Origin of the sequence: Arhodomonas sp. AD133 (assembly GCF_051195215.1) — a bacterium.
Taxonomy (GTDB): domain Bacteria; phylum Pseudomonadota; class Gammaproteobacteria; order Nitrococcales; family Nitrococcaceae; genus Arhodomonas.
In genome coordinates this window covers 57672-113366 of the sequence record NZ_JBNAZM010000008.1, presented here as the reverse complement: position 1 = coordinate 113366, position 55695 = coordinate 57672, and the positions used below count along the sequence as shown (strand labels likewise).

The 55695-nt window shown below is 66.0% G+C and carries 54 protein-coding genes and 1 tRNA gene (1 of these 55 cut by a window edge); 25 read left to right on the top strand and 30 right to left on the bottom strand.

The window, feature by feature from the left end; all coding sequences use genetic code 11:
- Positions 1–164 precede the first annotated feature (164 nt).
- Entirely contained in the window at positions 165–1454 is a 1290-nt protein-coding gene (locus tag ACPEES_RS07300) for a TRAP transporter large permease (RefSeq protein ID WP_435102578.1), read from the bottom strand.
- Positions 1455–1470: 16 nt separating this feature from the next.
- Positions 1471–2049 (bottom strand): TRAP transporter small permease, encoded by a 579-nt coding sequence (locus ACPEES_RS07295; RefSeq protein ID WP_435102576.1) that lies wholly within the window; start codon positions 2047–2049, stop codon positions 1471–1473.
- 177 nt (positions 2050–2226) lie between these two features.
- Between ACPEES_RS07295 and ACPEES_RS07290 the strand changes: the two genes are divergently transcribed.
- Together ACPEES_RS07290 and ACPEES_RS07285 are read left to right on the top strand one after the other, a co-directional pair.
- Complete coding sequence (locus ACPEES_RS07290) at positions 2227–3246, top strand: TRAP transporter substrate-binding protein (RefSeq protein ID WP_435102574.1); 1020 nt, start codon at positions 2227–2229, stop codon at positions 3244–3246.
- Between the two features lie 50 nt (positions 3247–3296).
- A complete protein-coding gene (locus ACPEES_RS07285) occupies positions 3297–3866 on the top strand; it encodes a thioredoxin family protein (protein WP_435102572.1) in 570 nt (189 codons plus the stop codon).
- A 426-nt stretch (positions 3867–4292) separates the two neighbouring features.
- Here ACPEES_RS07285 and ACPEES_RS07280 read toward each other — a convergent pair whose 3' ends face one another.
- The 8 genes from ACPEES_RS07280 to ACPEES_RS07245 all read right to left on the bottom strand — a co-directional run bounded on the left by ACPEES_RS07280 (position 4293) and on the right by ACPEES_RS07245 (position 12179).
- Positions 4293–5549: an MFS transporter gene (locus ACPEES_RS07280; protein WP_435102570.1), complete on the bottom strand. Its 1257-nt coding sequence runs from the start codon at positions 5547–5549 to the stop codon at positions 4293–4295.
- Between the two features lie 28 nt (positions 5550–5577).
- Positions 5578–6594, bottom strand: a complete 1017-nt coding sequence (locus tag ACPEES_RS07275) for an L-histidine N(alpha)-methyltransferase (protein ID WP_435102568.1) — start codon at positions 6592–6594, stop codon at positions 5578–5580.
- A 137-nt stretch (positions 6595–6731) separates the two neighbouring features.
- Positions 6732–7301, bottom strand: a complete 570-nt coding sequence (locus ACPEES_RS07270; RefSeq protein WP_435102566.1) for a TetR/AcrR family transcriptional regulator — start codon at positions 7299–7301, stop codon at positions 6732–6734.
- A 182-nt stretch (positions 7302–7483) separates the two neighbouring features.
- Positions 7484–7945, bottom strand: a complete 462-nt coding sequence (locus ACPEES_RS07265) for a cupin domain-containing protein (protein ID WP_435102564.1) — start codon at positions 7943–7945, stop codon at positions 7484–7486.
- Positions 7942–9054 (bottom strand): RuBisCO large subunit C-terminal-like domain-containing protein, encoded by a 1113-nt coding sequence (locus tag ACPEES_RS07260; RefSeq protein WP_435102562.1) that lies wholly within the window; start codon positions 9052–9054, stop codon positions 7942–7944. The genes ACPEES_RS07265 and ACPEES_RS07260 overlap by 4 nt, the downstream gene beginning before the upstream one ends.
- A complete protein-coding gene (locus ACPEES_RS07255; RefSeq protein WP_435102559.1) occupies positions 9051–9944 on the bottom strand; it encodes a DMT family transporter in 894 nt (297 codons plus the stop codon). The genes ACPEES_RS07260 and ACPEES_RS07255 overlap by 4 nt, the downstream gene beginning before the upstream one ends.
- A gap of 32 nt (positions 9945–9976) precedes the next feature.
- Entirely contained in the window at positions 9977–11089 is a 1113-nt protein-coding gene (locus ACPEES_RS07250) for a diguanylate cyclase domain-containing protein (RefSeq protein WP_435102557.1), read from the bottom strand.
- 25 nt (positions 11090–11114) lie between these two features.
- Positions 11115–12179, bottom strand: a complete 1065-nt coding sequence (locus tag ACPEES_RS07245) for a phosphoribulokinase (protein ID WP_435102555.1) — start codon at positions 12177–12179, stop codon at positions 11115–11117.
- Positions 12180–12422: 243 nt separating this feature from the next.
- Between ACPEES_RS07245 and gltX the strand changes: the two genes are divergently transcribed.
- Together gltX and cysS are read left to right on the top strand one after the other, a co-directional pair.
- Positions 12423–13835 (top strand): glutamate--tRNA ligase, encoded by a 1413-nt coding sequence (gltX, locus tag ACPEES_RS07240; protein ID WP_435102553.1) that lies wholly within the window; start codon positions 12423–12425, stop codon positions 13833–13835.
- A 73-nt stretch (positions 13836–13908) separates the two neighbouring features.
- Positions 13909–15294 carry a cysteine--tRNA ligase gene (cysS, locus tag ACPEES_RS07235; protein ID WP_435102551.1) on the top strand — a complete coding sequence of 462 codons (1386 nt, stop codon included), beginning with the start codon at positions 13909–13911 and terminating at the stop codon, positions 15292–15294.
- Between the two features lie 74 nt (positions 15295–15368).
- Here the strand turns inward: cysS and ACPEES_RS07230 are convergent, their stop codons facing one another.
- Both ACPEES_RS07230 and ACPEES_RS07225 read right to left on the bottom strand, forming a co-directional pair.
- A complete protein-coding gene (locus tag ACPEES_RS07230; protein ID WP_435102549.1) occupies positions 15369–16646 on the bottom strand; it encodes an HlyC/CorC family transporter in 1278 nt (425 codons plus the stop codon).
- 36 nt (positions 16647–16682) lie between these two features.
- Positions 16683–17489 carry a cytochrome C assembly family protein gene (locus ACPEES_RS07225; protein ID WP_435102547.1) on the bottom strand — a complete coding sequence of 269 codons (807 nt, stop codon included), beginning with the start codon at positions 17487–17489 and terminating at the stop codon, positions 16683–16685.
- A 252-nt stretch (positions 17490–17741) separates the two neighbouring features.
- On the opposite strand from ACPEES_RS07225, the gene ffh reads away from it, so the two are divergent.
- From ffh to ACPEES_RS07195, 6 genes are all read left to right on the top strand, one after another.
- On the top strand, positions 17742–19154 hold the full coding sequence (gene ffh, locus ACPEES_RS07220) for a signal recognition particle protein (RefSeq protein WP_435102545.1): 1413 nt from the start codon (positions 17742–17744) through the stop codon (positions 19152–19154).
- A gap of 105 nt (positions 19155–19259) precedes the next feature.
- Positions 19260–19529 (top strand): 30S ribosomal protein S16, encoded by a 270-nt coding sequence (gene rpsP, locus ACPEES_RS07215; RefSeq protein WP_435102543.1) that lies wholly within the window; start codon positions 19260–19262, stop codon positions 19527–19529.
- Between the two features lie 14 nt (positions 19530–19543).
- On the top strand, positions 19544–20068 hold the full coding sequence (gene rimM / locus ACPEES_RS07210; protein WP_435102541.1) for a ribosome maturation factor RimM: 525 nt from the start codon (positions 19544–19546) through the stop codon (positions 20066–20068).
- 2 nt (positions 20069–20070) lie between these two features.
- Positions 20071–20823, top strand: a complete 753-nt coding sequence (trmD, locus tag ACPEES_RS07205) for a tRNA (guanosine(37)-N1)-methyltransferase TrmD (protein ID WP_435102539.1) — start codon at positions 20071–20073, stop codon at positions 20821–20823.
- Positions 20824–20835: 12 nt separating this feature from the next.
- Entirely contained in the window at positions 20836–21204 is a 369-nt protein-coding gene (rplS, locus tag ACPEES_RS07200; protein WP_435102537.1) for a 50S ribosomal protein L19, read from the top strand.
- Between the two features lie 252 nt (positions 21205–21456).
- Complete coding sequence (locus tag ACPEES_RS07195) at positions 21457–22485, top strand: proline racemase family protein (RefSeq protein ID WP_435102535.1); 1029 nt, start codon at positions 21457–21459, stop codon at positions 22483–22485.
- Between the two features lie 4 nt (positions 22486–22489).
- On the opposite strand, the gene ald is transcribed toward ACPEES_RS07195, so the two are convergent.
- The gene (gene ald, locus ACPEES_RS07190) at positions 22490–23608 is read right to left on the bottom strand and encodes an alanine dehydrogenase (RefSeq protein WP_435102533.1); all 1119 of its coding nucleotides are present in this window, start codon (positions 23606–23608) and stop codon (positions 22490–22492) included.
- Positions 23609–23664: 56 nt separating this feature from the next.
- Positions 23665–24879, bottom strand: a complete 1215-nt coding sequence (gene serB / locus ACPEES_RS07185; RefSeq protein ID WP_435102531.1) for a phosphoserine phosphatase SerB — start codon at positions 24877–24879, stop codon at positions 23665–23667.
- A gap of 385 nt (positions 24880–25264) precedes the next feature.
- On the opposite strand from serB, the gene msrB reads away from it, so the two are divergent.
- Together msrB and ilvB are read left to right on the top strand one after the other, a co-directional pair.
- Positions 25265–25663, top strand: coding sequence for a peptide-methionine (R)-S-oxide reductase MsrB (gene msrB / locus ACPEES_RS07180; RefSeq protein WP_435102529.1), 399 nt, complete (start codon positions 25265–25267; stop codon positions 25661–25663).
- Positions 25664–25771: 108 nt separating this feature from the next.
- Positions 25772–27640, top strand: coding sequence for a biosynthetic-type acetolactate synthase large subunit (gene ilvB / locus ACPEES_RS07175; protein ID WP_435102527.1), 1869 nt, complete (start codon positions 25772–25774; stop codon positions 27638–27640).
- 94 nt (positions 27641–27734) lie between these two features.
- Here the strand turns inward: ilvB and ACPEES_RS07170 are convergent, their stop codons facing one another.
- The gene (locus ACPEES_RS07170) at positions 27735–28622 is read right to left on the bottom strand and encodes a class I SAM-dependent methyltransferase (protein WP_435102525.1); all 888 of its coding nucleotides are present in this window, start codon (positions 28620–28622) and stop codon (positions 27735–27737) included.
- A 298-nt stretch (positions 28623–28920) separates the two neighbouring features.
- Positions 28921–29646, bottom strand: a complete 726-nt coding sequence (locus ACPEES_RS07165) for a hypothetical protein (protein ID WP_435102523.1) — start codon at positions 29644–29646, stop codon at positions 28921–28923.
- A 153-nt stretch (positions 29647–29799) separates the two neighbouring features.
- Between ACPEES_RS07165 and htpG the strand changes: the two genes are divergently transcribed.
- Entirely contained in the window at positions 29800–31671 is a 1872-nt protein-coding gene (gene htpG / locus ACPEES_RS07160; protein WP_435102521.1) for a molecular chaperone HtpG, read from the top strand.
- Positions 31668–32240, top strand: a complete 573-nt coding sequence (locus tag ACPEES_RS07155) for an elongation factor P hydroxylase (RefSeq protein WP_435102519.1) — start codon at positions 31668–31670, stop codon at positions 32238–32240. The genes htpG and ACPEES_RS07155 overlap by 4 nt, the downstream gene beginning before the upstream one ends.
- Here ACPEES_RS07155 and ACPEES_RS07150 read toward each other — a convergent pair.
- Positions 32234–34624: a putative bifunctional diguanylate cyclase/phosphodiesterase gene (locus tag ACPEES_RS07150; protein ID WP_435102517.1), complete on the bottom strand. Its 2391-nt coding sequence runs from the start codon at positions 34622–34624 to the stop codon at positions 32234–32236. The genes ACPEES_RS07155 and ACPEES_RS07150 overlap by 7 nt on opposite strands.
- A gap of 114 nt (positions 34625–34738) precedes the next feature.
- The gene (queF, locus tag ACPEES_RS07145) at positions 34739–35128 is read right to left on the bottom strand and encodes a preQ(1) synthase (RefSeq protein ID WP_435102515.1); all 390 of its coding nucleotides are present in this window, start codon (positions 35126–35128) and stop codon (positions 34739–34741) included.
- A 204-nt stretch (positions 35129–35332) separates the two neighbouring features.
- On the opposite strand from queF, the gene ACPEES_RS07140 reads away from it, so the two are divergent.
- Entirely contained in the window at positions 35333–36943 is a 1611-nt protein-coding gene (locus ACPEES_RS07140; RefSeq protein WP_435102513.1) for a GMC family oxidoreductase, read from the top strand.
- A gap of 58 nt (positions 36944–37001) precedes the next feature.
- Here ACPEES_RS07140 and ACPEES_RS07135 read toward each other — a convergent pair whose 3' ends face one another.
- Positions 37002–37682: an OmpA family protein gene (locus ACPEES_RS07135; protein ID WP_435102511.1), complete on the bottom strand. Its 681-nt coding sequence runs from the start codon at positions 37680–37682 to the stop codon at positions 37002–37004.
- Positions 37683–37998: 316 nt separating this feature from the next.
- On the opposite strand from ACPEES_RS07135, the gene def reads away from it, so the two are divergent.
- Entirely contained in the window at positions 37999–38496 is a 498-nt protein-coding gene (def, locus tag ACPEES_RS07130; protein ID WP_435102649.1) for a peptide deformylase, read from the top strand.
- Positions 38497–38518: 22 nt separating this feature from the next.
- Here def and ACPEES_RS07125 read toward each other — a convergent pair whose 3' ends face one another.
- Entirely contained in the window at positions 38519–38707 is a 189-nt protein-coding gene (locus tag ACPEES_RS07125; protein WP_435102509.1) for an RSP_7527 family protein, read from the bottom strand.
- Positions 38708–38846: 139 nt separating this feature from the next.
- On the opposite strand from ACPEES_RS07125, the gene ACPEES_RS07120 reads away from it, so the two are divergent.
- Positions 38847–39413, top strand: a complete 567-nt coding sequence (locus ACPEES_RS07120; RefSeq protein WP_435102507.1) for an exopolysaccharide biosynthesis protein — start codon at positions 38847–38849, stop codon at positions 39411–39413.
- Between the two features lie 28 nt (positions 39414–39441).
- On the opposite strand, the gene ACPEES_RS07115 is transcribed toward ACPEES_RS07120, so the two are convergent.
- A complete protein-coding gene (locus tag ACPEES_RS07115; protein ID WP_435102505.1) occupies positions 39442–41208 on the bottom strand; it encodes an ABC transporter transmembrane domain-containing protein in 1767 nt (588 codons plus the stop codon).
- A gap of 110 nt (positions 41209–41318) precedes the next feature.
- On the opposite strand from ACPEES_RS07115, the gene ACPEES_RS07110 reads away from it, so the two are divergent.
- Positions 41319–42020, top strand: a complete 702-nt coding sequence (locus tag ACPEES_RS07110) for a hypothetical protein (protein ID WP_435102503.1) — start codon at positions 41319–41321, stop codon at positions 42018–42020.
- 17 nt (positions 42021–42037) lie between these two features.
- Here ACPEES_RS07110 and rbsK read toward each other — a convergent pair whose 3' ends face one another.
- Genes rbsK through rbsD form a run of 6 tightly spaced genes read right to left on the bottom strand, consistent with a single transcriptional unit; the run spans position 42038 to position 47818 of the window.
- Positions 42038–42955: a ribokinase gene (gene rbsK, locus ACPEES_RS07105; RefSeq protein ID WP_435102501.1), complete on the bottom strand. Its 918-nt coding sequence runs from the start codon at positions 42953–42955 to the stop codon at positions 42038–42040.
- Positions 42952–43998, bottom strand: a complete 1047-nt coding sequence (locus ACPEES_RS07100) for a LacI family DNA-binding transcriptional regulator (protein ID WP_435102499.1) — start codon at positions 43996–43998, stop codon at positions 42952–42954. The genes rbsK and ACPEES_RS07100 overlap by 4 nt, the downstream gene beginning before the upstream one ends.
- 42 nt (positions 43999–44040) lie before the next feature.
- Positions 44041–44922: a ribose ABC transporter substrate-binding protein RbsB gene (rbsB, locus tag ACPEES_RS07095; RefSeq protein WP_435102497.1), complete on the bottom strand. Its 882-nt coding sequence runs from the start codon at positions 44920–44922 to the stop codon at positions 44041–44043.
- Positions 44923–44938: 16 nt separating this feature from the next.
- The gene (gene rbsC / locus ACPEES_RS07090) at positions 44939–45886 is read right to left on the bottom strand and encodes a ribose ABC transporter permease (RefSeq protein ID WP_435102495.1); all 948 of its coding nucleotides are present in this window, start codon (positions 45884–45886) and stop codon (positions 44939–44941) included.
- Positions 45883–47391, bottom strand: a complete 1509-nt coding sequence (locus tag ACPEES_RS07085; protein ID WP_435102493.1) for a sugar ABC transporter ATP-binding protein — start codon at positions 47389–47391, stop codon at positions 45883–45885. Before ACPEES_RS07085 ends, rbsC begins: the two co-directional genes overlap by 4 nt.
- A 7-nt stretch (positions 47392–47398) precedes the next feature.
- A complete protein-coding gene (rbsD, locus tag ACPEES_RS07080; protein WP_435102491.1) occupies positions 47399–47818 on the bottom strand; it encodes a D-ribose pyranase in 420 nt (139 codons plus the stop codon).
- 163 nt (positions 47819–47981) lie between these two features.
- Between rbsD and ACPEES_RS07075 the strand changes: the two genes are divergently transcribed.
- Positions 47982–48057: transfer RNA gene (locus ACPEES_RS07075), tRNA-Ala, on the top strand.
- A 311-nt stretch (positions 48058–48368) separates the two neighbouring features.
- On the opposite strand, the gene ACPEES_RS07070 is transcribed toward ACPEES_RS07075, so the two are convergent.
- Both ACPEES_RS07070 and ACPEES_RS07065 read right to left on the bottom strand, forming a co-directional pair.
- Complete coding sequence (locus ACPEES_RS07070) at positions 48369–49628, bottom strand: uracil-xanthine permease family protein (RefSeq protein WP_435102489.1); 1260 nt, start codon at positions 49626–49628, stop codon at positions 48369–48371.
- Between the two features lie 133 nt (positions 49629–49761).
- Positions 49762–50175, bottom strand: coding sequence for a group III truncated hemoglobin (locus tag ACPEES_RS07065; RefSeq protein WP_435102487.1), 414 nt, complete (start codon positions 50173–50175; stop codon positions 49762–49764).
- A gap of 141 nt (positions 50176–50316) precedes the next feature.
- Between ACPEES_RS07065 and mgrA the strand changes: the two genes are divergently transcribed.
- The 3 genes from mgrA to ACPEES_RS07050 all read left to right on the top strand — a co-directional run bounded on the left by mgrA (position 50317) and on the right by ACPEES_RS07050 (position 52877).
- Positions 50317–51348, top strand: coding sequence for an L-glyceraldehyde 3-phosphate reductase (gene mgrA / locus ACPEES_RS07060; RefSeq protein ID WP_435102485.1), 1032 nt, complete (start codon positions 50317–50319; stop codon positions 51346–51348).
- A 128-nt stretch (positions 51349–51476) separates the two neighbouring features.
- Positions 51477–52079 (top strand): DUF1326 domain-containing protein, encoded by a 603-nt coding sequence (locus ACPEES_RS07055; protein ID WP_435102482.1) that lies wholly within the window; start codon positions 51477–51479, stop codon positions 52077–52079.
- A 3-nt stretch (positions 52080–52082) separates the two neighbouring features.
- Positions 52083–52877: a DUF2182 domain-containing protein gene (locus tag ACPEES_RS07050; RefSeq protein WP_435102480.1), complete on the top strand. Its 795-nt coding sequence runs from the start codon at positions 52083–52085 to the stop codon at positions 52875–52877.
- Positions 52878–52888: 11 nt separating this feature from the next.
- On the opposite strand, the gene ACPEES_RS07045 is transcribed toward ACPEES_RS07050, so the two are convergent.
- Positions 52889–53326 (bottom strand): nucleoside deaminase, encoded by a 438-nt coding sequence (locus tag ACPEES_RS07045; protein ID WP_435102477.1) that lies wholly within the window; start codon positions 53324–53326, stop codon positions 52889–52891.
- Between the two features lie 224 nt (positions 53327–53550).
- Here ACPEES_RS07045 and ACPEES_RS07040 point away from each other — a divergent pair, with 224 nt between their 5' ends.
- From ACPEES_RS07040 to ACPEES_RS07030, 3 genes are all read left to right on the top strand, one after another.
- Positions 53551–54327, top strand: a complete 777-nt coding sequence (locus ACPEES_RS07040; RefSeq protein ID WP_435102475.1) for an ADP-ribosylglycohydrolase family protein — start codon at positions 53551–53553, stop codon at positions 54325–54327.
- A 199-nt stretch (positions 54328–54526) separates the two neighbouring features.
- Positions 54527–54721 (top strand): hypothetical protein, encoded by a 195-nt coding sequence (locus ACPEES_RS07035; RefSeq protein WP_435102473.1) that lies wholly within the window; start codon positions 54527–54529, stop codon positions 54719–54721.
- Between the two features lie 118 nt (positions 54722–54839).
- Positions 54840–55695: the 5' portion of a TRAP transporter substrate-binding protein gene (locus ACPEES_RS07030; RefSeq protein WP_435102471.1), read on the top strand. It continues 119 nt past the right edge of the window; only the first 856 of its 975 coding nucleotides appear in the window; it begins with the start codon at positions 54840–54842; its stop codon lies beyond the right edge, outside the window.

The following is a 55695-nucleotide window of genomic DNA, read 5'->3' as shown; positions in this document are numbered from 1 at the left end:
CCCCTCTCCTCAAACAGGGTGGTTCATTCTCGGTCGTCCGGAGGACGGCCCGGTATATACACGCCCTGCCGGATGCATGCAATCGCCGGGCCGATGATGGTACGAGGCGGCCGTGGCACTGGTGGTGCCACGGCCGCACGGGGGGCGCTTCCCCTGCCAGGACGCTAGTACCCGTAGGCCAGGTCGCGCAGGAACAGCGCGATGGGCGGGAAGAAGATCAGCAGCACCGTGGCCAGGATCAGCAACAGTATGAACGGTGGTGTGCCGCGGACGACCTCCGTGTACGGCCTTCGGAACACGGCGATGGCCGTGAAGATATCGCAGCCGAATGGCGGTGTCGCCGATCCCATGGCTACCTGCAGGGTCACCAGCGTGCCCACCAGCACCGGGTCCACGCCCGAGGCTTCCACCGCTGGGGCGAAGATCGGTGTGAGGATGAGAATGACCACGATGGGGTCCACGAACATGCAGCCGATGAAATAGGCCACGCAGATCAGTCCGAGCAGCAGCTCCGGATTCTCCGATGCCATGGCGAGCACGTCGCCGAGCACTTTCGACGGAATCTGGGCGAAGGAGATCATCCAGGAAAAGGCCGTGCCTGCGCCGACGAGCAGGAAGACCACGGAGGTGATCAGCCCGGTTGACAGGGCGATCGCCGGCAGCTCCCGCAAACTGATCACACGGAAGATGATCACTTCGAGGATGAACGCATAGGCGACCGACATGGCCGCCGCCTCGGTGGGGCTGAACATGCCGCTGTAGATGCCGCCGATGACGATCACCGGAAAGCCCAGCGGCAGTATCGCCGAGCGTATAGCGAGGCCGCGTTCGCGCCAGCTCGCCCGCTCGCGCGTGGGAATGCCCTTGATGCGCGAGTAGATATAGCAATAGATGGAAAACATCACCAGGAGCAGCAGGCCCGGACCGATGCCGGCAATGAACAGCTCGCCCACAGAGGTGCCGGATACCACGCCGTAGATGATCATGCCGATGGAGGGCGGAATCAGCAGTGCGATGTCACTCGCGTTGATGATCAGAGCGAGTGCGAAGCTGTCCTTGTAGCCCGCCTCCAGGAGCTTGGGGCGCAAAGGCCCCCCCATTGCCACGACCGTCGCCTGGGTGGAGCCGGAGACCGCACCGAAGAGCGTGCAGCTCGCGGCGGTGGTGATGGGCAGGCCGCCGCGGAGGTGACCGACGAAGGTGCTCACCAGGTCCAGCAGTCGGTTCGCCGTATGCCCCTTGGTCATCAGGTCGGCGGCGAGAATGAACATCGGGACTGCGGTGAGCACTGAGGGCTGCACGCCGCCGATCATCTGCTGCATCAGCGTCGCGGGCTGAAGGAACGAGTAGAAAAACGTCATCAGCACCAGCGCTGCGGTGATCAACGGCACCATCATGGGGAAGCCGATGAGCAGCAGCACGATCATCGTGACTACGGTGGCTGTAACTTCCATTGCCGCGTTCCTTCCCCTATAGGCTCACGTTGTCGACCCCGGGGGCCTCTTCCATTTCGTCGCGTTTGTTGTATGCCAGCCAGGGTCCGGCGCTGATCAGATTGCGCAGGCACGCGAGCGCATACTGCACCCCGCCGATGAACAGCCCGAGCGGCACCCACATGTACACCAACCACAGCGGCATGCGCATGGCCGGGGTGACGCGGCCGCGTTGCATCACGGAGTAGGCGTAGTCGAACGCGTGCCAGGCGAGGTAGAACATGAGTGCGCCGGTGCACAGGCTCGTGATGATCATCAGCACCTTGCGTCCGGTGGGGCCAAACATGTCATGGAAGGCCGACATGCGGATGTGGCGGCCGTGGCGTACGCCGTAGCCGATCCCCATGAAGGTCACCATGACCAGGAGCAGCTGGTTGGACTCTTCGGTAAAGGCGAGGCTGTTGTTGAATACGTTGCGGGCAATGACGTTGGTAATGCTCAGCACGGCCATGGCGAGCACGCCGGTGGCGAGGATGAACGACTCGACCATCTCCGTGCCCCGGTCTATCCAGTGGAAGACCTTGCCCAGCCCGCCCTTAGACTTGTTTTCGGGCATACGGGGCTCCCCTCTAGCGTTGTCGGATCTCACGTGAGCGTAATCTCACCATAGCCGGTTGCAAGGTCTTTGGAAACGCCATGTGCCGCGGGGCGGCAGACCGGTCGAGGCTGTGCTACGGTGAATGTGCAGCACGACGAACAACCACAAGGCCAAAGAAAGAACGGAGGCTGTACGATGAAACGACTGCTTCGGATTCTCTGTGCGGGTACCGCACTACTGGCGTTCACTGCCGGCGCTCAGGAGTACACCTGGCGGTTCGCGCTAGAAGAGGTGGATGGCTCGGTACAGGACGCCTATGCCGAGCAGTTCAAGAAGCTCATGGAGGAGAAGACCGACGGTGCAGTGTCCGTGGAGATCTATCCCTACGGCTCACTCGGCACTTCCGACCAGCTCACCGAGCTCGTGCAGAACGGCTCCATTCAATTCTCGTTCGCTTCACCGGGGCATCTCGCCACGTTGGTTCCCGAGGTGGGCGTGTTCACGCTGCACTTCGTGTTCTCCGACAACAACGAGGTCAACCGCGAGGTCCTGCGCGATACCGAGGCCATGCCGATGCTGGAGGAGGCCTATCGCGAGAAGGACCTGGCGTTGCTGGGGATCATTCCGGAAGGCTGGATGACCTGGACGGCGAACAAGCCGCTGAAGACCGTGGACGACTTCGACGGTCTCAAGATCCGCACGATGACCTCGCCGCTGCTGGTGAAGTCGTACGAGGCTTATGGGGCGAACCCCACGCCGATGCCGTATTCCGAGGTGTACAGCGGCTTGCAGCTCGGTATCATCGATGCGCAGGTGAACCCCATCTTCGCGATCGAGGAGATGAGCTTCTACGAGGTTCAGGAGGCGATGACCCAGGCCAAGCACGCCCAGTTCATCTCCACCGTGGTCACCAATCCAGGCTTCTACGAGGACCTGCCGGAGGATATCCGCGCCGCTGTTGACGAGGCGACCGCGGAACTCCACGACTACATCTTCACCAAGCAGGCCGAGTACAATGCTGAGCGTCTGGAGGATATCCGCAGCAACAGCGATATCGAGATCCTCGAGATCACGGACGAGGCGCGTGAGGCGTTCCGCGAGGCGAGTATGCCGGTGCGCGATGTCTACATCGAGCAGGCGGGCGAGCGTGGTGAGAAGATCCTCAACACGATCCTCGAAGACGTGAAGAACGCCGAGAGTGAGATGGAGGGCTGAGGCCTTCCGGATTTCACACCAGAGATCGAAGTGTGCAGTGAGATAAGGTAATGGCAGAGACGCGATCCACGATGATGCCCCTGGATACCCCGGCGCCGGATTTCCAGCTCCAGGATACCGAGGGCCGATCGGTCTCACTGCATGACTTCGACGAGGCGAAGGGGCTGCTGGTTGCATTCATCTGCAACCACTGCCCCTTCGTTCGCCATATTCAGCACGAGTTGGCGCGCTTTGCCGACGAGTTCCAGCCCAAGGGGCTTGCCGTCGTCGCCATCAATAGCAACGACGCTGTCGCCCATCCGGATGACAGCCCGGAGGCGATGGCCGAGGAACGCCGCCGCGTCGGCTACAATTTTCCCTACCTTTTCGATGAGACCCAGGCGGTGGCCAAGGCCTACGGCGCCGCATGCACGCCCGATTTCTTCCTCTTCGACCGTGACCGGCGTCTCGTCTACCGAGGCCGTTTCGACGGCAGTTCCCCGGGGCGCGCGGAGCCGGTGACCGGGGCCGACCTGCGCGCCGCCGCAAAGGCGATGCTCGCGGGCGACGAGATCAGCGCCGAGCAGTACCCCAGCCTTGGCTGCAACATCAAGTGGAAGCCCGGTAACGAGCCTTCCTGACCTGATAAACACCGCCATGTTCCCATCTGTGATGTTTCGGTCAGGTGGGGCGTAGTGCGGTTGTTTCTGCTCGCGAACCGGGTAGTGTACGGCGGTGCCCGGTTTGCCCGATCCCTCGTTTCGCGGCGTGGTGTGTGCATGATGCAGGTGGCAGCACGGCCGACCGCGTGCTTGCCAGCCTTTCGACGAGTATTGCCATGTCTCGGAGCCGCACAACCGCTCCGCTTGGGCGCTCGTCAGCGCGCCTGTGGGCAGCGTTGCTCGTTGCTCGTGTAGACCTCGCTACACGGCGCTCCTCGCGCCCCTGGCCGCCGAAGCCACTGCCTTGGGATGTCGCAAGCCCATTGTGGCGGCATACCGTCGAGGCATATCGAAGCGAGCGGACGCGCTGACGAACGCTGAGACATGGCAATACTCGTCGAAAGGTCAGTACTGCGTTTCCACCTGGACGGCGGCGTCCTCCGCTTCGGGCGTCATTCCGCGAATGTCTTCCCGGGGCTGCAGGGCGAGCATCGCCAGACCACATCCCGCTGCCACCCAGAACGTGGGCGCGAGACCTACCCGTTCTGCGGCGACCCCTGCGATTGCCGGGCTGATGAGCTGGCCCAATGACAGCAGGAAGAACGTCGTGCCGAACCCGATCGAGGGGCGGTCGTAGAAAACGTTGACGCTCCAGACGCCGAGCAGTGCCGTGGCGACGATGAACGTTCCACCGAACACAAGCGCCGAGATCAGGACACCCGGTGGATACGTCGGAGTCGCGGCGAGCACCGCGATCGCCAGCGCGATCAGCGAAACGGTGGCGCGGTAGCTCCAGCGCAAGCCCAGTTGCGTGACCAGATCGCCGGCAAAGGCACCGGCGAAGCCAGCGACGCCGATGAGTATCCAGAATGCCTGTGGCAGGGCATTGGCGGGCAGACCCACGGATGCCAGGATCCGGGCGCTGTTGTCCGTGGTGCCCGCGGAGACGAGATATTCGACGGCGAATGTCCAGTAGACCGAGGTGACCAGGCCGAGCGCCAGGGCAGCGAGGAACAGACGGTGAGATTGGGGTTTGATCAGCCACCGCCAGCGAAGCCTCGGCAGACCCGAGCTGGCGTGGCGAACGCCGCCTGACGGCATGACGTAGATGTTCCAGATGGTGGTCGCGGTCGCGAACACGGCGAATCCCGCCCATGCCAGGCGCCACTGTTGCCCCGCCCACAACGCGAGCGGTCCGGCGAGAACGACGCCCAGACTCGTGCCTGAGTTGATGATGGTGTATGTGCGGCTTTGCTGACGCTGGCTGACGAGTTGAATCACGGCATCCGGCAGCGGTGGATAGGACAGACCCGGACTGGCACCGGCCACTATCACGCCCAGGGCGAGCCAGGCCGGTGACGAGGCCAGCGCGATCAGGAACATGCCCAGGGCGGCGCAGCCGCCACCCAGGACGATTGGAAGACGCGGCCCCGTGTGGCTCGATAGCCACGACCCGAGAAGCGTGGCGGCGAGATAGCTCGCATACGAGCTGCTCGCGATCAGGCCGAGCCAATCCGTCGAAAGGCCGAATGCGGCCCGAAAGTCGGGAATGAACAAACCGTACGTGTAACGTGACAGGCCGTAAGTGGCGGCAACGATGGTGATGCCCGGACCAATGACCCTGAGTGCGGCCGCGCTGGTAAGATCAACGGGTGCGCGCATTGCGGACTTCTCCGAAACGTTCGGGGATTCAACGGCGTCGGGCGAGCTGAAAGGCAATCGAGCCGTCGCCGGTCACGGTCTGACAGAGCACTTCGAACGCGCCGTTCGCTTCCCGGAGCGTGCGAAACTCGTCGGCAGGGTATTTGGTGCAATAGTTCGTGACGACGATCTTGCCGTTGAAGGGGCCGCCGTCGACGATACGCTCAGTCGTCATGACGACGATGCCTTTCGCCGGGTAGCCAGGGGGCATGGCGACGACGGTGACGCCATATTCCGATTTCACGTCACCGAATTTGGCCGTAAGCGTTTTCCGGGAGAAACGGCGCATCAGGTCGTCGTTGTAGAAGCAATAAATGGGCGACCAATCGGATTGCGGGACGAGCTGCATCTCGCAGAGCAACATATCGCCGGGCCTGAGCAAACGGCGATACCAGTCAGTCATGTCGCTCGGGGGCTCGTTGCCTTCCTGAAACCCCAGCATCGTGACGAGCGCGGGCTTGCGATCCCACGGCAGAGGCAGCCTTTCCAGGCGCTCGTAGTCGTCCACGACTTGTCGTAGTGAGCCTGCCGGCACGTATCGCGCCACGGCCTCCCGCATTACCGGGCGAGATGCCGGGTTGATGTCAATGCCGAGGTAGGAGGCGGGTGGGGCGGCAAGGTCCGCGAGCCCCTCCAGGATCAGGGCGGTTTTAATGGGTTCCGGTCCCAGCTCGACGTAGTGGTACGCGCCGGGATCGCAGCGTGTGGCGAGCTCCCGGACGGTCTGCTGCAGTGCTTCCCTCAGGGACAGACCGCCGTTGTGACCACGCCCGAGCGACGGGTTCGAAACGCCGGCCAGATTCAGCTCGCGCATGATATTGAAGACTTCGGTGAGATCGCCATTAGTGACGTCGGGGGCACCGGCATCGTGATATTTGTGTTTGTTGAGCTTGATGAGGATTTCGCTTTCGGGCACGCGGAGCGTTTCCGCGATCGAAGCGTGCAGGTAATCCAGAAAATCCTCTTGCTCGGTCGTGACCGACTGTTCATTAAGCGCTGCATCCATTTGGGATCCTCCACGATTCCCTGTGTGGTGTGCGCGATACCAAAGCGGGCGAAGTCGTGATCGCAACCTGAATCATCGGTATCGGGGACGGTGGTGCGTCGCGCTGCCTCCTCTTCTGCCGGAACCCGGTGTGAGCGTTACTCACGCACTAAGGGGGTGTGGCCCAGAACCCGCCCGGCCATGTGTCGGCCGTGCGTGACGGCTTCGCCGCCGATAACCGGTATTAGCGAGGTGGCGCCTTCCAGGACGACGAACAGCTCGCCGGGGATGTCATCGTCGCCAACTCTCCCGGACACGGCCCAGAGCTCGCGCAACAGGGCGAGCAGGTTCTGCTTGTATTCCGCCGCAAGCTGGTCGATCTGCGGTTCGTGCGCGGCATATTCCGCGATCGCCTTGATGAGCATGCAGCCCTGCGGCCCGGGCCCCTCGAGCCACTCGAAATGCGCGTCGGTGACGGCACGCAACGGATCCTGGCCGGCCCGGACAGCGTCGGTGATGGCTCGATCGAGTCTCTCGAAATAACGGCGGTGGCGGCGTCGGAGTACGGCCATCACCAGCGCCTCCTTGGACGGGAAATGGTGGTACAGCGTCATCCGCGCCACGCCCGCCTCCCGGATCACGCGGTCGATACCGGTGGCATGAAAGCCCTCGCGGTAGAAGAGCATTTCGGCCGTGTTGAGCAGGTTGTCGCGTTTCGAGCGGGGCATGGTCGAGCCGATAACTAGACTGATCGGTCTATATAATACACAGCCGATAGAGACGATCAACCGACGCACCGCAGCGATGCGGTCAACGAAGGCGCATCGCCGCCCTTGGACGGCGGTGTGACGGGCAGTGATTCGTTGTGGGGCGCGGCGTCGGAACGGGCGTCGTTGTGGGGGAGGGGGCGTTATGTACGCATGCGTCTACGTACGGTGTCGACGCTTGCCAGCGTTTCCATGTCGTCAGCGTCCGGCAGTTTCGGGCGGTCGCGCTCGCGGTCGACAATGCACAGAAAGCCCAAGGGCTCCTGCGTGGTGGCGTGGAACTGGTGATAGCTGCCCGGGGCGATGTAGACCACGTCGTGCAGGGCGATCGGTTCGACACGGTCGTGGAGGATCACCTCGCCGCCACCACGAATGACCACCACGGAATGCGGATGCTCGTGGTGCTCCAGCGTGGAATAACCGCCCGGCTGGATCTCGAAGTACCGCGTGATGAAGTTGAGCGCCTGCTCGTCGGCGCCTTCACCGAGCAGTGTCTGCCGAGTGATGTCGCGAAAATGGGTGCCTTCGGTCTTGTACTCGCGCAGTGGTACGTCCCAGCGGAAATCGTCGGCGTGTACCACCTTGCAGCGGTCTTCGTGGCTCATACAGCCTGCCTTATGGCGTCGTTGAGCATGCGTGCGCCGGCGGCGAGATCCTGCTGTGCGTACAGGCTGCCGCCTATCAGCAATACCGTATCGTGTCCGTAGCGCCGTGCCCAGTCGCCTGCGCTGTCCACCGAAATGCCCCCGCCCGGGACCGGCAGGGCGGTGCGCAGGCCCGCGAGCGGCCGGCGCAAGTGGTCGTTGATCCGTTCGCACAGTGCCCCGGAAAAGCCGAATCGGCCGCCGTGGTTCGGGTAGATCACGGCATCCGCGCCGGCGATGCGGAAGATGTCGCCCAGCAGCAGCTCGGCAGCGATCCCGTGATCCGGTCGGAAGTACGTGCCGGTGAGTGCCGGGTGTGCCATGAGTGCCAGTCCGAATTCCTCGCGCAGTGCAGCGAGCGCGTCCAGACCGGTCACCCAGGCATTGACGAGAACACCGCGGCAGCCTGCGGCACGTGCGGCTTCGGCGCGCGCCATCATGGTCGGCCAGGGCGCGGTAACGTTGGGAAAGTACTGGGCGCTGGTGCCTTCGGCGGCGTTGACGTCGGTCACTGCCGCCTGGCATCGCAGAAGGCGCTCGTCGAAGGGCGCGGATGCCTGGTTCGCCAGACCGTGATCGTCTTTCACGATGTCCACGCCGCCGACGGCGAACGCCCGGCAGTACTCCGCGAGCTCCCGTGCCGATAGGCCCATGGGCTTCAGGGCCGTGGCCACCAGGGTGCGGTCGTGCACGCCGGTGAGCGCCCGGATACCGGCAATGCCGGTGCCGGGACCACCGAATGTGGCGAGCAGCACTTCGGGCCACTCCACGTCCACCAGGCGGATGCCGTGCTTGAGCGAAATATTGCCGAAAAGCACGTTGAGCAGTTGGGGGAGCTCTTCGCCCACCGCGGCCAGCGGGTAGCTGATGCGCGCCTGCCATACGCCGGCTTCGATGGGTTCCAGGGCCTCGACGCGCCCGACCATGGTCGCGGCGATTGCCTCGGGTACGACCGCCGCGGGCAGCTCCACCGTCTGCTCCAGTGTGATGTCGCGCGCCCGTGCTTCGGCACTCTCGTCTGCGCAGGGGCGTATTTCGTAGGTGGCCGTGAATCGGCTCGGGTCGTTCATGGTCTTGCACCCACGGGTCGAGTGGCGCGGGCCGCTCGCGCGGCTTCGTGGCGGCCGTGCAGCGTGAGCAGGCCGGCGCCGATGATGAACAGGCTCCCGGCCACGGTCGCGAGGCCTGGTATCTCCCCCCAGAACAGCCACCCTAGCAGCGAGCCGAATACCACCGATACATAGGTGAACGGGCCGATCTGGCCGGCGGGTGCCAGGCTGTAGGCACGTGTGAGGCAGAGCTGTGCCGCGGTGGCGCATCCCCCCATGAGCAGCAGCCACCCGAGAGGTACGAGCCCCGGTGTCTGCCATGACCAGGTGAGCGGAATCGCCGTGATGGTGGTGGCGAATACGCCGAAGTAGAACACCACGCGAGGAGCCGGCTCGCTACGGCCCATCCGGCGGATCGCGACCTTGGCCAGGCCTGCGAGGAATGCGCCGGCAAGTCCGGTGATGCCGGCGAGCGCCCAGCCCTCACTGCCCGGGCCGAGTACCAGGGCGCAACCGCCGAACCCCAGCGCGATGGCGAGTCGCGCGCTCACGGGGATGCGCTCGCCGAGCCAGGTCAGGGCGATGAGAGGGATGAAAAACGGTGCGGTGAGCTTGAACAGAATTGCCTCGGCGAGGGGGATATGCTCGATAGTGTAGAAAAAGCAGTACATGGCGCCCACGCCCGCGGCGGCCCGCAGAAGATGGATGTGGGGGCAGCTCGTGCGCAGCGCCGACGGCCCGTGCCGCAGGGCCACGGGGAGGACGATCAGCAATCCGAACAGGTTGCGGAAGAAGACCAGCATTTCGTTGGGCAGATCCGCGGAGACCACCTTGATGGCGGCACTCATGGTTGCGAGAAGTGCCTCCGAGAGAATGATCAGGGCTGCGCCCTGAATCAGCGGGTTGCGCATGGGTAACCGGCCGGGGCCAAAAAGGCCCCTGATTATACCCGTCCGCCCTCGCGAATGCAGGCGCCGCCAGCCTGGCGCGCCGCGAAGACGCCGGCTTCGGTGGCCGTGATAAGGGCGGCAGCATCGTCACCGTGGCGTGGCGCGACAGCCACGCCACCGGAGACGGTGACGCCCCCGGGCTCGGCTAGAAGGCCGTCGAGTCTCAAACCGGCGATGTCCCGGGCCAGTGCATCCGCCAGTCTCAGCACGCCTTCCAGGTCTTCGTCCGGGACCAGCACGGCGAAGCGCTCGCCGGAATAACGTGCGCACACCGCCCGTTCGGGAGCGCGGCTGAGCAGGGCCTCGCCGATGGCGATGAGCATGCGGTCGCCGGCATCCGGGCCGTGGCGGTCGTTGAAGACGCTGAAACGGTCGATGTCGAGCATGAGCACAGCGGTACGGGTGCCCTTGCGGGCGGCACGGCTAATCTCCCGTGGCAGGGTCTCGCGCAGGTAGGCCTGGCTGAACAGCCCAGTAAGCGGATCGTGTACCGTGTTCTCGCGCAGCCGGCGCTGCAGGATCATGCCGGCGAGCGCCAGACCGGCGCTGCGCGCCAGCAGCTCGCAGCGCCCTTCCAGTACCGCTGGTGCTGCCGCACCGTCCTCCGGCCACACCCGCAGCTCTCCAACGCGCAGCCCGAACCCGAGCACCGGGAAGACCCAGCCCTGGCCGGTGGGGCCGGCGGAAACCCGGTTGCTCAGTCGCTGCGGCGGGTTGCCTTCGCTGCGGCGGTTGTACGGGCGGTTCCATTGGTCCTCGGCGTCCCATACGCCGACCACGGCCATATCCTGGCCGTCGCCGGCGGTGAGGCAAAGCGCCCCCCGGGTGCCGGGCAACAGGTGTCGTGCCGCCGAGACGATCACTTCCGAGGCATCCGACTCCGTCGGTGCCACCGAGAGGTGTCCGAGCAGGTCCAGTACCTGGTCCATGTTGATCCGGCGTTCGGCCGGATCGGGGGAGACCGCGCCGTCGCGCTGTTCCAGCGCACCCACCTCGTCGGACATGCGCTGGGTGAGCGCGGCAAGCTGACCTCTGAGGTCCTCCTGCTGGATCAGCAGCTCGCGTAGACGCTGACCGATCTCTTCACCGCTGCGCTTGCGCGCCATAGGGCTCTCCTACTGCAGAGTTGGATCACTCTTCGGCATCGGCATCGATGCGCGTCGCCGCGTCGCCGTGGCGCTGGCGGAGCAGGGCGTGGGCGTGGCCGAGGAACGGCCAGGCCACCAGCAGCTGCGTGAACACGATGGTCGGTGCCTCACTGACCTGCGGATCCTCGGGCTCCCGCGGAAAACGAATACCGGTCAGGCGCATGATGTCCGCCTCGAGTTCGCGCAACGCCTCGGTCGGCATCGTGCCGTCGATGTGGACGACGTTCACGGGGCGGCCCCAGAAGCTGCTCGGAACGTTGGCCAGCATGAACGGCATCGCCTGGCGTTGCGTCATGTTGTTCAGGTCCACGGGCAGATTCAGTGAAGGCAGCGGTACCTCGGTGGGCGTGACGATCACCTCCATGTGATGGCAGTGCTCAGGCACCTGCCCGGTGAGCTCGTCGATCGCGAGCTCGCGCAGCTCGCTTTCGTTGATGCGCACGATCACGTGGGCGTTGGCTTTCTGGAAGTCCACCCAGCGTTGGTACTCGGCCTCGCGCCGGTCCATCTCGGCGCGTGCTTCATCAGGCCGATACCCCCGCTCGCGGACATCGCGCTCGAGCTTCCATCGGCGCTTGACGTCGCGGTCCGGGTCGACGAACAGCCGGAAGTCCATGTACGGCAGGAATTCCGGATAAAGCGCATGCAGGCCCTCGACGAGGATCACCGGCGCCGGATGGAAAACCTCGGTGGGTCCGAAGCGCCCGGATACGTGATCGTAGGTGGGGGCGTCCACGGGCTGCCAATGACGTAGCGCCTCGAGATGCTCGCGCACCAGCGGCAGGTGATTCGCTCGTGGATCCAGTGGCGAACGCCCGCTGCGGCGCCGGGCGGCGCGGTCTTCCTTGTGATAGCCGTCGAGCCTGAGCCGCGCGACCATGTCGGCGCCGAGCAGCCGCTCGATGCCCCGTGCGTACGTGGTCTTGCCGCTGCCGCTGTCGCCGGCGACGGCGACCATCACGGGACGATCGGCGGCCAGGAGCATGGCGCGCAGGTCACCGTGCACGTAGCGTACGTGCTGCTTGGCCCCTCGGGGCGTTCGCGACATGACTGATGCAACTCCAAGCGATCGCGACCATTCCCTGGTCAGGGTGGGCATCACCGCCATTCTGCGCGGCAGCGCGGCAGTGTCAAACCCTTCGGTCGGCGATAGGTATGCGACTGCCCCGGGGTGACGGCGGTGCTCACTCACGGAAGGGCCCACGCGAGCGGCAATTGCGCCACCCCCGGGGCGCCGGTTGATTCCCGCGTGGTTGGTGGCCAACGCGCTTTCCGCTACCATTGCGCCGCTATGACTGAGCCTCTGGTAAGGACCCGTTTCGCCCCGAGCCCGACCGGGCGCATGCATCTGGGCAATTTGCGCACAGCGCTGTTCAATGCCCTGCTGGCGCGCCACCGTGGCGGGCGTTTTCTCGTGCGTATCGAGGATACCGATGCCGAGCGAAGCGGCGCTGAACACGAACGCTCGTTGCTCGCGGAGCTGCGCTGGCTGGGACTCGGCTGGGACGAGGGGCCCGGGTGCGTGATACCCGCGGACGGCGCGCGTCAGTCCGAGCGGGGCGCGATCTACGATCACTGGTACGCGCGCCTGCGCGAGAGCGGGCGTGCCTATCCCTGCTTCTGTACGCGCGAGGATCTCGAGCGGGTCCGCCGTGCCCAGCGGGCCGCCGGCCGGCCGCCGCGCTATCCCGGCACCTGCGCGCGATTGAGCGCTGACGAGGCACAGGCCCGTCTCGCCGCCGGGCAGCCGGCGACGTTGCGCTTTCGCGTGCCCGCCGGCGAAACCGTGGTGTTCGAGGATCTGGTACGCGGCGAGCAACGCTTTGCAACGGATGACCTCGGCGACTTCGTGATTCAGCGCACCGACGGCAGTGCTTCGTTTCTGTTCTGCAACGCGCTGGACGATGCGCTGATGGGCGTAACGCACGTGCTGCGCGGCGAGGACCACCTCACCAACACGCCGCGCCAGCAGCTTTTGCTGGAGTCCATGGGGCTGCCTGTCCCGAGCTACGGTCATCTGGCGCTCATCGTCGGGGCGGATGGCGCGCCGCTGTCGAAACGCAATGGCAGCCGTTCTCTCGAGGAGCTTCGCGCGGCGGGGTATCTCCCCGCGGCGATCACCAATTACCTTGCGCGTCTCGGGCACACGCCGGCGGAAGGTGCACTGCTCGACATGGATGGCCTGGCGGAGGCGTTCGAGATCGCCCGCCTGGGGCGGGCGCCGGCGCGCTTCGATTCCGCGCAGCTCCAGCGCTGGCAGGCAGAGGCAGTCGCGGCGGCGGGCCCCGGGGAGCTGCTGCCCTGGCTCGGCGACGATACCCCGGTGCCCGCGGCGCTACGCGAGCGGTTCGTCGCGCTGGTGCAGCCGAATATCCGTTTCCCGGCGGACATGAGGACCTGGGCCGAGCGGTTATTCGGTACGCTGAGGGTGGAAGAGCCCGAGCCGCTTCGGGAAGCCGGGGCGACGTTCTGTGCCGAGGCCGAGGCGATTCTCGCCGAAACCGGCGTGGACTGGAAAGCCTTCACCCGCGCGCTAGGGGAGCGCACCGGCCGCCGCGGCAAGGGCCTGTTCATGCCGTTGCGTGTCGCGCTCACCGGGGTGCCACACGGGCCGGGCCTCGGGGAGGCGGTGGCGCTGATGGGCGCGGAGCGGGTCGCCGGGCGCCTGGCTGCAGCCCGCCGTTGGGTGGAATCATCGCAGTGATGCGGTTCGCGTGCCGTGACTAGAGCGGCGCCGGGCCCGCGTATCCAGACAGTCAAATCCGGAATTAACCTTCATGCTGCAGATCTACAACAGCCTTACCAATCGCAAGGAGCCGTTCGAGTCCATCGAGCCGGGCAAGGTGCGCATGTATGTCTGCGGCATGACCGTCTACGATTACTGCCACCTGGGCCACGCGCGTGCCATGGTGGTCTTCGACGCGGTGGTGCGGCATCTGCGCCGGCGAGGCTACGATGTCACCTACGTGCGCAACATCACCGACGTGGATGACAAGATCATCGCCCGGGCCGCCGAGAGCGGCGAGTCCCCGCAGGCGCTCACGGAGCGTTTCACCGCCGCGATGCACGAGGATGCCGACGCGCTGGGCTGCCTGCGTCCGGACTCGGAGCCGCGTGCGACCGGCCACATGGAAGCGATCATCGCGATGATCGGGCGTCTGATCGACCGCGGATATGCCTACGTGGCCGACAACGGCGACGTTTACTACGACGTCTCCCGGTTCGAAGGCTATGGCAGGCTCTCCGGTGAGCGCCTCGATGACTTGCGCGCCGGTGCCCGCATCGAGCCAGGGGAGAGCAAACGGGACCCGGCCGATTTCGCTCTCTGGAAGCATGCCCGCGAAGGCGAGCCGAGCTGGGCGGCGCCCTGGGGCGAGGGCCGCCCGGGATGGCACATTGAGTGCTCGGCCATGTCCACGGCGGCGCTCGGGCCACACTTCGACATCCATGGCGGCGGCCTGGACCTCAAGTTCCCGCATCACGAGAACGAGATCGCCCAGTCCGAGGCAGCCTGCGGCGAGACCTACGTCAATTACTGGATGCACAACGGCCACGTGCGCATCGACGACGAGAAGATGTCGAAATCCCTCGGCAACTTCTTCACCGTGCGGGACATCGTTGCAGTGCATGCGTCGGAAGTGGTGCGGTATTTCCTGCTTACCAGCCACTATCGCAGCCCGCTCAACTACACCGGCGACGCCCTCGCCAATGCCCGCGGCGCGCTGGAGCGCCTGTATCTGGCGGTGCGGGGCCTGCCCGATGCGCCGGTCGATACGCAGGCCGGGCAATGGCGCGAGCGCTTCGATGCGGCGATGGACGACGACTTCAACACGCCCGAGGCCCTTGCCGTGCTGTTCGAGTTGGCGCGGGAGCTCAACCGCGCACGCAAAGCCGGTGACAGCCGGGCATCAGGGTTAGGGGCACTGCTACGCGAGCTCGCCGGTAGCCTGGGGTTGCTCGGCGAGGCGCCGGACGAATTTCTCAAGTCCGGTGGCGAAGGGGGGCCGGATGCCGCCGAGGTCGAGGCATTGATCGCCGAGCGCGCCGCCGCACGCAAGGCCCGGGACTTCGCCCGGGCGGATGCTATCCGGGACGACCTCCAGGCGCGGGGTATCGTCATCGAGGATGGCCCCGAGGGGACGACCTGGCGGCGTAGCGGCTGAAGCCGATCGCGGGTACGCGCGGTGTTCACACCCGCCCGTACCCGCGAGCGCCGGTCTGCAGGCAGGTCGCCCACTCAGTTGTCGGCGCTGCCGCGCAGCAAGCGCGGCTGGATACGGGCGATCTTAACGCGATTACCCTGTGTCTGGACGATGGTTACCGGAAAGCCACCCAGCAGAAGACTGGTGCCGGGTTCCGGAATGTTCTCCAGGTGCTCCAGGATCAGACCGTTGAGGGTCTTCGGGCCGGTGGTGGGCATTTCCCAGCCGAGCACCCGGTTGAGCTCGCGCACACTCGCACTGCCCTCCACCAGGTAAGAGCCGTCTGCCTGCGGGTGGACGTCCCGCACCGCCTCGGCCGGGTCGGTGGTGAACTCGCCGACGATTTCCTCGAGCAAATCCTCCAGTGTGATGAGCCCCATGATGTCGCCGTACTCGTCCACCACAAGGCCGCTGCGTTGGCGTCGCGCCTGGAAATTGAGCAGCTGGACATGCAGTGGCGTGCCTTCGGGCACGAAGTAGGGCTCGCTCATGTCGGCAATCAGCTCGTTGCGGGTGAGCTCGCCACTGAGTACCCGTGAGAGAACGCGGCGCACGTGGAGGATACCTTCAATGGCATCGATGGAGCCGCGGTAGACGGGCATCCGGGTGTATTGGGCGTTGGTGAGATGACCGAGGATGGTGTCCCAGTCGTCGTCCAGGTCGATGCCCACGATCTCCGTGCGCGGAATCATGATGTCCTCGACCGTGGCCTTCTCCAGGTCGAGGATGTTGGTGAGCATGCGCTGGTGACGCCGTGGAATCATGGCGCCGGCCTCGTTGACCACCGTGCGCAGCTCCTCGCGGCTCATGGCCGATTCCGAGCCGTCCTCGATCTTCACGCCGGCTGCGCGCAGCATGCCGTTGGCAATGCTGTTGATGAACCAGACCACCGGGTAGAAGACACGCAGCAACGGCGCAAGGGCGAACGACGCCGGGAAGGCGACCCGCTCCGGGTGGAGTGCGGCGAGTGTCTTGGGGGTCACCTCGGAGAAGATCAGGATGACCACCGTCAGCAACCCGGTGGCGATGGCGAGCGCGCTTTCGCCGCCAAGACGCAGGGCGATCACCGTCGCTATCTGCGCGGCGAGGATGTTGACGAGATTATTGCCCAGCAGGATCACGCCGATCAGGCGGTCCGGGCGCTGCAGCAGCCGGTCGGCGATACGCGCGCCACGATGGCCGCCCCGGGCGAGATGGCGCAGGCGATAACGGTTTAGGGTCATCAGCGCCGTCTCCGATCCGGAGAAGCATCCGGAGAGGATCAGCGAGATCACGAGTACGCTGAACAGTGCGTATAAGGGGACTTCTTCCAAGGTCGTCTCCTGGCGTTGCCGCGGGCCGCTCGCGTCTCAGGCGCCGAGCACTAGCTCGAGGACGAACTTGCTGCCGAAGAATCCCAGGGCGAGCACGAGGAACGCCCCCAGCGTCCAGCGTGCGGCGGTCTGTCCGCGCCAGCCGTAGCGGTGCCGGCCCCACAGGAGGATGGCGAACATGACCCACGCGGCCAGCGACAGTACGGTCTTGTGCACCAGGTGCTGGGCGAACAGGTCTTCCACGAAAAGCCATCCGGAGGCGATCGCCAGCGTCAGGATCACGAAGCCGATACGTAGCATCGTGAACAGCAGCACCTCCATGCTCTGCAGGGGAGGGAGCATCCGCATGAACCCGCCGGGGTGGCGGTGGCGGAGCTGGTACTCCTGAACCGCGAGTAGCAACGATTGCGCCGCGGCGATGCCGAGAATGCTGTAGGCGGTGATGGAAAGCAGAATGTGGATGTCCACGCCCGCAAGCGCTGGTGCGCTGACTGCGCGCGGCTGCCCCAGTGCGAGGCTGGCCAGCGTGGCGACCGCGGTGAGCGGCAGCACCAGGATGCCCAGATTCTCCACTGGCCGTCGCACCGTGGTGATCAGCAGCAGAGCCGTCATTAGCCAGCCGATCAGCGAGGCCACGTTGAACAGGCCGAGGTTGAGCCCGCCGGGTTGCCACGTCGTCTGCCACACGACCACCGCGTGAAGCGCGGCGGCCACGCCGGCGCCGGCCAGCGAGACACGCCGCAGCGTGGCGGTATCGGGCCGGTGTATGAGCCGTAGCGTCAGCCCGGTTCCCGCTGCCAGGTAGAGAACGGAAGCGATCAGTGTCAGTGCTGGGTGAATCATCCGCGCCGATGCGGTGTGTGGATTGGGCGGGATCATCGCACACCTGCGCGGGCGGTTCGAGTCCCGGCTTCGTGGCCTTGTTTCGCATCACCTTTCCCGGGGGCGCGTTTCACGGGCATGGCCGAACCACGGCCCGGCGCCGGCTGGGTGCGATCCGGTCCCGGACTGGCCGGTGCCGCGCGCTTGGGAATCGTGAACGGGCCCTAGTACAATGCCGGGTCTATCGGCGGATACCAGCAACGGAAACGCGCCATGTTCAGCAATCTCAGCGATCGCCTCGAGGCGATCAGCAAGCGCCTGCGCGGGCAGGGCCGTCTCACCGAGGAGAATATCCGGGATACCCTGCGCGAGGTGCGCATGGCGTTGCTCGAGGCCGACGTCGCGCTACCGGTGGTCAAGGCGTTCGTCGGCGACGTGCGCGAACGCGCCATGGGTGAGGAAGTGCGCAAGAGCCTCACCCCGGGGCAGGCGTTCGTGAAGATCGTGCGCGATGAGCTCGTGCGCGTGATGGGCGAGAGCAATGACGCCCTGGACCTCTCCACGCGGCCACCCGCGGTGGTGCTGGTCGCCGGTCTCCAGGGGTCGGGCAAGACCACCAGTATCGCCAAGCTCGGACGCTGGCTCACCGAGCGGCAGAAGAAGAAGGTCCTCACCGTCTCCCTGGACGTCTACCGTCCGGCCGCTATCGACCAGCTCGAACGCCTGGCGGGGGAAGTGGGGATCGACTTCGAGCCCACTGCCTCCAGCGATGACCCGGTCAAGGCGGCCAAGAACACCCTGGAGCGGGCACGCAAGCAGTACTACGACGTGCTGCTCGTGGACACCGCCGGCCGTTTGCACGTGGACGAGGCAATGATGGACGAGGTACGCCGCGTTCACGAAGCGCTCGATCCGGTGGAGACGCTGTTCGTCGTCGACAGCATGACCGGCCAGGACGCCGCCAACACCGCGCATGCGTTCGGGGAGGCGCTGCCGCTCACCGGCACCATCCTCACCAAGACCGACGGCGACGCCCGCGGCGGTGCCGCGCTGTCCATCCGCTATATCACCGGCAAGCCCATCAAGTTCCTGGGCGTTGGTGAGAAGACCGATGCGCTCGAACCCTTTCACCCCGACCGGGTGGCTTCGCGCATCCTCGGCATGGGCGACGTGCTCAGCCTCGTCGAGGACGTGGAGCGCTCCGTGGACAAGGGCCAGGCCGAGAAGATGGCCGCGAAGCTCAAGAAGGGTAAGGGCTTCGACCTGGAGGATCTGCGTTCCCAGATGCAGCAGATCACGAAAATGGGGGGGCTCGGCGGGCTCATGGACAAGCTCCCCGGCATGGGCAAGATGACCGCGCAGATGCAGGGTCAGGTGGACGAGCGTCAGGTCCGCCGGCAGATCGCCATCATCGATTCCATGACACCGCGCGAGCGGCACAAGCCGGAGCTCATCAACGGATCACGCAAGCGCCGCATCGCCCGGGGCGCAGGGCAGCAGGTGCAGGACGTCAACCGCCTGCTCAAGCAGCACAAGCAGATGCAGAAGATGATGAAACAAATGAAAAAGGGCGGGATGCAGAAAATGATGCGCCAGCTCGGTGCCGGCGGTGGTGGCTTGCCCGGCGGGGGTGGCGGGTTCCCGCCAGGCGGTGGCGGTGGCCTGCCGCCCGGTTTCGGGCGGTGAAGGTGTCTCGCCAAGCCTTCACATTTGTTGAAAATTAAGTAGAATGCCCGGTTTTACATCCGTTGGCAGATTCCGTTCGCCGACCAAAGGGGATTAACGAACGCGATGGTTACCATTCGTCTCGCACGCAGCGGCGCCAAGAAGCGGCCCTTCTATCACCTCATCGTGACCGACAGTCGCAACCCGCGTGACGGCCGGTTCATCGAGCGGCTCGGCTTCTACAATCCGGTCGCCGCCGGTGAGGAGGTGTCGCTGAAGCTGGACCTCGAGCGCGTCGACCACTGGCTCGAGCGTGGCGCGCGCCCCAGTGAGAGTGCCGAGGGATTGATCCGCAAGGCCCGTAAGGGCGCCGCGGCCGAGGCCACTGACGCCTGACAGCCGAGGGCGGCATGAACCAGTGTGGGCCGCAGGCGGGCACCTTGATCGTGCTCGGGGAGATCGTCGGAGTCCACGGGGTTCAGGGTTGGGTCAAGGTGTACTCCTGGACCCGCCCGGCGGAGAACATTCTCGAATTCCCTGAATGGTTGCTGGCGCAGCCGTCCGGGGATTGGCCGCCGGTGCAGGTCACCGGCGGCCGTCGTCAGGGTAAGGGGCTGATCGCGCGCCTCGCGGGCATATCCGACCGTGATTCGGCGCGCACGCTCATTGGCCGGCAGGTCGCAGTGACCCGCGACAAGCTGCCGCCTGCCGAACCCGGCGAGTATTACTGGGCCGATCTTGTCGGCCTGAGAGTTGGCAATCTCGAAGGGATCGACCTGGGAACGGTCGATCACCTCATCGAGACCGGCGCCCACGATGTGCTGGTCGTGGCCGGTGAACGCGAGCGTCTGATTCCATTCGTGCCGGACGTTTACGTTCTCGACGTGGATTTCGACGCCGGTCGCATGCAGGTCGACTGGGACCCGGACGACTGACCGTGCGCTTCGACGTCGTCACGATTTTCCCGGAAATGCTCCGGGCGGTGACCGACTACGGTGTCACCCGGCGTGCGCAGGAAGCAGGGCTCATCGAGGTGATCGGCTGGGACCCGCGCGACTATGCACCGGATCGCCACCGAACGGTGGATGACCGCCCTTACGGGGGCGGCCCGGGCATGGTGATGAAAGTGCAGCCGCTGCGTGACGCTATCCGGGCGGCACGTGCGGCGGATGAACGGCCGGCTTCAGTGGTCTATCTCAGCCCACAGGGCCGTCCGCTGGATCAGGCGGCAGTCGCGGAACTGGCGCTGACGCCCAGACTGGTGCTGCTGTGTGGCCGCTACGAAGGCGTCGATGAGCGTGTGATCGACTCGGAAGTGGATCACGAGGTTTCCATCGGCGATTTCGTCGTCAGTGGCGGTGAGTTGCCGGCGATGCTGCTCATCGATGCGGTCAGCCGGTTGGTGCCGGGGGTGCTGGGCCACGTGGATTCGGCAGACCAGGATTCGTTCATGGCGGGCTTGCTGGACTGCCCGCATTATACGCGCCCCGAGGAGATCGACGGGCGCCGCGTGCCGGAGGTGCTGCTGGGCGGCAACCACCAGGCGGTGGAGCGCTGGCGGCGCAAGCAGGCGCTGGGCCGAACGTGGTTGCGGCGTCCCGAGCTGTTACGGGAGCGGGCGCTGGATGAGCAGGCGAGCGCCCTGCTCGAGGAATTCATCGACGAGTACCGAGGTGACTCGGAACGCTAGGGGATCGAGGCCATGAGCAACGTCATCGAAGAGCTTGAGAAAGAACAGATCGAGAAGTCCGGGCGCAGCCCCGATGCCTTTGCGCCGGGTGACACCGTTCTCGTGAACGTGTGGGTGAAGGAGGGCAGCCGCGAGCGAACCCAGCCCTTCGAGGGTGTGGTGATCGGCAAGCGCAACCGTGGCGTGAACTCCTCGTTCACCGTGCGCAAGACCTCCCATGGCGAGGGGGTGGAGCGCGTCTTCCAGCTGCACAGCCCGCTGATCGAGAGCATCAAGGTCAAGCGCAAGGGCGATGTCCGTCGCGCCAAGCTCTACTTCCTCCGCGAGCGCCAGGGCAAGGCGGCCCGGATCAAGGAGAAGGTGCGTAAGAAGGCTCAGTGAGTCGTATCCGGCCGCATCCGTCCGGCCCGGTATTTGAAGAACCCCGCTACGGCGGGGTTTTTTTGTGGGAGTCGCCTTTGTTTTTTCGAGGATTGTTGGATATTTTATAAAAAATGCGTGCTTACCATGACACGGAGCGCACAGAGAGCGGCGCGGAGGTGTCGTGGTCACGTCGTCGAGGCTTGGGACAAGGGTCTAGCCGGGTGGCCTTGCGGTTGCCGTACGGGTGAAATGCTACTACCAGGAGGAGCGGTGAACGAAGAGCCACATTACCGGGTTGTCGACATGCACACGGCCGGTGAGCCGGTGCGCATATTCACCGGTGGCGTTCCGCAGCTTGCGGGAGCGACGCTGCTCGAGCGCCGCCGCGATGCGATGACGCGTCACGATCATGTGCGACGCCGTTTGATGCACGAGCCCCGCGGTCACGCCGATATGTACGGCGTTTGGCCGACGGCGCCGGTTCACCCGGATGCTGCCATGGCGGTGCTGTTCACCCATAACGAGGGCTACAGCACCATGTGTGGCCATGCGACCATAGCGCTCGGGCGCTACGTGGTGGATCAGGGGCTCGTGACGCTCGTCGACGGGCGTGCCAGCTTCGTGCTCGAGTGTCCCTGCGGTCCGGTTACCGTGCATGTGACCGCGGACGGGGATGGCCGTCCGGGTGAGGTGGCGTTCGACAGCGTGCCGGCGTTCGCGAGTCGGCTGGATGCCCCGCTGGATCTCCCCGGTATGGGGCGCGTGAGTGTGGACGTCGCCTACGGCGGTGCCTTCTACGCGATTCTACCGGCTTCGCGCCTGGGTCTGGACCTGGCCGACAGCCCCTACGAATCCCTGGTACAGGCCGCGCGGCAGGTTACCGCGGCCGCGCGTGAACAACTGACCGTCCGGCACCCGGATGAGCCGGATCTCGGCTTTCTGTACGGCACCATTCTCACCGACAATGTGCCGCCGGAGCAGTCGCAAGCCAGCGCCAACGTGTGCGTGTTCGGCGGCGGCCAGGTGGATCGCAGCCCCACCGGATCCGGGGTTACCGCGCGGCTCGCCCTCGCGAACGCACGTGGTGCGCTGACAATCGGGGCCGAGCGCCGATTCCGGGGCGTCAGTGGTGTCGAGTTCCGCGGGCGCATCGCCCGTGTTACCGACGACGGCTCGGTCGTGGTGACGGTCGCCGGGCGCAGTCACTACGTCGGCGAGACGCGTTTCGTGGTCGAGGCGAACGACCCACTGGCCGACGGGCTCGCGATTCCGGCGACGCTCGGGGAGTTGTGGCGCTGAGGGTTCAGCCCTTCAGTGCTTCCCGCGGCGGCAGGAAGTCATAGCCGAGCTCCTCGGCCACAGCACGGTAGGTCACCCGCCCGCGGCAGACGTTGAGCCCGTCGAGCAGATACGCGTCTTCCGCCAGCGCCCGGGGAAATCCCTTGTCGGCGAGGGCCAGGGCATAGGGGAGGGTGACGTTGTTGAGCGCGAGGGTGGACGTGCGTGGGACGGCGCCGGGCATGTTGGCCACACAGTAGTGCACCACGTCGTCCACGGTGTAGGTGGGCTCGTCGTGAGTGGTGGGGTGGGAGGTCTCGAAGCAGCCGCCCTGGTCGATGGCCACGTCCACGAGGACACTGCCGGGCCGCATGCGCGTGACCATATCGCGGTCGACGAGCTTCGGCGCCTCCGCGCCGGTGACGAGTACGGCACCGATGACCAGGTCGGCGTCGAGGACCTGGTCCTCCAGACTCTGGCGGGTGGCGTAGATGGTGGTCAGCGCTGGGCCGAAATGGCTCGCGAGGCGTCGGAGCACGTCCACCTTGCGGTCGAGCACGACGACGTCCGCGCCCAGGCCGATCGCCATGGTGATGGCGTTCTCGCCAACGACGCCGCCACCGATGACGACCACACGCGCGGCGCGGACCCCGGGCACGCCGCCGAGCAGCACGCCGGCGCCTCCGCGGACTTTCTCCAGGCAATGGGCGCCGGCCTGGACGGCGAGCCGGCCCGCCACCTGCGACATGGGCGCGAGCAGCGGCAGGCCGCCGTGCTCGTCGGTGACCGTTTCGTAGGCGATACATACGGCGCCGCTGGCGACCAGGTCGTGGGTCTGCTCCGGGTCCGGCGCCAGGTGCAGGTAGGTGAAGAGGATCTGGTCCGGGCGCAGCAGTCGCCGTTCCTCCGCCTGCGGCTCCTTGACCTTGACCACCAGCTCAGCGGCGGCGTAGACCTCCTTGGGATCGGCGGCGATGCGGGCCCCGGCGCGCTCGTAGTCGCCATCGGTGTAGCCCACGCCGGCGCCGGCATCACGCTCGACCATGACCTCGTGGCCGTGGGCGACAAATTCGCGGACACTGTCCGGCGTGAGCCCGACCCGGTATTCGCGGTTCTTGATCTCGCGGGGTACGCCTACGAGCATGGTCCTCTCCCCCTCGGGCCCCGCTCACCACAGCCGGGCGGCGGGCCCTGTCGTGGTTAGTGTGGCAATTCCGCGTCCTTCATTCCCATAAGGTAGAGGATTCCATCCAGCCCGAGGGTGGAGATCGCCTGGCGGGCGCGTTCTTGCACGAGGGGTTTGGCGTGAAAGGCGATGCCCAGTCCCGCGAGCTTGAGCATGGGCAGGTCGTTGGCGCCGTCACCCACGGCAATCACCTGCGCGAGATCGATGCCTTCCTCGTCTGCAATGTTGCCCAGCAGCTCGGCCTTGCGGGCCCCGTCCACCACCGGGCCAACGACGCGGCCGGTGAGGCGGCCGTCGACGATTTCGAGCTCGTTGGCGTGCACGTAGTCGAGATTGAGCCGTGTCTGGAGGTGGCGACCGAAGTAGGTAAAGCCGCCGGAAATCACCGCCGTGCGATAGCCCAGAGTGCGCAGAGTCTTGAGCAGGCGCTCGGCGCCCTCCGTGAGGGTGAGGCGTTGGGCGACGCGTTCGAGCACGCTCTCCGGCAGCCCTTCGAGCAGCGCGACCCGTTGTGAGAGGCTCTCCGCGAAGTCGATCTCGCCGCGCATGGCCGCCTCGGTGACCTTGGCGACCTGCTCGCCGACGTCCGCCTCCTTGGCGAGCTCGTCGATGACCTCCTGCTGGATGAGCGTGGAGTCCATGTCGAAGACCACCAGGCGGCGGTTGCGGCGGTAGAAGTTGTCGGCCTGGAACGAGATATCGACGCCGAGGTCCTTCGAGATGTCGAGAAAGGCGGTTTTCATCGCATCCGGATCCCGCGGCTCGCCGTGCAGGGTGAGCTCGATGCAGGCACGGCTCGCCGGGTCGTCGTCATGCAGTGCGCTGCGACCGGACAGGCGCACGATGTCCTCGATGTTCAGCCCGTGATCGGTGACCACGTGACCGATACGCCCGATCTGCTCGGCGGTGACCCGTCGCCCGAGCAGTGTGACGACGTGGCGTGGTGCGCCTTCGTCGCTGAGGCCACGCTCGTAGTCGGCCTCGTCCACCGGCGTGAAGCGCACGCGCAGATCGAGCTTGTGCGCTTCGAACAGCAGCTCCTTGAGCACCGGGGCGCTCTGCGCCTCGTCCGGAATCTTGATGAGGATGCCCAGGGCCAGGGTGTCCTGGACCATGGCTTGGCCGATGTCGAGCACGCGCGCGCCGTAACCGGCGAGAATGTCCATGAGCGCGGCGGTGACGCCGGGCTTGTCCTGGCCGGAGATATTGATGAGCACGACTTCGCTCATGAAAAGGTGGTCCCGTCCTGTCACGAAGTGAAGCAGCCATTGTAGGGCAAGCGGCTGGCCCCGTCGTCACTCGCGAGGCGTCTTGCTATCGTGCCTAGTACTAATCTTCTCAGAGGTATTGTCATGTGTCAGAGCGCCACAGCGGTTCGGGGGCAAGGCGCGTTCGCGCCGGCGTGGCCGGGTCACGTCAAGCGAACGCAACGCCGCCACCGGGCCGCTGTGGCGCTCCCTTCGGGCCGGACTGTGCGCCGATGGGGTCTGCGTTGCTCGCCGCTCATGTAGCCCGGCTACACCGCGCGCCTCGCGCCTTGCCCCATCGGTGCACAGTCCGGCTGACGCATGACAATACCTCTGAGAAGATTAGTAAGAGGAGGAGGTAGAACCTATGGGCGATCACGGCCGTGATGACGATTACTGGCGTAGCAAACTCACCGACGAGCAGTATCGGGTGACCCGGCAGAAGGGTACCGAGCCGCCGTTCTCCGGCGCGTACAACGAGCTCAAGGACGACGGGGTCTTCCGCTGTGTGTGCTGCGGCGAGACGCTGTTCGACAGTGGGCAGAAATACGATTCGGGCAGCGGCTGGCCCAGCTTCTGGGCGCCGGTGCGGGAGGGTGCAGTCGCCACCGAGGACGATCGTAGCCACGGTATGGTGCGCACGGAGGTCCACTGCCCCCGTTGCGACGCGCACCTCGGGCACGTCTTTCCCGACGGGCCACGGCCAACCGGGCTTCGCTACTGCATCAACTCGGTGGCGCTCGAGTTCGAGCCGCGTGAGCAGTGATGCAGCGCGTGCGCGCTTGTACCCTTGCGTAAATGGCGATTATATTGCTAGGTCCGCCTCTCGAAGTGGGGAGGCGGATCCCACCCACCGACGATTAAAGAGTCAGCCATGACGGAACAAGCACCCCGCGTCACGCACAAGAGTACCAAGCACCCTCTCGCCGGCCAGCAGATGAGCGGCGCGGAGATGGTCGTACAGGTACTGGCGGACGAGGGGGTAGATACCGTCTTCGGCTACAGCGGTGGCGCGATTCTGCCCACCTACGATGCGGTGTTCCGCTACAACGAGCGCCATCGCGACGAGGCGGAGGTCGATCCGCTGCAGCTCGTGGTGCCCGCCAACGAGCAAGGCGCCGGATTCATGGCCGCCGGCTACGCCCGTAGCTCCGGCAAAGTGGGCGTTTTCCTGGTGACTTCCGGCCCAGGTGCCACCAACACGGTCACGCCGATCCGTGATTGCATGGCGGATTCCGTGCCGGTGGTCGCGATCACCGGTCAGGTCGCCCGGGGCGCCATGGGCACGGACGCCTTCCAGGAGGCGCCGATCGTCAACATCATGGGCAACTGCGCCAAGCACGTCTTTCTGATCACCAAGCCGGAGGAGGTGGAGGCGACCCTGCGTACCGCCTTCGAGGTCGCACGTTCCGGCCGGCCGGGCCCGGTGGTCGTGGATTTGCCGAAGGACGTGCAGAACTGGGTCGGCGAATTCCAGGGCGAGGGGCTGCTGGATATCCGCGGTTATCGCCAGCGCATGGAGTCGCTCCGTCAGACCAAGCTCTCCGAGCGCAAGTGCCGCCAGTTCTTCGATATGCTCGAGCACGCCTCGCGCCCGCTGCTCTATGTGGGCGGCGGCGTGGTCAGTGGCGATGCCGGCGACGAGCTCACCGCATTCGCCAAGACGTTCAACATCCCGGTGGTGACCACGGTCATGGGGCTCGGTGCCATCGATACCACCGACGAGCTGTGCTTGCACATGCTCGGCATGCACGGCACCGCCTACGCCAACTACGCGGTGGAGGACTGCGATTTCATCATCGCGGTCGGCGCGCGCTTCGATGACCGCGTTGCCGCCAAGGCGGAGCTGTTCGCGCCCATGGCCGAGCATGTCGCCCACATCGACATCGATGCCGCCGAGATCGGCAAGGTGAAGATGGTGGACTGGGCCCACGTGGGCGAGGCCGGCCGGTCGGTGCGACAGCTCCTCGACTACGGACGCAACCAGGGCTTCCGCCGCGATTTCACGCCCTGGCTGGAGCACGTGCGCAACCTCCGCCGCAAGCACCCCATGGATTTCGACCGGCAGAACCCGCTGATCCAGCCGCAGCATGTGCTGGAGGTGCTCAATCGTCTCGCCGAGGGCGATGCCATCGTGAGCACCGGCGTGGGTCAGCACCAGATGTTTGCCGCGCAATACCTGGACTTCCGCCGGCCACGGCAGTGGTTGACCTCCGGTTCCATGGGCACGATGGGCTTCGGTCTGCCGGCGGCGATCGGTGCCCAGTTCGCCAACCCGAATGCCCTGGTGGTGGATGTGGACGGTGATGGCAGCATCCGCATGAATCTCGGCGAGATGGAGACCGTCACCACGTACGACCTGCCGGTGAAGATCCTGCTGCTCAACAACAACTGTGACGGCATGGTCCGGCAGTGGCAGCGCCTGTACTTCGAGGACCGCTTCTCGGCGAGCGACAAGTCGCTGCACCGCAAGGACTTCATCAAGGCCGCCGAATCCGACGGATTCGAGTTCGCCCGTCGTGTGGCCGACAAGGCCGAGCTAGAAGGGGCGCTGGAGGCCTTCATCGGTTTCGACGGCCCGGCGTTCCTGGAAGTGATGGTCGATCCCGATGCCGGTGTCTACCCGATGGTGGGACCGGGCATGAGCTATCGTGACATGGTCACCGGCGAGCACATCCCCGGGCGTGAAAGTGGCGAGCGCCGTGATGGGCCCGAGCCGCTCGAGCCGTCGGAAATGTTCTAACCGTCACGGATCGCCCCGGACTCTGTCCGGGGCGATCGATGGTATTGCCAGCCCTCAGTAGTGGCGCTGAGACCTGACACTACTTACGAAAAGGTCAGTAACGTCTCGCGCACAGCATGCGCAGCCCGCCGCCCCCGGTCTGCAGACCGTCCTTGCGCCTGGGAAAGAAGCGCTCGTTCAGTGCTGCCGGACCGAGGTTCTCCAGGTCCGTGAAGCCCATGTACCCGAGCTGGTGCTGGAGCTCGACGGGCTCGAACGATGATCGCCAGGGCTCGCCCATGGCGGCGAACAGCTCGGCGACGTGCTCTTCCATCATGCGCTCGAGTGGTTCGAGCATGGATGTGGGCAGCCGGTAGTCGAACACCACGCGGCTGCCGGCCGGCGAGTGCGACAGCGTCGCGAGCACATCGAGCACGTCGGCGTCGGTGAGGTACGGGGTGACTCCGAGCCACGAAAAGCACGCCGGTTCGCCCCAGCGAAACCCCGCCTCCCGCAGCCGCTCGGAGAGTGAGTCTCCCGTTTCGAAATCGGTCCCGACGAAGGTCAAAGAGTCAGGAATCGGGATGCACGCCTCGTCCAACCGCGTGCGTTTCCAGTGCTGCATCGGCGGTTGGTCGACCTCGTACGTTTGCAGGCCGAGTGCGTTATAAGGGTTTCGATAGGCGAAGGTATCCAGTCCTGCGCCCAGCACGACGAACTGTCGGACGCCCTCGCCGACGGCCTTCTGCAACTCGTCCTCGGCGAGCCGGCTGCGCGCGACGATGGCCGCGCGCATCGTCCGGGCGGCAGGGTCATTATGCCGGAACGGGTCTTCACGGACCGCGCGTTCGTGCCCGCGTCCGAGTATCGGCAGGGCGAGAGGGTCCTCGAACACGATGGGGTCATCGAGAAGCTGATGCACAGCCCGTGCGGTGGCGGTGCGTACCGCCGACGGGCTGGGCGAGCCATTACCCATGGCATTATCGTCATCACTGCGTTGCATGCTGATCCCTCCGTATTGGCGGCGGCACGGTAAACCCTGCCGTGCACGAGAGAGTCAAGCTCATGAGCGCACGCGACCCGGGCGCGCTGTGAGCGCACCAGCATCGTGCCGAACGAAGGTGCTTCGATTTCCGGGTACCAATCGCCTGCAGACGCCCGGGCTTGGAACGCTTGGTGACTTCCTTGGGATAAGGAGCGGCGTGCCAATATGGGGGAGCGTGTACAGATGGAGAACGAGGCGTGACGCCACGGGCTGGCCCGGAACCGTGGGGTGGGCGTCTCGGGCGTGCGGCCGTTCCTTAGCGTGCCTGTTCCAGGGCCGCCTTGAGCTCCTCGATCTCCTTGTCCTTCATTGCGACGACTTGTTCGAGCTCTTCGACCGCTGGAGCGGTGGCACCCGATGCCGACGCGGTGGCGCTGTCCCCGGCGGCTTCCGAGGAGGCCGCCTCGACCGTCTCCGCGACCTGTAGCTCGAGCTGTTCCAGACGGGCCAGGTGGTGGGCCTCGGCTTCGCGGTAAGCGTTGGCCGTCTGCTCGTCCACCTGCCCGTTGCTCTGAGCCTCGAGAAGCTGGGCTGCTACGTGGCGCACACGGTCGTAACCCATGCGCACCTCGCGCATTTCGTCCTTGAGCTCGAGCAGCTCGCCGAGGCGTTGCTCCTCGCGTTGCAGCAGCCGGCGCAGGCGCTCGGCCTCGTCCTCGCTGTCATTACCGCCGGGGTTTTCCCCGGCGAGTTCCGCGTAGCCGGCCAGGGCTTTCTCACGGGCGGCGTCGGTGGTTGCATCGAGCGCCGCCAGCTCCGTCGCCAGGGCCTCGCGCCGGGTGTCGATCACGGCTCGGTTCTCGTCTGCGGCGTCGTCCGCGACGGTATCGAGCATAGCGATCTCGTCGGCGATATAATCGCGCGCTGTCGGCGGTTTGCCGGAATGCCGTCGCAGCCGCACGCCGAGCCAGATCACCGCGGCGGCGAGTGCCACCGCGAGCTCGGCGACCAGGATGAGGGCGACGATCAGCATATCGCTCATATCCGGGTTATCGGCGGCTGCGTCGCGATCATGAGCGTATTCGAGGCGCGTTCGTCGCTGCGCCGGACAGCGCGTGGCAGCAGCGTGGTTGAAAGCGCCGGCAGCCGCCGCCACTGGTAGGCGAGTCATGGCATCCAAGAATGGACGAGCGACATGAGCGTAGAGGCACAGCAGGAAACTCTCGAGTTCCAGACAGAGGTCCAGCAGTTGCTGGATCTGATGATCCACTCTCTTTACAGCAACCCCGAAATCTTTCTGCGGGAGCTGATCTCCAACGCTTCGGATGCGTCCGACAAGCTGCGTTTCGAGGCCCTCAAGGACGAGACGCTGTTCGAGGACGACCCGGAGCTTGCCATCCGCGTGGCGGTGGATGCCGAGGCGCGTACGGTCACTGTCCGCGACAACGGCATCGGCATGAGCCGTGACGAGGTGGTGGAGAACCTCGGCACGATCGCGCGATCCGGCACACAGCGCTTCCTGGAGGCGCTCACCGGCGACCAGAAGCAGGATGCCCACCTCATCGGCCAGTTCGGCGTCGGCTTCTACTCCGCGTTCATCGTCTCCGACCGCGTGGATGTGTATACCCGCCGTGCCGGTGAGGCCCGGGACTACGGCGTGCACTGGTCGTCCGACGGCAAGAGCGCCTATTCCGTCGAGTACGTGGACCGCCCCCGGCGCGGTACCGAGGTCGTCCTGCACATCGCCGAGGGCAGCGACGAGTTCCTGGAGCCGGGGCGGCTCAAACAGATCGTAAGACGCTACTCCGACCACATTTCGCTGCCCATCCTGATGGCGAACGAAGACGGGGAGGACGAGACGGTCAACCGCGCCTCGGCGCTGTGGATGCGGCCGAAGAGCGAAATCAGCGACGAGGAGTACGTCGAGTTCTACAAGCATGTCGCCCACGACTTCGAGGCACCGCTGACCTGGTTGCACAACAAGGTCGAGGGCAATCAGGAATACACCTCGCTGCTGTTCATCCCGAAGCACTCGCCGTTCGATCTGTTCGACCGCGACCAACGCCACGGCGTCAAGCTCTATGTGCGGCGCGTGTTCATCATGGACGACAGCGAACACCTGATGCCGCGCTACCTGCGCTTCGTTCGCGGCGTGATCGATTCCGACGATCTGCCGCTGAACGTCTCCCGCGAGCTGCTGCAGCACAACAAGCTCATCGATCGCATTCGCGGTGCTTCGACCAAGCGGGTGCTCGATGCCCTCGAGCGCATGGCCAAGGACGAGCCGGAACAGTACGAGACGTTCTGGGAGCAGTTCGGCTCCGTGCTCAAGGAAGGGCCGGTCGAGGATGCCTCGAACCGGGAGCGCATTGCCGCGCTGCTGCGATTTGCCTCGAGCAACGAGCCGGATGCCGGCGCGAAGGTGTCCCTCGCCGATTACGTGGCGCGCATGCGCGAGGGTCAGAAGAAGATCTACTACGTCACCGCCGAAAGCCTCAATGCCGCGCGCAACAGCCCGCATTTGGAAGTGTTCCGGAAGAAGGGCGTCGAGGTCCTGCTGCTTCACGAACCGGTGGACGAGTGGCTGGTGGGGCACCTGCACGAGTTCGACGGGCACCCGTTACAGTCCGTGGCCAAGGGCGAGCTCGATCTCGACGAGCTCGAGGATGCCGAGGAGAAGAAGGCCCGCGAGGAGCGTGCGGAGGCGCTCAAGCCACTGACCGAGAAGCTGCGCGAAACCCTCGGCGACCGTGTCTCGGACGTGCGCATCAGTGACCGGCTCACCGATTCCCCGGCCTGCCTGGTGGTGGGCGAGTACGAATTCGGCATCAACATGCAGCGTATGCTCAAGGCGGCCGGCCACGATATGCCGCAGAGCGCCCCGGCGCTCGAGGTGAACCCGGATCACCGGCTGATCCAACGCCTGGAGAGCGGCTCCGAGGACAACCGCTTCGAGGACTGGGCGAACCTCCTCTTCGACCAGGCGTTGCTCACCGGCGGCGGTCACCTCGAGGACCCGTCCGGGTTCGTGCAGCGCATGAACCGTCTGCTCGAGCCAGGCGAATGAGTCATGCCGTCCAAACCAGCCCGTCCCCGCATGGGGGCGGGCCGGTTCATGACGCCGCCGACCTGATCGCCCTTTTCGACGACGAGTTCGCTGAGCGGGAGAACACGCGCCTGGTTCGCGGCGGCGATGAACCGCTATACCTGCCGGCGGACGACGAATGCCCCCATCACCGGGTGATTTTCGCCCACGGCTTTTTTGCCAGCGCCCTCCACGAGATCGCGCACTGGTGTATCGCCGGTGCTGCACGGCGGCGTCTGGTGGATTACGGCTACTGGTATCAGGGGGATGGTCGTGATGCCGCCACGCAGGCACTGTTCGAGCGGGTCGAGGCGTCCCCGCAGGCGCTGGAATGGGTGTTCAGCCTGGCGGCGGGGAGTCCATTCCGTGTGAGTTTCGATAATCTCGATGGCGCTGCGGGTGACATCGAAGCCTTCCGCCGCCGCGTGCATGCCCGCCTGGCCGCCTACCTGAGCCACGGGCTGCCGCCGCGGGCGCGCCGCTTTGCCGATCGCCTGGAAGCATTCTATGGCGGTCGCGTGGTCCTGCCGGATCACCTGCCCCGTTACTGATCCCCCCCGCCGGTGATGACGGTGAAGCGGGGGCGGCTGCGGCTGCGCAGGAACTGCTCCAACGGCGCGGGATGGCCGAGATGGTAACCCTGCGCGTGGTCGACTCCGAGCTCGCGCACAGCCTCGAAGACCGACTCGTCCTCGACGAACTCGGCGATCGTCGTCAGCCCGAGCTCATTGGCGAGTCGCTGGATCGCGCCGGCGACCGCGAAATCCAGCCGGTTGTCCGGTAGCTCGCGGATGAAGCCGCCGTCGATCTTGAGGTAGTCCACCGGCAGCTCCTTGAGGTAGTGAAACGAGGACATGCCGCTGCCGAAATCGTCGAGGGCGAAGCAGCATCCCGCCTCACGTAACCGCCGCATGAATATGCGCGCGGTGGCGAAGCTCGACACCACCGCGGTCTCGGTGACCTCGAAGCACAGCATTCGAGGTGATACGCGGTGGTGGTGCAGGCAGTGCAGGATGAACTCGCAGAACGTCAGATCGCCCAGAGTCTGCCCGGATAGGTTGATGAACCACTGGCCGCTGTCCTGGCCGTGCTCGGCGAGCTCACGGATGGTTTGTGCCACCACCCAACGGTCGATGCTCGGAATCACCCCGTAACGTTCCGCCGCCGGCAGGAAGATACTCGGCGGAATCAGCCGCCCGTCGCGCTCGCGAAGCCTGAGCAGGATCTCCGCCATCGGCGGCGCATGGCCACTGCGTTGTGTTGTCGCCGGGTATATTCGTTGCAGGTAGAGCTCGAGCCGGTTCTCGTCCAGGGCCTCGCGCAAGGCGCTCACCCAGCGCATCTGCTGGTGGAAGGCCTCGCTCAAGTGATCATCCTCGTGGAACGTGTGAAGCCGATTGCGGCCGTGTTCCTTGGCGATATGGCAGGCCGCGTCGGCCTGGCTCATGGCAGTGGCGATCGAAGGCGTGTATCGGTTGATCTCGACGACGCCGACGCTCGCGGTAACGGGCAGTACGCGCTGGCCCCAGGAGAAGCGCGTGGCTTCTATGTGTCGACGATAGTCCTGGGCGATTCCCGCGCCCTCCGCCGCCGTATGCCCGTACAGCAGCACGCCGAATTCGTCGCCGCCCAGGCGGGCCACGACAGTCGCCTCCGACGCTGTGTCCGTCAGTCGTCCGGCAATCCGGCGCAGTAGCTCGTCGCCGGCTTCGTGGCCACAGACATCGTTGACCAGCTTGAACTGGTCGAGATCGATGAAGCAGAGGCTCGCTGTGGTATTCCGGGCCCGCACCCGGGAGAGAACGGCCTCCATCTCTTCCTGGAAGCCAATGCGGTTGAGCAGGCCGGTCAGGGCATCGTGGCGGTGAAGATGCTGAAGCTGGAGGTCGCGGCATCTGGCCAGCGCACGCACACGCCGTTCCCGCCGCGAGAGCAGGGCGACCAGCCAGCTCGTCAGGCCCGTGAGTGCGAGGCCCAGGGCGGTAGCGGCGACCGGCGGGCGGAGATCGTAGGCGAACGCCGCGCCTTCGGCCGAAACTGCGATCTCCATCGACCGGCCGGCGATCTCACGTGTGCTGGCGAGCGTCTGCCTGCCGGGGCGCATGTACCAGGGAACGGACTCGCTGCCCGTCATGCGCTCGGCGAACGGGGGCGTACCGCTGGCCGCCGACGTGTCCGTGAGGCTCAGACGCAGCCCATTCGAGTGCAATACGCTCAATGCCCGGTTCAGCAACGGTTCGACGAGAATCACGCTCTGGGCAAGGCCGTCGACGCGCGTCAGGCGCCCGTCGATGAAGTCATCGCCCACCGGGGCGAAGACCATGAATGCGGTCTGAGCCTCTCCCCCGATTCTCGCTGTGGTTGGCGCGCTGACCGTTAGCTGACCACGGGCGATGGCGCCGTGAAGGGCCTCCGTACGGACGGTGTCGTCGCCCGGGTCGACGCCGATGGCGCCCTCATTCCCGTCCTGCGGTGCGATGAACAGCACGGGGAAGTATACCGGGCGCCGTTCGGCAGCGACGAGCTCGCCCAGCGGGTTGCGGTCGCGAATGGCATAGCCTGGCCAGCCGCCGCGTGCCCGGGCGACGAAAGTCTCGCGTTCCAGATGGGTTACCCGGGGAATCCAGGCGATCGTGTGAAGCGCCTCGTGCCGCGCGAGCACCGAGCGTGCCAGGCGCTGGAAGTGCTCCCGGGTCACGATCCGCTGAAGGCGGAAGAGATCGGCGACCTTGCCGACGCTCGCGAACTCCTGACGCAGGGTTTGCTCTATGGCGGTGATGTGCTGGCGTGCTGTCTTGTCGAAGGCGGCGTCGGTGCGGACGCGCTCCTGGTGGATGACGCTCCAGGCGAGCCCCACCGACAGCAGGGCGCCCACGACGACGATGGTGGTTACCGTGATGAACGGGTGATACCACGGGCTGCCGGAACGCGGCATTGTGGCTCTTGTTTGGCCGTCAATCACCCGCGTGCCCTCCCGCCGCGGTGGTCGGTCATACCGAACCTATGCGCTATGCCCGCCCGGAGTGCAAATGTGTCGCCTCCGGTTCGGTTACGGTAGCGATACAGGGGGGGTGGGTGTCCAGCCGTCGGCGCGGTGCTCGGCCACCACGGTGGTGTCGATGCCGCCGCGGGTGGCGAAGACCATGCGCACGCGCATGAAACGCGGCACCAGCAGGCTCGATAGGTCGTCGAGGATACGGTTGGTAACCGCTTCGTGGAACGCGCCTTCGTCACGGAAAGACCACACGTAGAGCTTCAGCGACTTCAGCTCCACGCACAGCGCTTCCGGGACATAATCCACGTAAAGCGTGGCGAAATCCGGCTGGCCGGTCACCGGACACAGGCAGGTGAACTCGGGGATCGTCAGTCGGATGGTGTAATCGCGCTCGGGCGTGGGATTGTCGAACGTCTCCAGATTGCGGCTCGGTCGGGTGGGCATGGAATTCTCGTCTCGCGTTGCGGCGGCGGTGCTTGCGCCTACCGCACGCCTGTGGCTCACTCGGTTCGGTCTGCGGACGGTCGTCGACACCTCGTCCGCGGCGGCCAGCGTCGCGCGGGGTGCGGTCGGTCCGGGTGCCGGAAAAGATAACGCAGACCGGCGATCAGGCGTAACCCGCCTGCGAGCAAGGGGGAGGAGAGAGCGATGACCGAGCTGGGCTCCCTGGGGGCGTTCGACTACGTCGTCGTCGGGGCGGGATCGGCCGGTTGTGTGCTGGCCAACCGGCTCAGCGCCGACCCCGGTAACCGCGTGCTGCTCGTCGAGGCCGGCGGCTGGGATCGATACTTCTGGATCCATGTGCCCGTTGGCTACCTCTACACCATGAACAACCCGCGCACCGACTGGTGCTTCCGCACGCAAGCGGAGCCGGGGCTGAACGGCCGCAGTCTGAGCTACCCACGCGGGCGCGTGCTCGGCGGCAGCAGTGCCATTAACGGCATGATCTACATGCGCGGTCAGGCGCAGGATTACGAGCGGTGGCGCGACATGGGCAACGCCGGCTGGGGTTGGGACGACGTTCTCCCATACTTTCTGCGTTGCGAGGATCACGCTTACCTGGGGCCGCCGTATCATCGCCAGGGCGGGGACTGGCGGGTGGAGCGACAGCGCCTGTCGTGGGAGATCCTCGATGCGTTCCGGGAAGCCGCCGCGGAAGTGGGCATCCCCAGCGTCGACGACTTCAACACCGGCGACAACGAGGGTTGCAGCTACTTCCAGGTGAATCAGCGCCGGGGTGTACGCGTGACCTGCGCCGATGCGTTTCTCAAGCCGGTTCTCTCGCGGGACAACCTCACGGTGATGACCGGTGTCCATGCCTGCGGAATCGAGCTTACCGACGGTCGTGCCAGTGCTCTGGACGTACTGCACGAAGGCGAACGCAAGCGCATCGGGGTTTCGCGGGAGCTGGTGCTGGCCGCGGGAGCGATCGGCTCGCCGCAGTTGTTGCAATGCTCGGGAATCGGCGACCCGCAGCAGCTCCGGGCGACCGGTGTGCCGGTGCGTCACGTGCTGCCCGGGGTGGGCAGGAATCTCCAGGACCATCTCCAGATACGCACGGTCTTCCGCGTGCAGGACACGGTCACCCTCAATCAGCGTGCCAACAGCCTGTGGGGCAAGGCGGCCATGGTGCTGGAATACGCGTTGCGGCGCAGCGGTCCGCTGTCGATGGCGCCGAGCCAGCTGGGCTGCTTCGCGCGCAGCGACCCGCAGCGCACCCGTGCGAACCTGGAGTATCACGTGCAGCCGTTGAGCACCGACAAACTCGGCGATCCGCTGCATCGTTTCCCGGCGCTGACCGCTTCGGTCTGCAATCTTCAGCCGGAGAGTCGCGGCGAGGTGACGATCACGTCCCCGGACCCGTTCGTCCCTCCCCGCATAGCCCCGAATTACCTCTCGACGGAAGGGGACCGGCGTGTCGCGGCCGAGGCGATTCGGCTTACGCGGCGTATTCTCGCGGCGCCGGCGCTGAGCCGTTTCAGCCCCGAAGAGCTGCTCCCCGGCCCTGAGATCGTCGATGCCGAGGCACTGGCGGAGGCCGCCGGGGACATTGGTACAACGATCTTCCACCCCGTGGGCACTTGTCGGATGGGTGGCGATGACGACGCGGTCGTTGACGAGCGTCTGCGGGTGCGGGGGATTGCCGGCCTGCGGGTAGTGGACGCCTCGGTGATGCCGGTCATTACGTCGGGTAACACGAACGCGCCGACGGTCATGATTGCCGAGAAAGGCGCGGACATGATTCTCGCGGACGCGTAACGAAAAGCCGGCGGCAATCTTGCCGCCGGCCTGCACGGTTGTGGGATCGCGCGGGCGATCAGTTCATCTTCTGCTCGATCACCGTCTTCATGCCACTGATTTCGACTTCCACGCGGCGGTTCGGCTGCAGGCACTCGATGAGCTGGTTGCGGCCGCCGGTGTTTTCGCACTGCACCACCGGCTGGGACTCGCCACGGCCGACGACGCGCATGTCGTGATCGGCCAGCGCGGGGATGCCCATGAGGTAGTCGGCCACCGCCTGGGCGCGACGCTCGGAGAGCTTCATGTTGTACGCTTCGGGACCGATGCGGTCGGTGTGGCCGATGACCCGTATGCGGTTCACTTCCCAATCCGACTCGATATCGGCAGCGAGCTCGTCGAGTTCCATCTTGCCATCGTCGGTGAGCGTCGCCTTGTCGAAGCCGAACAGGGTCCGGGCGTCGAGGTTGATGCGCTCGGTGCGCTTGACCATCTCCGGTTCCGGCTCGGGTTCCGGCTCCGGTTCTGCGGTCTCGATGACATCACCGCACTCTTCGCGCGGCTCCATTTTTTCCTGATTCGGGTTGTACCAGCAGTCACCGTTGGCGTTCTTCCAGGCATTGCCGTTGCCGTCGGTCCAGTAGGCGCCCTGACCGCCTTCCATGTGGCTGTCGGCGAGGGCAGTTCCCCCCAAGCCCAGCGTCAGGATGAGACCGAGGCTCATCGGAATGATTGTGTTTCGCGTGGTCATCCGCAACATTCTTGATTCTCCTTCGTTTGCCGAAGCTCAATGTCTCAGTCTGAAGCCCGTGGTTGTGGGGCAGATCCGGCGTCGGCCTACAGCAATTCACGCCGCCCCCGGCCGATGACGTTTGGTCGCATGCCCGATTTGGCAAGGGCCTTGCGGACAACGTCTGCCAGTCACTATAGAAGGCACCCGGAACTCCCTCCACGAATTCGAACCACGGTGGCCACTATAGCCGGATAGTTCGTTCGCCATCGCATGTCTGCCCAGGCAGGTGTCATGGCAAGGTATGCTGTCGTGCTCAGGTGACGGTATTCACAGGTAATCGACGATCATGGAAAGACCTATACTCGCTCATCCGGATCCCCGCCTGCGCGAGGTATCGAAGTCGGTGGAACGCTTCGATGAGGGCCTCAGGTCGCTTATCGACGACATGTTCGACACCATGCGAGCCGCCGAGGGAATCGGGCTCGCGGCCGTGCAGATCGGGGTGCACTTGCGTGTGGCGGTTATGCAGGTGGAAGATCAACCAGCGCGCGTGCTGGTGAACCCCGAATACGAGCCATTGGGCGAGCCAATGGAGCTGGATGAGGGGTGCCTGTCGGTGCCGGGGGTGCGCGAGCGGACCAAGAGCCGGGTGAATCGGGTGCTCGTACGCGCCCAGGACGCCGACGGCGAGTGCTACGAGTTCGAGGCGCAGGGACTGGAGGCGGCCTGTGTGCAGCATGAATGCGACCACATCGATGGCCACCTCTATATCGATCGCCTCAGCTCGCTACGCCGCCGGCGTGTGCTCAAGCGCTACGAGCGCGAGCGCGAGGAAGGCTGAACCTGGTCCGGACGGCCCGACCTCAGGCAGGACGGGGCCATACGCCGGGCAGACGAGCGTTGGCGCTCAGGATATCGCGCACGCCGCGGAAAAACCGCACGCTTGCGTCGCGGACGGCCTGGGCACGCAGACGGCGCGCCTCGATCATCACGCGCTCGATATCGGTGTGGTTCAGGGCCTTGTGGGTGATGGCTGCTTCATCGTGGTGCATGGTGTGGCTCCTCTGGTTTGGTGCGCTGCAACAGTGCCTATGATAGGGCTCCGCACATCAGCCACATAGACCGATTGCGGCATAGCACCATTGCCGGGCAGTCACAACACGGTCTGCACTAATCTGGGTGGCGACACGCATGGGGTTGACCGACATCCTGGACGAGCTCGCAGGGGAGCTCGACGGCAAGCACATCACGATCGGCGATGTCGTCGCGGTATTCCAGAGCCGCGGCTTCGGGCCGCTGCTGCTGGCGCCGGCGCTCATCGCGCTGCTGCCGACAGGGGCGGTGCCGGGAGTGCCGACGGTGTGCGCCACGCTGGTGGTTTTGACGGCCGCGCAGCTCGTGCTCGGTCGTCGCTCGCCGTGGTTGCCATCGCGCCTGAGCCGTGTGGCGCTGGCGCGGGAGCGCTTCCTTGCCGTCTACAACCGCGCGCGACCAGTGACGCGTCGTATCGATGGTCTCACCGGTCAGCGGCTCGGTATTCTGACCAACGGACCGGCGCCACGACTGGTCGCTGCCCTGTGCCTGTTGCTGGCGTTGACGATGGTGCCGCTGGAGTTGGTGCCATTCGCCGCGGCGGTGCCGGCCGCAGCCATCGTGTTGCTGGCGCTGGGTCTGAGCGTGCGTGACGGGCTGTTGGTGCTCATCGGCATTCTGGCTGCCGTGGCCGGGGCGTTCGGGCTCGGCTGGTGGATTGCGTGAGTGCCTCTACGCGTTCGCGCTGGGTGTCTCAGGCGAGCTGACGGCTGGCCAGGCGCGCGTAGAGGCGGCTTTCCCGAAGCAGGGCGGCGTGTGTACCTTCGGCACGGATTCGGCCGTGCTCGAGTACGACGATGCGGTCCGCCGCCGTGACGGTGGCCAGTCGGTGGGCGATCACCACGCTGGTGCGTCGCGCCATCAGTCGTTCCAGCGCGATCTGCACGCGTCGCTCGCTCTCACTGTCCAGGTGGCTGGTTGCCTCGTCGAGGAGCAGGATCGCCGGATCCCGCAGCACTGCCCGTGCGATGGCAAGACGCTGGCGTTGCCCGCCTGACAGACGAACACCGCCCGGGCCGACCGGCGTTTCGAGCCCCTGCGGCAGGCGGTCGATGAATTCGAGGCAATCGGCGGCGCCGGCGGCGGCGCGGATCGCGGTCTCGTCCGCGTGCGGATCGCCGTAGGCGATGTTCCCGCGCACGCTGCCGGTGAACAGGGTAGGTTCCTGTGCCACCAACGCCAGCCGCGCGCGTATCGCAGCGGGGTCGGCGTGACGCAGATCCACGCCGTCGATGCGTACGGATCCAGCGTCGGGATCGTAGAAACGCAACAACAGGGCGAAGAGGGTGCTTTTTCCGGCGCCGGAGGGGCCCACCAGCGCGATGCGTTCCCCCGGATGCACTGCCAGATCGATGTCCACGAGCGCGGGTGTCTCGCGCCGTGACGGATACGCGAAGTGCACGCCTTCCAGGGCGATGGCGCCGGATGCGTTGGGCAACGTTACCGGGTCGGCTGGGGCGGCGATGGATGGGGGGGCGTCGAGCAGCTCCTGCAGACGCTCGGCGGCTCCGGCCGCCCGGTAGACCTCGCCGGCGACTTCCGAAAGCGTCGCCACGGCGCCTGCCGCCAGCACGGCATAGAAAACGAAGGCGGACAGCTCCCCCGCCGACAGGCTCCCCGCCAGGACCTGATGGCCACCGCGCCACAGCACCGCGGCCACGGCGGTGAAGACCAGCCCCATGATCATGCCCGTGAGCCACGCCCGTTGTTGAATGCGCTGACGCGCGGCGGCGAAGGCGGCCTCCACGTGCTCGCCGAAGCGTCGGCGGTCCTCGGCCTCATGGTTGAACGCCTGTACCGTGCGGATGGCATGCAGCGTTTCGCTGGCGAAGCCGCCGAGCTCGGCGATCCGGTCCTGGCTGTGGCGCGACAGACGCCGCACCCGCCGCCCGTGGATCAGCAACGGCGCCAGTACCAGCGGCATGCCCATCACGACGAGGCCGGTGAGCGCCGGACTGGTAACGAAGAGCATGGTCACCGCGCCCAGTGCGAGCAGCACGTTGCGCACCGCCAGCGAAAACGACGACCCGAGAATGGTCTGAATCACCGCCGTGTCGGCGGTCAGCCGGGACTGGATCTCACCGGCGCCGTTGAGCTCGAAGAAGGCCGGCTCCAGGCAAAGCAGGTGGTCGAAGACCTCCTTGCGAAGTGCCGCAGTGGCGCGCTCGCCGATCCAGGAGACGAGATAGAAGCGCACCGCCGTGGCGAGCGCCATCACCGCGACGATGGCGAGCAGCGCGGTGAGCCCGCGATCCAGCATTGCCGCATTACCGGCCATGAAACCGCCGTCGATGACGTAGCGCAGCCCCTGGCCGACGGCCAGGACGCTGCCGGCGGCGACCAGCAACGCCAACGCCGCGGCCAACAGACGGCCGCGGTGTGGCCGGAGCAGACGCAGCAACAACCGCAAGGAGCGAACCCTGGCGTGCGCGGTACGTTGGAGGCGACGTGGTTCACGCATCGTTGTGCTCCGTGGATGGGCCCCTCATCGCACAGGGGTGGCGATCATCGCTTTGTCATGATGTACTGCGCGCCTTTGTCCGAACCCAAGGAAAACGCCAGCAGGCACCCATGAGCGTGAGCAATCATCCCGAACTGGCCTGGTCGCAGGTGCAACTCGATCCGGCGCTGGCGAAGCTCGCCGGCGTCGAGGAATCCTGTCTGCTGCCCATCTGGAGCGGCAATGCCGGCGATGGCGTTCCGGGCGATCCGGCCGAGCACGATACCACGGAGCTGGTGCGCGGCCTTGCGGTCGGCTTCGGTCAGGGGCCGAAAGACTCGGACCACGACTGGCCTGGACTGCACGCCGCGCTGCTCGAGGCGCTCACCGCCGTGCGTGGCTTCTCGTCGGTGGAGGAGCTGCTGCGCAGCATCGCGCTGGATTTCCGTCGCGACGGCTACCGCCGGGAAGCCGTGGAAGCCTCGCGTACGGCCGTGCGCCTGTGCCCCGACAGCGCCGTCGCCCGCAGCCAGCTGATCGTCGCGGTCTGGTTCCTGTTGGGTGACCAGCTCGATCCGAATCCCGAGCAGACGCTGACCCAGATCCGGGAACTGTTCCCCGGCCTCGTCGATAGCGAGCCGGAGAACCCGCGGGTGCGGGATCTCGTGAGTTATGCGTACCTGGTCGCCGAGTTCTTCGTCACTGGCCGGTTGGACGAGCACTCGCCGGAGGTGCAGCGCGCCGAGGGCTGGTTGCGTGACCCGGAGCTCGCCGAACGCATCGACCGAATGGAGCGTAGGGGCTTCGTGGATCTACGCGAGCTGGTTTTCTAGTGTCCTGTTCCAGGACACTAGCCCGCTTCGATTAATGCCCGCACCTCGCGCGCAGTCGGCATAGCATCGGCGGCACCCGCTCGGGTGGTGGCCAGTGCGCCACAGGCGGCAGCGAATCGTACCGCATCGGCGAGCACCTCGCCTCTGGCGAGTGCGCTCGCGAGGCCGCCGCTGAAAGCGTCGCCGGCGGCCGTCGTGTCCACGCTCTCCACGGGATACGGCCGAACGAATCCCTGCGTGTCGCCGCTGCGGAAAGCAACGCCGCGTTCGCCGAGCTTCACGGCTGCGGCGGCGACGCCCTGTGCCTGTAGTGTCTGCGCGGCGTTGAGCGCCTCCTCCGCCGTCGTCGGCCGGCGCCCGAGCAGCGCTTCGGTTTCGGTCTCGTTGGGGGTGAGCACGTCCACCGCCCCGAGCAGCGCGGGCGGCAGCGGTTCCGGGGGAGCCGGTGCCGGGTCCAGCAGCACCGGCACACCCGCCGCATTGGCGGCGCGTGCCGCGGCCATGACGGTGGGCAGGGGCAGCTCGAGTTGCAGCAGCAGGCAGCGCGCCTGCGGCAGTAACCGTTCGAGTCGGTGAACATCGCTGTCGTCCACCGCGAAGTTGGCACCGGGTACCACCGTTATGCAGTTCTGCGCGGCGTCGTCGACGCCGATCAGAGCGATGCCCGTCGGTGTCTCGCAGCGCTGCAGGGTTTCGCAGTGAACGCCATGGCGATCCAGGGCCGCCCGCGCACGGTCGCCGAACTCGTCCTGGCCGATACGCCCGACCAGGTGAGTGGCTGCCTCCAGACGGGCGGCGGCGACGGCCTGGTTGGCGCCCTTGCCGCCGAGGCCGATGGCGTAGCGCTCGCCGTGAACTGTCTCGCCGGGGCGGGGCAGACGGTGGGCGTACAGGGCGATGTCTACGTTGATACTGCCGAAGACGAGAACACTCATGCGTCGGGCTCCGGTGGTTGGTTTCGCGCGCGGGCCGTGTCTCGCCAAGCCACCGAGTCGCGGATCACGAGCTCGGGGGCGAGCCGGGTCTGTGCGGGCAGAGGCGTGCCTTTGTCCAGGCGGTCCAGCAGCACGGTGGCCGCGGTCTGGCCGAGCGCGGGAATGGGCTGGCGCACTGTGGTCAGTGCCGGTGTCAGGTAACGGCTGATCTCGACGTCGTCGTAGCCGATGACCGAGATATCCGTGGGCACCGCGAGACCCTGGTCCGCGGCAGCGCGGATCGCGCCGATGGCGGCGAGATCGTTGAAGGCGAAGACCGCTTCCGGCCTGCCGGCGCTGCCTAACAGGTGCGTCATCGCGCGATGCCCGCTGGCCATGAGCAGGTCTGTTGCCAGCACACGCTCGTCGGGCAGTGCCACGCCGGCTTCGGCGAGGGCTGCCTCGGCCCCGGCCAGGCGTTCCCGGGAACGGGGGTGATCGTGGGGGCCGGTGAGTACCGCGATGTCGCGGAATCCGCGCCCAACCAGGAACTCGATGCCGATACGGCCACCGGCACGGGAATCGTCGTTGACCACGGCGGTGTCTTCTTCGGCGCCGGGCGCAGCGTCCATGAACACCGTGGGCACGCGATAGGCATCCCGCAGGGTGTCGAGAAAGCGTGGGCCGTTGCGCGAAGTCATGACCACCAGGCCGTCGATGCGCTTGTCACGCAGGGTCTGCAGGTAGGCGAGCTGCTTGTCGTCGACGTCGTCCGCGTTACACAGCACCAGGCTGTAGCCGCGGGCGAAGCAGCCGTCCTCCACGCCGCGAATCACCCCGGCGAAGAACGGGTTGTTGGTGCTGGTGACGATCATGCCGATGGTGCGGCTGCGATTCGCCTTCAATGCCTGGGCGATGGAATCCGGGCGGTAACCCAGCCGTGCGACGGCGTTGCGCACGCGTTCGCGTGTCGCCGGGGATACGCGGCGTGTTCCGTTGATCACGTGGGAGACCGTGGTGGTGGAGACCCCGGCGGCCTCGGCGACGTCCTTGAGTCTGACCATGGTGCGGTGGGGGGCGGCGCGATGCGCCGCCCCGGTACGAGCCTATTCGGTGACGAGTTTGAGGGGCACGGGGATGTAGTCCTCGACGTTATCCCCGGCGAGCACCCGGTCCGCCGTGGTCACGCCGAGCTCACCGATACGTCCGGCTTGCTGGGCGACCGTGGCGGCCATGCTGCCATCCTCGACCGCGGCGACGCCGTCGTCGGTGCCGTCGAACCCGACCACCATGATGTCACGGCCGCTCGCCTCGATGGCACGCACGGCGCCCAGCGCCATCTCGTCATTCTGGGCGAACACGGCATCGATGTCGTCATGGGCCTGCAGCAGGTTTTCCATGACGTTCATGCCTTTGGTGCGGTTGAACTCCGCTGGCTGGCTGGCGACGAGCTCGATGCCGCCGGCATCGGAGATGGCCTCCATGAAGCCTTTGCCGCGGTCGCGGGTGGCCGAGGCCCCGGGCACACCTTCGAGCTGGACGACCTCGCCGTCGCCGTCGAGCTGATCAATAACGTAGTCGCCGGCGAGGCGCCCGCCTTCCACGTTGTCCGAGGCGACATGCGCGACCACGTCACCGCGGTTGGCGGCGCGGTCGAGCGTGATCACGGGAATGTCCCGCGCGTTGGCGGCGCGTACGGCCGATGCCACGGCATTCGAGTCGGTGGGATTGACGAGCAGGGCGTCGACACCCTGGATCACGGCGTCCTCCACGTTGGAGAGCTCACGCGCCGGGTCGTCGCGGGAATCGAGCACGGTGAGCTCATGGCCCAGCTCCTTCGCCTGCGCCTGCGCGCCCTCCTGGAGCGTGACGAAGAACGGGTTGTTGAGTGTCGAGACCACCAGCGCGATCTCGGCTGCGGCGGCGTTGCCGGTGCCCCCGGCGGCGATCCCGAGCGCGGCGGCTACCGCTATGGCAGTACGTTTCATGCTTCTCCTCCTCCCATCACTGTTGCGGCTTGGTACGGCTGTCCACCAGGACGGCCAGAAGAATGACGGCGCCTTTGGCGATCATCTGGAAGTACGAGGACACGTCCAGAATATTGAGGACGTTGTTGAGCACGCCGATGACGAGAGCGCCGATCAGCGTGCCGAAGATCCGGCCGCGTCCACCCATTAGGCTGGTGCCGCCGATCACCGCCGCGGCGATGGCGTCGAGCTCATAGCCGAAGCCCGCGTTCGGTTGCGCCGAGCCCAGACGCGCGGTGAGGATGATGCCGGCGAGGGCGGCGCAGGTGCCGGAGACCGCGAACACCGCGATCTTGATGGCGTTGACGTTGATACCGGACAGTCGCGCGACTTTCTCGTTGCCGCCGACGGCGTAGACGTAGCGGCCGAAGCGGGTGTGGTGAAGTACGGCCCAGCACACGGCGTATACCGCGAACATGAGGTAGATGGGCACCGGGATGCCGAGCCAGTAGCCACCGCCGATGAACCAGAACAGGTCGGCGGCCTCGGTACTGCCGATGCCTACCGGGCGGCCGTCGGTGAACACCAGTGTCGCCCCCCGGAGCATGGTCATGGCGACCAGCGTGGCAATGAACGCCTGGACGCGGCCGTAAGCCACCACCACCCCGGAGACCGCCCCGATGAGCGCCCCGGACGCCAGGGCGATCGGTACGCTCGCGGCCACCGAAAGGCCCGAGGCAGTCATCGTCGCCGCGAATGCGCCGGTGAGTGCGAGCACCGAGCCAACGGAGAGATCGATACCCGCGGTGAGGATCACGAAGGTGACCCCCATCGCGATGATCGCGTTGATGCTCGTCTGCCGCAGGATGTTGAGCGCGTTGTCCACGCTGAAGAAGTGCGGGCTGAGCACGGCGCTGATCGTCGCCAGCAGCAGGAGTGCGAACAGGGCCTTGTTGTCTACCAGGGTGCGGGTCGCGGCATTCATGTCTCAGGGCCTGGTTGCGGGTTCGTGGGAAAGTCGGCGGCGGCGCCCATGATGCGCTCCTGGGTCGCCTCGTCGCGGGGGTATTCGGCGCTCACGCGCCCGCCGGCGAGCACGATCACGCGGTCGGCGATGCCGAGCAGCTCCGGCATGTCCGAGGAGATCAGCAGGACACACTTGCCCTGACGCTTGAGCGCGTTGATCAGCAGATAGATCTCGCGCTTGGCGCCCACGTCGACGCCACGTGTGGGCTCGTCGAGAATGACGATTTCCGGTTCCGGCATAAGCGCCTTGGCGAGCGAGACCTTCTGCTGGTTACCCCCCGAGAGTGTCTCCAGCGGGTTGGCGGTGTCGGCTACCTTGACGTGGAATCGGGTGACCGCGTCCGCCACCGCCTGGTTCTCCGCGCCGTGGTCGATGACCCCGAGGCGCGAGAAGCGAGGCAGGGCGGTGAGCGAGAGGTTCATGGCCACGGACTGGGCGAGCAATAGCCCCTCCTGCTTGCGGTCCTCGGGCACGTAGACGATGCCCGCGCGCAGCCCGTCACGCGGTGAACGGGGGCGACACGCGCGGCCGTCGACTTCGATACGCCCGGCGTGGATGCGGGCTTCGCCGCAGATCGCCTTGGCCATTTCCGTACGCCCGGCACCCATCAGGCCACCGAAGCCCACGACCTCGCCGGCGCGGGCTTCGAACGTCACGTCCTGGACGCCGGGCGCACACAGGCCGTCTACCCGGACCTTCACCGGGCCGGGCTCCGCCGACTCGTAGGGGTAACGGTCAGCAAGCTCGCGGCCGACCATGTGCTGGATGAGTGCGTCCTCGTCGAGGGAGGTGGTCGGTCCTTCGTGTACCAGACGGCCGTCACGAAGCACCGCGATGCTGTCGCACAGGTCGAAAATCTCCGCGAGTCGGTGGCTGATGAACACCACCGCCTTGCCGTTGTGGCGCAAACGCCGGATGACTCCCTGGAGGATGCGTGTTTCCACGTCGGTGAGCGCGTCGGTGGGCTCGTCCATGATGATGATGCGCGCATCGATGGATAGCGCCCGGGCGATCTCCACCATCTGTTGCTGGCCGACCGCGAGCTGCGAAACCGGCGCGCGCGGATCGATGGGCTGCTCGAGGGCGTCGAGTAGCTCATCGGCCTCGGCGAATAGCCGTCGCCAGGCGATCGTCCCGAGTGGGGTCCTCGGTTCGCGGCCGAGAAAAATGTTCTCCCCGGCGCTGAGCGTTGGCACCAGGTTGAGTTCCTGGTGGATCGTGGCGATGCCGGCGTCCATCGCCTCACGGGGATTGGCGAAGCTCACCGGTTCGCCGTCGAGGCGCATGGTGCCAGCGTCGGCGCGATGAATGCCGGCCAGTATCTTCATCAGCGTGGACTTGCCCGCGCCATTCTCCCCCGCGAGGGCATGTACCCGGCCGGCCTCCAGGTGAAAATCCACATCCTGGAGAACCTTCACGCCGGAGAATGCCTTGCTGATACCGGTCAGTTCGAGCAGGGCCATGGCGCGATCAGAAGGGTACGCCGCTGGTGAGCAGCACGTTCGCGAAAGGCGTGCACTCACCCGTGCGGACGACAGCCCGGGCGCCGGCGAGGCGCACCTTGAACACGTCGTGGTCGAGATAATCGACGTGCGCTCCGGTGTCGATACCCGCGACGGCCCCGGCGAGCCGTTCCGTGGTGACGTCGTGCAGGCCGGGGCTCGCCGTCTTCATCTCCGTGGCCAGCAACGCCCGCTCGACGCAAAGCTCGTCGAGCACGGCTTCGAGCACGTCGACAAAGCCGGGAACGCCGGGCCGGACGGCGAGATCGATGCGCGGTGTGCCCGGCGGGATCGGCAGGCCCGCATCGGCGATGGCGAGTGTATCCGTGTGCCCCATCTCCGCGACCACGCGAGCAAGCGGGGCGTTCAACAGGCCGTGCTTTCTCACCCGGCTCTCCTCCCAAGTGACTATTGTGATGTCAAAGGTTGTGGCTAAGACCGTAGCGCAACGCAAACGTTTGCGCAAACGTTTGCGTTGCGCTTGGAGCAGTCGCAGTTCCGGGGTTGCGAAATCCAGGGGGGATCGGTAGAGTTTCGCCTTCAGCACAAGAGGGGCTATAGCTCAGCTGGGAGAGCGCCTGCATGGCATGCAGGAGGTCGGCGGTTCGATCCCGCCTAGCTCCACCAAACAGATGAGAAAGGGGCGGCCGTCGACGGCCGCCCCTTTCTTCGTTCCGCCCCCGCTTCCTAACCTATCGACAAGTATTGCCATGCCTCAGAGCTGCACAACGGCGCCCTTTGGGCGCTCGTCGGCGCGCCTGTGGGCAGCGTCGCTCGTCGTCATGCAGATCTTGCTACACCGCGCGCCTCGCGCCCCTGATCATCGAGGCCACTGACTCGGGATGTCGCGAGCCCATTGTGGCGGCATACCGACGAGCCGTGTCGAAGCGAACAGGCGCGCTGAAGAACGCCGAGTCATGGCGATACTTGTCGAAAGGTTAGTAATGGGCGTGTTCCCGCCATCGCTGCGCGCTCGGCAGAACGATGTTGAGCGCCACCGCCACCACGCTGCATAGCGCGATGCCTTCCAGCGCCACCTCGCCGCGGCCGAAGGCCATGCCGCCGATGCCGAATACCAGGGTCACGCCGACGATCACCAGATTGCGGGCGACCGAAAGGTCCACCTGGTGGCGGATCAGGGTGTTCAGCCCCACCACCGCGATGGAGCCGAAGAGCAGGCAGAGAATGCCGCCCATCACGGGCACGGGAATGCTCTGGAGCACGGCGCCGAACTTGCCGATGAACGCCAGTGCGACGGCGAACGCCGCCGCCCAGGTCATCACACGGGGATCGAAATTGCGCGTGAGCATCACCGCGCCGGTCACTTCCGAGTACGTCGTGTTCGGCGGTCCGCCGAGCGCCGCGGCGGCCGAGGTGGCGAGTCCGTCGCCGAGCAGCGTGCGATGCAGCCCCGGGCGCTGGATGTAATCGCGCCCGGTGACGGTGCCGATGGCGAGCACGTCGCCGATGTGCTCGATCGCCGGGGCAATCGCCACCGGCAGCATGAACGCGATGGCACGCCAGTCGAATGCGGGCGCCGTGAACGCCGGTACCGTGAGCCACTGGGCTTCGGCAATGGTGGTGGTGTCGACGACGCCGTAGAAGAAGCTCAGCACATAGCCGGCCACCACGCCGAACAGGATCGGGATCAGCCGCAGCAGGCCGCGGCCCAGCACGGCGACGACGATGGTCACCACGAGCGAGGTCATGGAAATGACCATGGCGTCGGCATAGGGCACCAGCTGATCGGCGCCGTCGCCGCTTTGCCCCATTGCCATGTGGACCGCCGTGGGGGCGAGTCCCAGGCCGATCACCATGATAACCGGTGCGATCACCACCGGCGGCAGGTAGCGGTTGATGAAACCGGATCCTCGGGCGCGCACCGCGCCGGCCAGCGCGATGTAGAACAGACCAGCCGCCATCAGCGAGCCCATGGTGGCAGCCAGGCCGAACTGCTGCTTGGCGGCGATGATCGGGGCAATGAAGGCAAATGACGAGGCGAGAAACACCGGCACCTGCCGGCTTGTGACGAGCTGGAAGAGGAGGGTGCCGGCGCCTGCGGTGAACAACGCCACGTTCGGGTCCAGGCCCGTGATCAGGGGCATGAGCACCAGAGCCCCGAATGCGACCAACAACATTTGTGAGCCCGCGAGCGCCTGTCGCCACACGGGTTGCCGAGTGGAATCGTTATCGTGCATGCAGTGTTGCCCCCCAACGTATCGTGCGTTCGCACGCGTGCAGTGATCCCAAGGGTGGAATCCGGTTGGGGCGCAATGGTGCCGGGCCGCCCCGGGGGGCGCAACGCCCGGAACCGGTCGATGATGCGGCGTATCAGGCGCGGCGGGCGTTCGGTACCAGCGTATCCGGCGAGAACTGGGCGAGCATGCGGATGGAGCGGCCCATGTGCTCAGCGCGGGCGAACCAGGCTTCGGCGAGCTCGCCGGGCAGATGGTCGTCGAGCACAGCACGAAAGAGGGCCAGCCAGTCATCCACCAGCGCATCGGTGATGCCGAGGCTCATGTGCGCCGGTCCGACGCGGAACTCGTCGTCACGGTAACGTTCGCCGCCGAGAGACAGCCACCAGAAGTGGGTCAGGCGTGCCTTGTGCTCGGGCCAGTCGGTCACCCGGCGGAACGGCTCGGCGAGGGTGGGGTGGCGCTGGATTCGGTCGTAGAAGTCGTCGACGACCGCGCGGATCCGCGCGTGTCCGATCTGTTCGTGGGTGTCACGCAGGCGTTCCGGCACGGGGCACTCCGAATCAATATGGAAAATCCATGTTTGCACGACACGGCGACAACGTCCACCGGTGCCCCGTGGTGTGCACCAATGCCGGGGATGGACTGGTAGTATGCGACACACTTTGCGTACCAGGCCGAGGAGGAGATGATGGTCTATCTAGCGGACGAAGCGCGTTACGAACGCATGCCTTACGCACACTGCGGCCGCAGCGGGTTGCAGCTGCCGCGCATCTCCCTCGGCCTGTGGCAGAATTTCGCCGGCGACAAGCCGTTCAACGAAATCCGGGAGATGCTCTGCTATGCGTTCGATCAGGGTGTCACCCATTTTGACCTTGCCAATAATTACGGTCCTCCGCCGGGCGCGGCCGAAGAGAACGTGGGGCGGCTGCTCAAGCGCGAGCTCGCGCCGTATCGCGAAGAGCTCGTGATCTCGACCAAGGCGGGCTACCGCATGCAGCCGGGTCCCTACGGCTTCGGCGGTTCACGCAAGTATCTGCTGGGCAGCCTGGACGCCTCCCTCACGCGCCTCGGCCTCGACTACGTGGACATTTTCTATTCCCACCGCTTCGATGCGGACACGCCACTGGAAGAGACCATGGGGGCGCTGGCGAGCGCGGTGCAGCAGGGCAAGGCTTTGTACGTGGGCATCTCCTCGTACTCCGCGCGCAAGACCGCGGAGGCGGCGACGTTGCTGCGCGAGATGGGCGTGCCCTGCCTGATCCACCAGCCGTCGTATTCCATGCTGAACCGCTGGATCGAGGACGATGGCCTGCTCGACGTGCTCGCCGAGGAGGGCATGGGCTGCATCGCCTTCTCGCCGCTCGCCCAGGGGCTGCTCACCGACAAGTACCTGGACGGTGTGCCCGAGGACTCCCGGGTGAAGACCGGCAAGGCGTTCTCCGAGTCGTTCCTCACGCCGGAAAACCTGGAGAACGTGCGCGCGCTGAATACCATTGCCCAGCGCCGCGGACAGACGCTTGCGCAGATGGCGATCGCCTGGGTGCTTCGCGACCCGCGGGTAACCTCCACCATCATCGGTGCGAGCCGGGTGGCACAGATCGCCGACAGCCTGAAGGCACTGGAGCGTCTCGACTTCAGCGAAGAGGAGCTCGCCGAGATCGATCGCTACGCGACCGACGGCGGTCTCAACGTCTGGCAGGCATCCAGCGACGCCGGCTGAGGAGGGCGACCGCTTGGCGGAAATGGCCAGGCGATGCCGCATTTGGCCCTTACGTAACGGCAATGCCGCGCGCACACTGACAGCGTCCCACCGTGGTGACGCGTCGTTGCGGCGCGGGGAGGAGGGTCATGGGTTACCGCCTCAGTGGCAAGCTGCTCGAGGTCTGCACCTGCGAGGTGCTGTGCCCGTGCTGGATCGGGGAGGACCCGGATCGGGGCACCTGCGATGCATCCCTTGCCTACCATTTCGAAAGCGGTGATGTCGACGGGGTCGATGTTTCCGGCGTGACTGTCGCGTATGCCACTCACATCCCGGGCAATGTGCTCGCCGGGAACTGGCGTCTGTGTGTCTACATCTCCGATAACGCCACCGACGAGCAACAGACCGCGCTGCTCGCCGCGGTCACCGGCGAGCGCGGCGGACCGCTGGCGGATCTGGCGCAACTGGTGGGGGAAGTCGTCTCCGTCGAACGGGTCCCGATTCGTTTCGACGTGAGTGAAGGCCGGGGCACGTACAGGGTCGGCGACGTGGTGGATGCGGACATCGAGCCTTACCGGGGGCCGAGTGGTGAGCCCACGCAGCTGGTGGAGAGCGTCTTCTCTACCATTCCCGGTTCGCCGGCGTTTGTCGGCAAGGCGTTGACGTTTCGCATGCGTAGCCCGCGTCTCGGTCTCGACGTGGACTTGCGCGATCACAACGCGATCCAGGGTGATTTCCACTTCGAGGCGTGAAGTGTGCATCCTCTGCATCGCTGGAGCCTCGCGGCCGTCGTCCTACCGCTCTGCCTGGCGGCGTGGGGGGTGCTGTGGATCTGGGATCGCAGTCCCTATGGCCGCTTTCTCGAGCACGGGGGCTGGACCGAGGTAAGCTTCGGGGCGTTGTGCTCGGTGGCGCCGGGGGGTTCGGCGGCGTTGGCCGCCGCGCTCTATGTCGGCGGCTGGGTGCTGATGTGCGCGGCGATGATGCTGCCGACCACGCTGCCGCTGCTGGTGCTCTTCCACCGCGCCAACGCCCGCGCGCGCTGGCGCCGCTTGCGCACGGCGATGGTCGTGGCGGGCTACCTCATTGCCTGGCTGGTTTACGGTGTGGTGGCGCACGCGGCTGACTGGCTCGTGCATACCGGGGTGACCGCCGTGCCCTGGCTGGTCGTCAACGGTTGGGTCATCGGGGCCGCCGTCCTGGCCGTCGCCGGTGCGTTTCAGTTCTCGTCGCTGAAGTACCAGTGTCTGGACAAGTGCCGTACGCCGCTGGCGTTGGTCATGCGCCATCAGGGGCGGCGCCGCGGCGCGCTCGCGCCACTGGGGCTGGGGCTGTGGCATGGCGTCTACTGCGTGGGCTGTTGCTGGGCACTCATGTTGCTGATGTTCGCGGTCGGCACGAGCAGCCTCGGATTGATGTTCGCGCTGGGGGTGTTCATGGCCGTGGAGAAGAACTTGCCCGGCGGCCGGCGCGTAGGCAAGCCCATCGGGGCGGCACTGCTCGCCGGCGCCGCGGTCACCGTCGCTGCGCAGGTGCCCGTGGCGGTGTGAGAAGCATCATCTCACTCACCGATGTCCTCGTGCCAGAGCTCGGGATGCTCGTCGATGAACGCCACCATGAGGGCCCGGCATTCATCGTTGGCCATGACGGTCACCTCCACGCCCCGCGAGATCAGGTAATCCTCGGGGCCCTGGAAGGTGGTGTTCTCACCGATCACGACTCGGGGGATGCCGTAGAGCAGAATGGCGCCACTGCACATGTCGCAGGGCGAAAGCGTGGAGTACAGGGTGGCCCGGCGATAGTCCGCGGCTGTCAGGCGCCCGGCATTCTCCAGGCAGTCCATCTCGGCGTGCAGCACCACGCTCCCGCGCTGGGTGCGCTGGTTGTGCCCACGGCCGACGATGCGGTCGTCGAGTACCAGCACGGAGCCGATGGGAATACCGTTTTCGGTCAGCCCTTTCCTGGCCTCGTCGATAGCCGCTTGCAGGAATTCGTCCATGTAACTGTCCTCCTACGGTCGGCGCCATGTCGTCTGATTGAAAACGTGTGTCGTCCGCTTGCGACGAGGGCCTATCGTGCCGGCCGCGGCCTGCGGTCGCTGAACGGAACGGCGGATTGTGTGTCCCGCCGAACAGTGTATGTGAGCACCACCTTAGCGCCATGACCGCGCCCTGTGCTTTACTGTGGGCTGTCAGTTGACGCGCGCAAGCGAGCGAGGCGGTCATGCTGGGAGCCATCGCCGGTGACGTGATCGGGTCAGTGCACGAAGGCGCTGGCACCAAGGTCAAGGAGTTCCCGCTGTTCACGGCCGCTTCAACCTTCACTGACGACTCCGTACTCACCGTCGCTGTGGCCGACTGTCTCGTCAACGGCGGTGACTATGCGGACTGCTTTCACCGCTATTTCCATGCCTATCCCGATGCCGGATTCGGGCTCGGTTTCGCCCGCTGGGCGATGACGCGCGCACGCGAGCCGTACAACAGTTTCGGTAACGGTTCGGCCATGCGCGTCAGCCCGGTGGGGTACGCCTTCAACACCCTGGAGGAAACCATCGAGGAGGCCCGGTGCAGTGCGGCGGTCAGTCACGACCATCCGGAAGGCATCCGCGGGGCCCAGGCAGTCGCCGCCGCCGTCTTCCTGGCACGCACCGGTCACGACAAGCCGTTGATTCGCGCCGAGCTGGAGCAGCGCTTCGGCTACGACCTGCGCCGGCGGCTCTCGGAAATCCGGCCCCGCTACCGCTTCGACGTGAGCTGCCAGGGCTCGGTGCCGGAGTCCATCATCGCCTTTCTCGAGAGCGAGGACTACGAGGACGCGGTGCGCAACGCCATCTCCCTCGGTGGCGATGCCGATACCATGGCCTGCATTGCCGGGGCCATCGCTGAAGCCTACTACGGCGGCGTGCCGCCGGCGGTCGCCGAGGAGACCCGCGGCCGTCTCGACCGGCCTTTGTGCCAGGTCGTCGAGCGCTTCGAGAGTTGCTACGGGACGCCGCTTTAGGGCTGCAGCGCAGCGACAGCGCCCGGCTATCGTCACCATCGGGCGATTCAGTTCCACGGGTGCGCGGGTGACGGCCAACGTTCGTGGGGTGGCCCAGACAGCGGGGAGTTATCCCCATGCCCGGCAATTGCCTGACCAACGCCGCGGGCGCCCCCGTCGGCGACAACCGGAATTCCCGCACGGCGGGTCCAGGAGGCCCGTGCGTCTCGAAGATCATCACCTGCTCGAGGGCATGGCGCACCTCAACCGCGAGCGCAACCGGGAAGCGCGCACCTATTACCGCGACGGGTTCATGCGCACCGACAGCGTGTGGCCGTACCCGCGGGGGCCCGGGTGGCGCCTGTTGCCACCGTCGCCCCGCCAAACCGTCAGACTCTCAGGCAAATATTCGTAGTGGCAGGCAAAGCTTTCGTTGCCGTCCGGTCGTAGCGTGGTCGCAAGTCCGGTGCCCGTGCCACGGGGTATCGGCTGTAACACGCGAACAACGAACCGAACGTTTGGGAGGAGATGCTATGTCACGCCGTTGCCGCCGGTGGGTGGCCGGGGTCTTTGCGCTTGCATTGTGCACCGGCGCCGACGCCAAGGATTTCAAGCTGGGCCTGATCGTGCCCGGTTCCCATGCCTGGTCCCAGGCCGCGGAGCGGATGGGCGAGGCACTCGAGAAGCGTTCGGACGGGGAACACACCGTCAGTATTTTTCCCTCCGGGCAGCTCGGCGACGAGTCGCAGATGATGCGCCAGCTCCAGACCGGCGCCCTGGACATGGCGTTCCTCACCGTCGCGGAGATGTCCAATCGGGTTACCGATTTCGGTGCCCTCTACGCGCCGTATCTGGCCGACAACGTCGCCGAGGCGGACACGCTGCTGCATGCGGACACGGCTCAGGGGTTGCTGGAGCAGTTGCCGCGTAAGGCGGGGGTGGTCGGTATCGGCTACGGTATCGCCACCATGCGGTTGATGCTCACCACCTACGGGATCGACGACGTCGGCGATATCGACGGTCACAAGATGCGCATCACGCCGTTCGACCCCATCAAGGACTTCTACAACATCCTCGGGGCCGCCTCGACGCCGATGCCGCTCACCGACGTCTACGACGCCATGGCCAATGGTCAGGTCGACGGGGTGGACGCCGACATCGAGCTGGTCTGGAAGCTCAATCTCTACGATCACGCCGATACGCTGCTCTACTCCAACCATATGATGTTCCCCATGGTCGGGGTCGTCTCGGGCCGCGTATGGGCGAACCTCGGCGAGGCCGACCGCAAGCTCGTGCGCGAGGCCATGTCGGCGTCGCTGGACAGCTTGTTCGACCAGTACGTCGAAGTGACCGAGGAGATGCGTCGCAAGGTCGAGGGCACCGACGTCG

What these genes read in the sequence shown, in the direction of transcription:
- ACPEES_RS07300 (WP_435102578.1), bottom strand. Translation starts at nt 1,454, where the DNA reads ATGGAAGTTACAGCCACCGTAGTCACGATGATCGTGCTGCTGCTCATC.
- ACPEES_RS07295 (WP_435102576.1), bottom strand. Translation starts at nt 2,049, where the DNA reads ATGCCCGAAAACAAGTCTAAGGGCGGGCTGGGCAAGGTCTTCCACTGG.
- ACPEES_RS07290 (WP_435102574.1), top strand. Translation starts at nt 2,227, where the DNA reads ATGAAACGACTGCTTCGGATTCTCTGTGCGGGTACCGCACTACTGGCG.
- ACPEES_RS07285 (WP_435102572.1), top strand. Translation starts at nt 3,297, where the DNA reads ATGGCAGAGACGCGATCCACGATGATGCCCCTGGATACCCCGGCGCCG.
- ACPEES_RS07280 (WP_435102570.1), bottom strand. Translation starts at nt 5,549, where the DNA reads ATGCGCGCACCCGTTGATCTTACCAGCGCGGCCGCACTCAGGGTCATT.
- ACPEES_RS07275 (WP_435102568.1), bottom strand. Translation starts at nt 6,594, where the DNA reads ATGGATGCAGCGCTTAATGAACAGTCGGTCACGACCGAGCAAGAGGAT.
- ACPEES_RS07270 (WP_435102566.1), bottom strand. Translation starts at nt 7,301, where the DNA reads ATGCCCCGCTCGAAACGCGACAACCTGCTCAACACGGCCGAAATGCTC.
- ACPEES_RS07265 (WP_435102564.1), bottom strand. Translation starts at nt 7,945, where the DNA reads ATGAGCCACGAAGACCGCTGCAAGGTGGTACACGCCGACGATTTCCGC.
- ACPEES_RS07260 (WP_435102562.1), bottom strand. Translation starts at nt 9,054, where the DNA reads ATGAACGACCCGAGCCGATTCACGGCCACCTACGAAATACGCCCCTGC.
- ACPEES_RS07255 (WP_435102559.1), bottom strand. Translation starts at nt 9,944, where the DNA reads ATGCGCAACCCGCTGATTCAGGGCGCAGCCCTGATCATTCTCTCGGAG.
- ACPEES_RS07250 (WP_435102557.1), bottom strand. Translation starts at nt 11,089, where the DNA reads ATGGCGCGCAAGCGCAGCGGTGAAGAGATCGGTCAGCGTCTACGCGAG.
- ACPEES_RS07245 (WP_435102555.1), bottom strand. Translation starts at nt 12,179, where the DNA reads ATGTCGCGAACGCCCCGAGGGGCCAAGCAGCACGTACGCTACGTGCAC.
- gltX (WP_435102553.1), top strand. Translation starts at nt 12,423, where the DNA reads ATGACTGAGCCTCTGGTAAGGACCCGTTTCGCCCCGAGCCCGACCGGG.
- cysS (WP_435102551.1), top strand. Translation starts at nt 13,909, where the DNA reads ATGCTGCAGATCTACAACAGCCTTACCAATCGCAAGGAGCCGTTCGAG.
- ACPEES_RS07225 (WP_435102547.1), bottom strand. Translation starts at nt 17,489, where the DNA reads ATGATTCACCCAGCACTGACACTGATCGCTTCCGTTCTCTACCTGGCA.
- ffh (WP_435102545.1), top strand. Translation starts at nt 17,742, where the DNA reads ATGTTCAGCAATCTCAGCGATCGCCTCGAGGCGATCAGCAAGCGCCTG.
- rpsP (WP_435102543.1), top strand. Translation starts at nt 19,260, where the DNA reads ATGGTTACCATTCGTCTCGCACGCAGCGGCGCCAAGAAGCGGCCCTTC.
- rimM (WP_435102541.1), top strand. Translation starts at nt 19,544, where the DNA reads ATGAACCAGTGTGGGCCGCAGGCGGGCACCTTGATCGTGCTCGGGGAG.
- rplS (WP_435102537.1), top strand. Translation starts at nt 20,836, where the DNA reads ATGAGCAACGTCATCGAAGAGCTTGAGAAAGAACAGATCGAGAAGTCC.
- ald (WP_435102533.1), bottom strand. Translation starts at nt 23,608, where the DNA reads ATGCTCGTAGGCGTACCCCGCGAGATCAAGAACCGCGAATACCGGGTC.
- serB (WP_435102531.1), bottom strand. Translation starts at nt 24,879, where the DNA reads ATGAGCGAAGTCGTGCTCATCAATATCTCCGGCCAGGACAAGCCCGGC.
- msrB (WP_435102529.1), top strand. Translation starts at nt 25,265, where the DNA reads ATGGGCGATCACGGCCGTGATGACGATTACTGGCGTAGCAAACTCACC.
- ilvB (WP_435102527.1), top strand. Translation starts at nt 25,772, where the DNA reads ATGACGGAACAAGCACCCCGCGTCACGCACAAGAGTACCAAGCACCCT.
- ACPEES_RS07170 (WP_435102525.1), bottom strand. Translation starts at nt 28,622, where the DNA reads ATGCAACGCAGTGATGACGATAATGCCATGGGTAATGGCTCGCCCAGC.
- ACPEES_RS07165 (WP_435102523.1), bottom strand. Translation starts at nt 29,646, where the DNA reads ATGAGCGATATGCTGATCGTCGCCCTCATCCTGGTCGCCGAGCTCGCG.
- htpG (WP_435102521.1), top strand. Translation starts at nt 29,800, where the DNA reads ATGAGCGTAGAGGCACAGCAGGAAACTCTCGAGTTCCAGACAGAGGTC.
- ACPEES_RS07155 (WP_435102519.1), top strand. Translation starts at nt 31,668, where the DNA reads ATGAGTCATGCCGTCCAAACCAGCCCGTCCCCGCATGGGGGCGGGCCG.
- ACPEES_RS07150 (WP_435102517.1), bottom strand. Translation starts at nt 34,624, where the DNA reads ATGCCGCGTTCCGGCAGCCCGTGGTATCACCCGTTCATCACGGTAACC.
- queF (WP_435102515.1), bottom strand. Translation starts at nt 35,128, where the DNA reads ATGCCCACCCGACCGAGCCGCAATCTGGAGACGTTCGACAATCCCACG.
- ACPEES_RS07140 (WP_435102513.1), top strand. Translation starts at nt 35,333, where the DNA reads ATGACCGAGCTGGGCTCCCTGGGGGCGTTCGACTACGTCGTCGTCGGG.
- ACPEES_RS07135 (WP_435102511.1), bottom strand. Translation starts at nt 37,682, where the DNA reads ATGTTGCGGATGACCACGCGAAACACAATCATTCCGATGAGCCTCGGT.
- ACPEES_RS07125 (WP_435102509.1), bottom strand. Translation starts at nt 38,707, where the DNA reads ATGCACCACGATGAAGCAGCCATCACCCACAAGGCCCTGAACCACACC.
- ACPEES_RS07120 (WP_435102507.1), top strand. Translation starts at nt 38,847, where the DNA reads ATGGGGTTGACCGACATCCTGGACGAGCTCGCAGGGGAGCTCGACGGC.
- ACPEES_RS07115 (WP_435102505.1), bottom strand. Translation starts at nt 41,208, where the DNA reads ATGCGTGAACCACGTCGCCTCCAACGTACCGCGCACGCCAGGGTTCGC.
- ACPEES_RS07110 (WP_435102503.1), top strand. Translation starts at nt 41,319, where the DNA reads ATGAGCGTGAGCAATCATCCCGAACTGGCCTGGTCGCAGGTGCAACTC.
- rbsK (WP_435102501.1), bottom strand. Translation starts at nt 42,955, where the DNA reads ATGAGTGTTCTCGTCTTCGGCAGTATCAACGTAGACATCGCCCTGTAC.
- ACPEES_RS07100 (WP_435102499.1), bottom strand. Translation starts at nt 43,998, where the DNA reads ATGGTCAGACTCAAGGACGTCGCCGAGGCCGCCGGGGTCTCCACCACC.
- rbsB (WP_435102497.1), bottom strand. Translation starts at nt 44,922, where the DNA reads ATGAAACGTACTGCCATAGCGGTAGCCGCCGCGCTCGGGATCGCCGCC.
- rbsC (WP_435102495.1), bottom strand. Translation starts at nt 45,886, where the DNA reads ATGAATGCCGCGACCCGCACCCTGGTAGACAACAAGGCCCTGTTCGCA.
- ACPEES_RS07085 (WP_435102493.1), bottom strand. Translation starts at nt 47,391, where the DNA reads ATGGCCCTGCTCGAACTGACCGGTATCAGCAAGGCATTCTCCGGCGTG.
- ACPEES_RS07070 (WP_435102489.1), bottom strand. Translation starts at nt 49,628, where the DNA reads ATGCACGATAACGATTCCACTCGGCAACCCGTGTGGCGACAGGCGCTC.
- mgrA (WP_435102485.1), top strand. Translation starts at nt 50,317, where the DNA reads ATGGTCTATCTAGCGGACGAAGCGCGTTACGAACGCATGCCTTACGCA.
- ACPEES_RS07055 (WP_435102482.1), top strand. Translation starts at nt 51,477, where the DNA reads ATGGGTTACCGCCTCAGTGGCAAGCTGCTCGAGGTCTGCACCTGCGAG.
- ACPEES_RS07045 (WP_435102477.1), bottom strand. Translation starts at nt 53,326, where the DNA reads ATGGACGAATTCCTGCAAGCGGCTATCGACGAGGCCAGGAAAGGGCTG.
- ACPEES_RS07040 (WP_435102475.1), top strand. Translation starts at nt 53,551, where the DNA reads ATGCTGGGAGCCATCGCCGGTGACGTGATCGGGTCAGTGCACGAAGGC.